Source organism: Citrobacter sp. Ce129, from assembly GCF_030334545.1.
Lineage (GTDB): Bacteria > Pseudomonadota > Gammaproteobacteria > Enterobacterales > Enterobacteriaceae > Citrobacter > Citrobacter europaeus.
Map to the genome: position 1 here is coordinate 115,343 of NZ_JAOWDS010000051.1, position 57,671 is coordinate 173,013.

The window sequence follows — 57,671 nt, forward strand, 5'->3', positions numbered from 1 at the left end:
AGAAACTGTAGTCAGCGAAAACGGGTTGGCAGGCGAAAAATATAAACGCCCGACTGAGCGGGCGTTTGGGGAATCAATGATTCTGTCTGGACTGGTCTTTCTGACCGATACCGGAGAAAATGTTGAACACTTCACCCAGTCCGTAAATCAGACCCAGAATGATGGCCATTACCACAGGTACCATGATTACGGCGAATACCAGACTTTTCAATAACTCTAACATGGTCAACTCCAGATATAGTCCTTAGCTGTATTCTAACCACATAACGCAGAAAAGCACTCCCCTTTTGTGCGGTCGGCTTTGCTCAGGCGCGGTTTTCCGTCACAATACCCTTTTTTGCCAGGAGCTTGTGATGCAGGCCGAAATCCTTCTTACGCTGAAACTTCAGCAAAAACTGTTTGCCGATCCCCGTCGCATTTCTCTGCTTAAGCACATTGCGCTTTCCGGCTCCATCAGTCAGGGCGCGAAGGATGCAGGTATTAGCTACAAGAGCGCCTGGGATGCGATTAATGAAATGAACCAGCTCAGCGAGCAGACGCTGGTTGAGCGCGCCACAGGCGGCAAAGGCGGCGGCGGCGCGGTGTTAACACGCTACGGCCAACGCTTAATCCAGCTGTACGATTTACTGGCGCAAATCCAACAAAAAGCCTTTGATGTTTTGAGCGATGACGATGCGCTGCCGCTCAATAGCCTGCTGGCGGCTATCTCTCGTTTTTCACTGCAAACCAGCGCCCGTAACCAGTGGTTTGGCACAATAACCGCCCGCGACCACGATCAGGTTCAACAGCATGTCGACGTCCTGTTGGCCGATGGCGAAACGCGCCTGAAAGTCGCGATCACTGCGCAAAGCGGCGAGCGTCTGGGTCTTGAGGAAGGCAAAGAAGTGTTGATTCTGCTGAAAGCACCATGGGTAGGAATTACTCAGGACGACGCTATTGCCCAGGCCGCCGATAACCAGTTGCAGGGTACGATCAGCCATATAGAACGCGGAGCGGAACAGTGTGAAGTGCTGATGACGTTACCAGACGGCCAGACGCTGTGCGCCACTGTCCCGGCCCAGGACGCCACAACGCTACAAGAAGGCGCTAACGTCACCGCATGGTTTAATGCTGACCGGGTGATTATCGCCACACTGTGCTGAGTTAATTGACATCAGCCTGAAGAACACGTATCCCTGTTATTAATCGCTGCAAATAATGGGATGCAAAATGTCATCGTTGCAAATTTCGCAAGGCACGTTTCGTCTTAGCGACACAAAAATGCTCCAGATAGATGCGTTGACGTTAAACGCGGGTGATAGCTGGGCGTTTGTTGGTTCTAACGGTAGCGGGAAATCCGCGCTGGCCCGCGCGCTGGCGGGAGAGTTGCCGCTCCTGAAAGGCGAGCGCCACTGTCAGTTCGCGCGTATTACCCGACTCTCTTTTGAGCAACTCCAAAAGCTGGTCAGCGACGAATGGCAGCGAAACAACACCGACCTTCTTAGCCCCGGCGAAGACGACACCGGGCGCACCACCGCTGAAATCATTCAGGATGAGGTCAACGATCCCGCCCGCTGCGCTGCGCTGGCGCAGCAATTTGGTATTTCGGCCCTGCTCAACAGACGTTTCAAATACCTTTCCACCGGTGAAACACGTAAGACCCTGCTCTGCCAGGCGTTAATGTCCTCGCCAGATTTACTGATCCTGGATGAACCCTTTGACGGGCTGGACGTGGCGTCTCGTCGGCAGTTAGCAGAACTGCTCGCTGAACTTCACCAGGCCGGTTTAACGCTGGTGATGGTGCTTAATCGTTTTGATGAAATTCCCGAATTCGTGCAGTTTGCTGGCGTACTTGCCGATTGCACGCTGACGGACACCGGCGCAAAAACCGACCTTCTGCAACAAGCATTAATCGCTCAGCTTGCCCATAGCGAGCGGCTGGAAGGCATTCAGTTACCCGAGCCGGATGAGCCTTCGGTGCGGCGCACATTGTCAGAAAACGAGCCGCGAATTGTGCTTAACGATGGCACCGTCTCGTATAACGATCGCCCTATCCTTCATCATCTGAGCTGGCGGGTAAATCCGCGGGAACACTGGCAAATTGTCGGCCCCAACGGTGCGGGAAAATCAACCTTGCTCAGTTTAATCACCGGCGATCATCCCCAGGGTTACAGCAACGACCTGACCCTGTTTGGCCGCCGTCGGGGCAGCGGTGAAACTATCTGGGATATCAAAAAACACATCGGTTACGTCAGCAGCAGCCTGCATCTGGATTACCGGGTAAGTACGACGGTACGCAACGTTATTCTCTCTGGTTATTTTGATTCAATCGGCATTTATCAGGCCGTCTCCGACAGGCAGCACAAGCTGGTACAGCAGTGGCTGGAAATCCTGGGCATCGATAAGCGTACCGCGGATGCGCCGTTTCATAGTCTTTCCTGGGGACAGCAGCGGCTGGCATTGATTGTTCGCGCATTAGTTAAACACCCTACGTTGTTGATTCTTGATGAGCCTTTGCAAGGCCTGGACCCGCTCAATCGCCAACTGATTCGTCGATTTGTGGATGTACTGATCGGTGAAGGCGAAACCCAGCTGCTGTTTGTCTCCCACCACGCTGAAGACGCCCCAGCCTGCATTACCCATCGACTGGAGTTTGTGCCCGAGGGCGAAATCTACGCCTATCGACAAACCTTTCTGCGTTAATTTTCATACCAGGGCGTTGAACACGCCCTTTTTCTGGCCTTTTTTTCAGACAAACGCTGAGAAAACAATCTAACGTAATGATTTAAAATATAATAACCACTACGTACACCTGAAAATGCCAGTGTGTAAACGATTCCACTAATTTATTCCATGTCACACTTTTCGCATCTTTGTTATGCTATGGTTATTGCATACCATAGGCTTAACGGAGCGAATTATGAGAGTATTGGTTACAGGTGGTAGCGGTTACATTGGAAGCCACACTTGCGTGCAGTTGCTGAAAAACGGTCACGAAGTAGTGATCCTGGATAATCTCTGCAACAGCAAGCGTAGCGTTCTGCCCGTCATCGAGCGTTTAGGCGGCAAGCATCCAACTTTCGTGGAAGGAGATATCCGTAACGAGGCGCTGATAACCGAAATTCTGCACGATCATGCCATTGACACGGTCATCCACTTTGCTGGTTTAAAAGCCGTGGGAGAATCCGTTGCCAAGCCGCTGGAGTATTATGACAACAACGTCAACGGCACTCTGCGTCTGGTGAATGCAATGCGCGCCGCCAACGTGAAAAACTTCATTTTCAGCTCCTCCGCGACCGTCTATGGCGATCAACCGCAAATTCCTTATGTTGAAAGCTTCCCCACCGGCACGCCGCAAAGTCCGTACGGCAAAAGTAAGCTGATGGTGGAACAGATCCTCACCGACCTGCAAAAAGCACAGCCCGACTGGAGCATCGCCTTGCTGCGCTACTTCAACCCGGTTGGCGCTCATCCGTCGGGAGATATGGGGGAAGATCCGCAAGGTATTCCAAACAACCTGATGCCATACATCGCACAGGTTGCCGTAGGTCGCCGCGAATCCCTTGCCATATTTGGCAACGACTACCCCACTGAAGATGGCACCGGCGTTCGCGACTACATTCACGTGATGGATCTCGCCGACGGCCACGTTGCCGCCATGGAAAAGCTGGCTGGCAGACAGGGTGTACATATTTACAACCTTGGGGCAGGCATCGGCAGCAGCGTGCTGGACGTGGTCAACGCCTTCAGCAAAGCCTGCGGTAAACCCATTAATTACCATTTCGCTCCGCGCCGTGATGGCGATCTTCCGGCCTACTGGGCTGATGCCAGCAAAGCCGATCGCGAGCTCAACTGGCGCGTGACCCGCACTCTGGATGAAATGGCACAAGACACCTGGCACTGGCAGTCACGCCACCCACAGGGATATTCGGATTAAGGACCAATCATGACGCAATTCAATCCTGTCGATCATCCACATCGTCGTTTTAACCCGCTCACCGGGCAGTGGATCCTCGTATCACCGCATCGCGCCAAACGCCCCTGGCAAGGGGCGCAGGAAACCCCGTCTAAGCAGGTACTGCCTGCGCATGACCCGGACTGCTTCCTGTGCGCTGGTAATACGCGCGTTACCGGTGACAAAAACCCGGATTACACCGGGACCTATGTCTTTACCAATGACTTTGCGGCGCTGATGTCCGATACCCCGGACGCGCCGGACAGTCACGATCCGTTGATGCGCTGCCAGAGCGCGCGCGGTACCAGCCGCGTGATTTGCTTCTCACCCGATCACAGCAAAACGCTGCCGGAACTCAGCGTCCCTGCGCTGACAGAAATCGTAAAAACGTGGCAGGAGCAGACTGAAGACTTAGGCAAAACCTATCCCTGGGTGCAGGTCTTTGAGAATAAAGGTGCAGCGATGGGGTGCTCGAACCCGCACCCACACGGACAAATTTGGGCCAACAGCTTTTTGCCTAATGAAGCCGAACGTGAAGATCGCCTGCAGAAAGCGTACTTCGCCGAACAAGGCGCGCCGATGCTCGTTGATTACGTCCAGCGTGAACTGGCGGACGGCAGCCGTACGGTCGTAGAAACCGAGCACTGGCTGGCAGTTGTACCTTACTGGGCCGCGTGGCCGTTCGAAACGCTGCTGCTGCCGAAAGCGCACGTGCTGCGTATTACTGATTTGACCGATGAACAGCGTACTGACCTGGCGCTGGCGTTGAAAAAACTGACCAGTCGTTACGACAACCTGTTCCAGTGCTCATTCCCCTATTCTATGGGCTGGCACGGCGCACCGTTTAACGGTGAAGAAAACGAACACTGGCAGTTGCACGCACACTTTTACCCGCCGCTGCTGCGTTCCGCGACCGTGCGTAAATTTATGGTCGGTTATGAAATGCTGGCGGAGACCCAGCGTGACCTGACGGCAGAACAAGCGGCTGAGCGACTGCGTGCAGTCAGCGACATCCATTTTCGCGAATCCGGAGTTTAAATAATGAGTCTGAAAGAAAAAACACAATCTCTGTTTGCAGAAACGTTTGGCTACCCTGCCACCCATATTATTCAGGCGCCGGGTCGCGTAAACCTGATCGGCGAACATACCGATTATAACGACGGCTTCGTTCTGCCCTGCGCCATCGACTATCAGACCGTCATCAGCTGTGCGGTGCGCGACGATCGAAAAGTCCGCGTAGTCGCCGCTGATTACGACAATCAGATTGATGAGTTCTCTCTCGATGCGCCGATTATCGCCCATGACACCCAGCAGTGGTCAAACTACGTGCGTGGCGTGGTGAAACATCTACAAAAGCGCAATAATGCTTTTGGCGGCGCGGATCTGGTGATTAGCGGTAACGTCCCGCAGGGTGCGGGTTTAAGCTCTTCCGCCTCGCTGGAAGTCGCTGTTGGTACGGTATTCCAGCAGCTCTATCATCTGCCGCTCGACGGCGCGCAGATTGCCCTGAATGGTCAGGAAGCTGAAAACCAGTTTGTCGGTTGTAACTGCGGCATTATGGATCAGTTGATCTCTGCGCTTGGCAAGAACGATCATGCGTTGCTGATCGACTGTCGTACGCTGGGCACTAAAGCCGTTTCGATGCCTGAGGGTGTCGCGGTGGTAATCATCAACAGCAACTTTAAACGCACATTGGTCGGCAGCGAATACAACACTCGTCGCGAACAGTGTGAAACCGGCGCGCGTTTCTTCCAGCAACCAGCGCTGCGTGATGTCAGCCTTGAAGCGTTTAACGCCGTCGCCCACGAGCTGGATCCGATTGTCGCCAAACGCGTCCGCCACGTCATCACAGAAAATGCGCGTACCGTTGAAGCCGCGCAGGCACTGGAAAAAGGCGACCTGCTGCGTATGGGCCAACTGATGGCGGAATCTCACGCCTCAATGCGCGATGACTTTGAAATTACCGTGCCGCAAATTGATACTCTGGTAGAGATTGTCAAAGCGACCATCGGCGATAAAGGCGGTGTACGTATGACTGGCGGCGGCTTCGGCGGCTGCATCGTGGCGCTGATCCCGCAAGATTTGGTACCTGCCGTTCAGCAGGCTGTCGCCGAGCAGTACGAAGCAAAAACCGGTATCAAAGAAACATTCTACGTCTGCAAACCTTCTCAAGGAGCCGGACAATGTTAAACGAAATCCCTGTGCAGGCTCCGGACGGTCAGCCGTTTCGCCTGCTCACCCTGCGCAATGACGCAGGGATGGTGGTCACGCTCATGGACTGGGGCGCAACCCTGCTCTCTGCGCGTATTCCGCTTAGCGATGGTAGCGTGCGCGAAGCCATACTCGGGTGCGCCAGCCCGGAACAATACCCGGACCAGGCTGCATTTTTGGGGGCCTCGATTGGTCGCTACGCTAACCGTATCGCCAACAGTCGTTATACCTTTGCTGGCGAAACCGTCGAATTATTACCAAGTCAGGGCGACAACCAGCTACACGGCGGGCCGGATGGTTTCGACAAACGCCGCTGGCAGATAGTCAATCAGAATGACCGTCAGGTGCTGTTCGCCTTAACGTCTGACGATGGCGATCAGGGCTTCCCTGGTAATCTTTGCGCTACCGCGCAGTATCGCCTGACTGAGGATAATCGTATTTCGATAACCTACCGCGCCACGGTCGATAAGCCCTGCCCGGTAAATCTGACAAATCACGTCTACTTTAATCTCGACGGAGATAGAACGGATGTGCGCCAGCATAAGTTGCAAATTCTGGCGGACGAGTACTTACCGGTGGACGAAATGGGCATCCCGCATGATGGACTGAAATCCGTCGCCGGTAGCACTTTCGATTTCCGCACGCCTAAAATCATCAGCAGTGAATTTCTGGCCGATGACGATCAGCGCAAGGTGAAAGGTTACGATCATGCCTTCCTGCTTCAGGCTCAGGGCAATGCACGTACACCGGTCGCTCAGCTATGGTCACAGGATGAAAAACTGCAAATGGTGGTCTACACCTCGGCCCCGGCATTGCAGTTTTACTCCGGCAACTTCCTCGGCGGTACGCCATCTCGTGGGCCAGACGCCTACGAAGACTGGCAAGGTCTGGCGCTGGAAAGTGAGTTTCTGCCTGACAGCCCGAACCATCCAGAGTGGCCACAGCCGGACTGCTTCCTGCGTCCGGGGGACGAGTATGCCAGCGTAACGGAATATCAGTTTATTCCCGTTTGAGCCTTCCCCGTCACAGGCCCGATGACGTAACGTATCGGGCCTGTTGCTTGTTTATCACAACAGACCCGCTCAAACCCCCACCACTCAAAGACAAAATCGCAACCTTGAATTCACAAGAACCTTACACTGTGGCGCTATTTTCGCTATGGTTATGCGTAAGCATTGCCGCTGACGAATTACGGCAATATAATGAGAATTATTATCATTCAATATGATTTATAGGAGTGAGTGTATGGCTGTAACTAAGCTGGTTCTGGTACGTCACGGTGAAAGTCAGTGGAACAACGAGAACCGTTTTACCGGTTGGTATGACGTTGATCTGTCCGAGAAAGGTGTAGGCGAAGCAAAAGCGGCAGGTAAACTGCTGAAAGAGGAAGGCTACAGCTTCGATTTTGCTTATACCTCTGTGCTGAAACGTGCCATCCACACCCTGTGGAACGTACTGGACGAACTGGATCAGGCGTGGCTGCCGGTTGAGAAATCCTGGAAACTGAATGAACGTCATTACGGCGCGCTGCAGGGTCTGAACAAAGCGGAAACCGCAGAAAAATACGGTGATGAGCAGGTTAAGCAATGGCGTCGCGGCTTTGCGGTTACCCCGCCAGAACTGACCAAAGACGACGAGCGTTATCCGGGTCACGATCCGCGTTATGCGAAGCTGACCGACAAAGAGTTACCGGTTACCGAAAGCCTGGCGCTGACCATCGATCGTGTTATCCCTTACTGGAATGAAACCATTCTGCCGCGCATGAAAAGCGGTGAGCGTGTGATTATTGCCGCTCACGGCAACTCTCTGCGTGCGCTGGTGAAATATCTGGATAACATGGGTGAAGATGAGATCCTTGAACTGAACATCCCGACCGGCGTACCGCTGGTGTATGAGTTCGACGAAAACTTCAAGCCGATCAAACACTACTATCTGGGTAACGCTGACGAGATCGCAGCAAAAGCCGCCGCCGTGGCGAACCAGGGTAAAGCGAAGTAACTTCTTCGCAGAATACAAAAAGCGCGGATTATCCGCGCTTTTTTTTGCCTATGAGAGAGGCATTAAAACTTAACCGCGGCGCGCTTTTACCGCATCCGCCAGTTGGCGCAGCACCGCATCGGTGTCTTCCCAGCCAATGCAGGCGTCGGTGATACTCTTACCGTAGGTCAGCGGTTCGCCGCTATCCGGGTTCTGGTTGCCTTCTACCAGATGGCTTTCGATCATCACGCCGATAATCGCTTTTTCGCCACCGGCGACTTGCCCGCAAACATCTTTCGCAACATCCATCTGCTTTTTGAACTGCTTGCTGGAGTTGGCATGGCTAAAGTCGATCATCACTTGCGCTGAGAGTCCTGCCTTGATCAGACCTTCTTTCACCTCGGCAACATGCTGAGCGCTGTAGTTCGGCTCTTTGCCGCCGCGCAGAATGATATGGCAATCGCCATTGCCACTGGTATTCACGATCGCCGAATGACCCCATTTGGTCACCGACAGGAAGCAGTGTGGCGCTCCTGCGGCGTTGATTGCATCAATCGCCACTTTGATGGTGCCATCGGTACCGTTTTTAAAACCAACCGGGCAAGACAGACCAGATGCCAGTTCACGGTGCACCTGAGATTCAGTAGTTCGTGCCCCAATCGCGCCCCAGCTCATCAGGTCGGCGAGGTATTGCGGGGTGATCATATCGAGGAATTCACCCGCAGCCGGCAATCCGCTGTCGTTGATATCCAGCAGCAGTTTACGCGCAATGCGCAGCCCGTCGTTGATCTGGAAGCTGTTGTCCATGTGCGGATCGTTGATAAGCCCTTTCCAGCCAACGGTAGTACGTGGCTTTTCAAAATAGACGCGCATGACAATTTCAAGCTCGCCTTTTAACTCTTCGCGCAGCGCCAGCAGGCGAGCGGCATACTCTTTGGCAGCGGCCGGATCATGAATTGAACACGGTCCAATCACCACAAGCAGGCGATCGTCGCTTCCTTTCAGAATTTTATGAATCGCCTTACGGGCATGAGCCACCGTATTTGCGGCATTTTCAGTAGCGGGGAATTTTTCCAGCAGTGCGACTGGCGGTAATAACTCGTTGATCTCTTTGATGCGTAAATCGTCGTTCTGATAATTCATGATTATTCCAGCGTTGCCATACTTATATAAATGAATGCAATCCCTCCAATCTATATCTTCAGTCATAAAGTGTAAACGGGGTTTTACACTTTGGACGGATTAATCCTGGAATTGGCCAAAAAAACGCAATAAAGTAGCGAAAAACGAGATCCAATCTACAATTTATAACTGTAACAGCTTTAATTTTCATAATTTTCAAGATTCTATGCTGGTTTTAATTTCAACAGCAAAACTATTAACCACATATTGATGATGTATCTGCCACATGCACTGTTGGAAGACGTTATCCGACATATCGACCTTAACAGGAGCATATTATGCATATGACAAAGCTCGCTTCACTCTTTCTTACCGCTACACTCAGCCTCGCCAGCGGCGCGGCGCTGGCTGCGGACACCAACGCTCAGTCCAATAACGGCCAGGCAAATTCCTCGGCTGACGCCGGACAAGTCGCCCCTGACGCCCGCGAAAACGTAGCGCCAAATAATGTCGACAACAGTAACGTGAATTCAGGTGGCACAATGCTTCACCCGGACGGTTCGTCAATGAACCATGAGGGGATGACCAAAGACGAGGTGCACAAAAATACCATGTGTAAAGACGGCCGCTGCCCCGATGTGAATAAGAAGGTTGAGACCGGAAACGGCATCAATAATGATGTTGATACCAAAACTGACGGCACCACCCAGTAACGCTGAAAATAAAGCTAATAACGGGAGAGCAATAGCTCTCCTTTTTAATTTTATCATCCCAAAAACGGTATCATGGCATACAGTAAAGATGAGAATAACAAAGGGATGGCATAATGGCGCACGCACATACTCATACTTCCTCTGAGCAACCGAAGGACAATAATGCCCGCCGACTGATGTTCGCATTTTGCATTACAGCCGGATTTATGTTGGTTGAAGTGGTGGGGGGAATACTCTCCGGCTCGCTGGCCTTGCTGGCCGACGCCGGGCATATGCTCACGGATGCCGCAGCGCTCCTTTTCGCGTTGCTGGCGGTCCAGTTTTCCCGCCGCCCACCCACAATCCGCCACACCTTCGGTTGGCTGAGGCTCACGACGCTGGCTGCATTTGTTAATGCCATCGCATTGGTCGTTATCACCATTTTAATCGTCTGGGAGGCGGTTGAACGCTTCCAGACGCCTCGCCCTGTGGCTGGCGGCATGATGATGGTTATAGCTGTCGCAGGCCTACTGGCCAACGTGCTCGCTTTTTGGGTTTTACATCGCGGCAGTGAAGAGAAAAACCTGAACGTCCGCGCCGCAGCGCTGCATGTGATGGGCGATTTACTCGGTTCTGTTGGGGCAATTATCGCGGCACTGATTATCATCTGGACGGGCTGGACGCCTGCGGATCCGATCCTGTCGATCCTGGTTTCCGTGCTGGTGCTGCGCAGTGCCTGGCGATTATTAAAAGATAGTGTTAATGAATTACTGGAAGGCGCCCCGCTGGCGCTGGATATCGCCGCACTACAGCGCCATCTCAGCCGGGACATCCCTGAAGTGCGCAACGTACACCATGTCCATGTCTGGATGGTGGGTGAAAAACCGGTGATGACGCTGCATGTGCAGGTGATCCCGCCGCACGATCACGATGCGCTGCTGGAGCGTATTCAACATTTCCTTATTCATCACTACCAGATTGAGCATGCGACGATCCAGATGGAGTATCAGCCGTGCAATGGGCCGGACTGCCACCTGTATCAGGGCGTGTCCGGCCATTCACATCACCACCATTAATGGGACAGCGCGTGGGAACCCCGCTCACGCGCGCTATTAATCCACATCCTGCTACCGTTCAGGGCGATAACCGTCAGGATCACATATTCCAGCGACATGGCATATACGCCTTGCAGGGCAAATATCACCACGCTGATGACGTTAATGATCACCCACAGCAGCCAGTTTTCAACGTATTTACGCGTCATCAGGATCATCGCCGCAATCGAAAGCACCATCATGCAGGAGTCCCAGAACGGGAATGCATCGGGTTGCAGTTCAGGCACAACAACCTGCAATCCCAATGCCTGCATGATGTTCACCGCGATACGGGTCAGGAACGCAAAGACCGGATCGATATAGACCGACATCAGGCCAATCACCACCACGCAAGCCACCAGCCAGCCGATCGCTTTTGGTAACGGCAGCCAGCGAATTTTCAGTTCCGCTTCATGCTGGTTGGTTTGCCGGGACCAGGCATACCAGCCGTAGATGTTGGCGGCAAAGAAGAAAACTTGCAGCAACAGGCTGGCATAGAGTTGGATCTGAAAGAAGATAATCGCAAACAACGTGACGTTTATCAGACCAAAGAAGTAATTGCTGATTTTCTCAAGACTTGCGAGGCCAATACACAGCAACCCGGCGATAGTCCCCACGGCTTCGATCCATGACAGATCGTAACCGCCCGCGCCAATCGGAATATGTACCAGAATGTTCTGCGTGCTAAAAAAGTCCATCTTTTCCCCCAGAGCAAAAAAATAAATAATTAAGCTCGAAGTGTAGCCGCAAATTCCAACATACGGTTTAACGGCAACAACGCCCCTTCTCGCAGTGCGGCATCAACATGTATCTCATGAGCCGCACCACCCTCCTCCAGGCCCTCAGCAATCGCCTTGAGGCCGTTCATCGCCATCCACGGACAATGCGCGCAGCTGCGACAAGTTGCCCCCTCACCGGCCGTCGGAGCTTCAAGTAGCTCTTTATCCGGAACGGCTTGCTGCATTTTGTAAAAAATGCCCCGGTCAGTCGCCACAATCAGCTGCTTGTGCGGTAACGATTTTGCTGCATTAATTAGCTGGCTGGTTGAGCCAACCGCATCAGCCATATCTACGATAGACTGAGGAGACTCCGGGTGCACCAGCACAGCGGCATCAGGGTAAAGCCCTTTCATGCGTGTTAAAGCCTGGGTTTTAAACTCATCGTGGACGATACAAGCTCCCTGCCAACAAAGAACGTCTGCACCGGTCTGTTTTTGCACGTAGTTGCCCAGATGCCTGTCCGGGGCCCAGATGATTTTTTGACCTAAACTATCAAGATGCTCAATAAGTTCTACTGCGATACTGGAAGTGACAACCCAGTCCGCACGTGCTTTAACGGCGGCTGAGGTATTAGCGTAAACCACCACGGTACGATCCGGATGCGCGTCGCAAAATGCGCTGAACGCGTCAATCGGACAGCCCAGATCTAATGAACATTCCGCCTGTAAGGTCGGCATCAGGATAGTCTTTTCCGGGCTGAGAATTTTGGCGGTTTCTCCCATAAACCTCACGCCGGCAACCAGCAGCGTAGAGGCAGAATGTTTTGCACCAAACCGCGCCATCTCCAGAGAATCGGAGATACAGCCGCCGGTCTCTTCTGCCAACTGCTGAATTTCAGGATCGGTGTAATAGTGCGCGACCATAACGGCATCACGCTCTTTCAGCAGGCGCTTGATTTTTTCACGATAAAATTGCTTTTCATCCACACTCAGCGGCGCTGGTTTCGGCGGAAACGGATAAATTGCTGCTTCTGGATCAAACATCACGCTCATCTTGCTTTCTCGTTTTACTGGCTTAACGAAATAACCGATTAAAAGCGTGACGCACGCCATATTCGGTTTGATTTGTTTTATATGCTAAACAAGATAGCGGATTGGCGCAGAAAAGTCACAATAATTGCGTGTGATGAGTGCCGGATGGCGACTGGCGTCTTATCCGGCCTACATTTGGCACCCGTAGGCCTGATAAGCGAAGCGCATCAGGCAAGCAGGTTCGAATCTTATAAATCGCAGATAGCAAAAAGGCGCCTTTAGGGCGCCTTTTTACACTGGTGGGGCGTGCAGGATTCGAACCTGCGACCAATTGATTAAAAGTCAACTGCTCTACCAACTGAGCTAACGCCCCCATATGGGGTGTACTACTTCAATTATTCAGGATGGTGGGTCGTGCAGGATTCGAACCTGCGACCAATTGATTAAAAGTCAACTGCTCTACCAACTGAGCTAACGACCCGCTCGGATGCAACCTGAAAAATTTTTACTCGGAACCACCAAAATAGTGGTGGGGCGTGCAGGATGACTCGACTTCGTCTCGCCCTAACGGGCCGTTGCTAAAGCAACGTTATCCTTCACGTTTAACATCTGAGTACGATGTTAAAGTTGGTGGGGCGTGCAGGATTCGAACCTGCGACCAATTGATTAAAAGTCAACTGCTCTACCAACTGAGCTAACGCCCCGAGTGGTGGGTGATGACGGGATCGAACCGCCGACCCCCTCCTTGTAAGGGAGGTGCTCTCCCAGCTGAGCTAATCACCCGATACTACGCTGGATACTGCATTAAGTGGTGGGTCGTGCAGGATTCGAACCTGCGACCAATTGATTAAAAGTCAACTGCTCTACCAACTGAGCTAACGACCCACTTTTTTTCACCGCTTTCGGGCTGTTTGATATCCCTTGGCAACGGCGGCATATATTACTGATTTCAGATTTTAGCGCAACAAAAATTTCGATGTAAATAACTCAACTGCTTAGGAATCACACGACACGACCAGAAATAACACGATTTCTGGTCGCATGGTGGTCATTACATCGCGCCAAGGCGTTTTTGCGCTTGTTTCGCGCCATCAGTGCCAGGATATTTAGTGATAACCTGCTGATAAACCGCTTTAGCTTTTGCTGTGTCACCTTTGTCCTGCATGATAACGCCGACTTTATACATCGCGTCTGCAGCCTTAGGTGATTTTGGGAAGTTTTTAACTACCGAAGCAAAATAGAACGCAGCATCATCCTTTTTACCCTTGTTGTAATTCAACTGACCCAGCCAGTAATTCGCATTTGGCAGGTAAGTAGAGTCTGGGTACTTTTTGATGAAGTTCTGGAATGCTTCAATCGCGTCATCCTGGCGGGATTTATCCTGTACCAGGGCAATTGCTGCATTGTAATCGGTATTCGCATCGCCAGTTTGCACGGGAGCCCCTGACGTTGCCGCAGCTCCCGCATCAGGTGTAGGAGTTACCGCCCCACTCTGATCGCCACTCGTAGACTGTGCCGCAGGCGCACTACCGCTGCCAAGATTATTCATCTGCAGCAATATTTGCTTCTGGCGCTCAACAACCTGATTCAGTTGATACTGATTTTCCTGAATTTGACCACGCAGGGAATCAATATCGGACTGATTATCGGAGAGTTGTTGCTGGAGTTGGGTTAAAAGCTGACTGTGAGCGTTAGAAATACGCTCGAGTTGAGTGACACGGTCTTCGACCGAGCCAGAGCCGACACTACTGATTGGCGCCTGTGCAAAAGCGGCCCAGGGGGCCGCTATGCCAACCAGTAACGACAGACTCAACAGATGATGTCTGAAGTTACTGCTCATGCAATTCTCTTAGTAAACCAGTACGGCGCGACGGTTTTTGGCGTAAGCCGCTTCGTCATGACCCAGTACTGCAGGTTTTTCTTTACCGTAAGAAACGATGGAGATCTGGTCAGCAGAAACGCCTTTACCCTGCAGGTACATCTTAACGGCGTTCGCACGACGCTCACCCAGGGAGATGTTGTACTCAGGCGTACCACGTTCGTCCGCATGACCTTCTACGGTGACTTTGTAAGACGGGTTGCTACGCAGGAAGTTAGCGTGAGCATCCAGCATTGCAGCGAAGTCAGAACGGATATCGTACTTGTCCAGATCGAAGTAAACGATGTTGTTCTGCTGCAGCTGTTGCATCTGAAGACGCGCTTGCTCTTCAGAAGACATGTTGCCGCTGCCGTTTGCATCCATACCAGTGCCGGCACCCAGCATGCCTTCGCTGCCGTCATTGCTGGCGTTCTTGTTAGAAGAACACGCTGCAATAGCCATAACAGGCAGAGCAATCATCAGCCCTTTCAGCACTTTGTTCAGTTGCATTTCAATGATTCCTTTATTAATCAATTATTTATTATCACAGATACGGCGACCAGGCAGGGAATTTAACCTGACCATCAGTTGCCGGAAGACGCGCTTTGAAACGCCCATCTGTAGAAACCAAATTCAGCACGGATCCCATCCCCTGAGAAGAGCTGTAGATTACCATAGTGCCGTTAGGTGCCAGACTTGGCGTTTCATCCAGGAACGTTGACGACAGGACTTGTACGCCACCCGCTACCAGATCTTGTTTGGCAATGTGCTGCTGACCATTGGCAGAGCTTACCATTACCATAAACTTACCGTCGCTGCTCACATCTGCATCCTGGTTTTGCGAACCTTCCCAGGTAATACGCTGCGGAGCACCGCCGTTGACGTTAACTTTATATACCTGCGGACGACCGGCCTGGTCAGAGGTAAAGGCCAGGTTTTGGCTGTCCGGGAACCAGGTAGGTTCCGTGTTGTTACTACGACCATCCGTAACCTGACGGATCTGACCGGAACCAATGTCCATAACATACAGGTTCAGGCTACCGGTTTTAGACAGGGCAAACGCCAGTTTGCTGCCATCCGGAGAAAACGCAGGTGCACCGTTGTGACGTGGGAACGACGCTACCTGACGAACCGCGCCATTAGACAACGTCTGAATAACCAGTGCAGAACGACCGCTTTCGAAAGTGACGTATGCCAGTTTTGAACCGTCCGGAGACCACGCCGGTGACATCAGCGGTTGCGGAGAACGGTGTACCACGAACTGGTTGTAACCATCGTAGTCAGACACACGTAATTCGTACGGGAACTGACCGCCGTTAGTCTGAACAACATAAGCGATACGGGTACGGAATGCACCTTTAATACCGGTCAGTTTTTCAAACACTTCGTCACTGGCAGTATGGCCCGCATAACGCAGCCACTGCTTGTTCACTTTATAAGTATTCTGCGCCAGTACGGTACCCGGCGCGCCACCGGTATCTACCAGTTGATAAGCGACGCTGTAGGAACCATCCGGATTCGGTGTAACCTGACCGACGACCACGGCATCAATACCCAGCGCAGACCATGCGGCAGGTTGAACTTCCTGCGCGGTACCCGGCTGCTGAGGCAGACGAGAGCGGTCTAACGGATTAAATTTACCGCTGTTACGCAGGTCAGCGCCTACGATGCCACCGATATCTTCAGGTGCAGCACCCGGCCCTGCCCACTGGAAGGGGACAACACCAATTGGGCGTGCCGAGTCCACCCCCTGGGTGATCTCGATACGTACTTCTGCGTGCAGCACCGCTGCCCACAGCATCAGAAAACCAAATGCTACTCGTAATGCCTGCTTCATCATATCTCCCTTATCTGGACGGAAAGCCCACGATAATTTAGCAGAATGTTAACAAACTCAAATACACAAAACTACCAGAACTCTGTCTCAACCTTAGACCGTTTCCCCTGAATTCTCAGGGGGTGTTATTACAGTTTAAAGTCCAGTTTGGCATCTTTTACTTTTTCATAAACAGCCTGACTAGGCGGTTTAGGAATTCTGGCTGTTTTCGCAGCCGTCAGCGCAGCCTGGCACAATGCCGGATCTCCGCCCTCTTCGGTCACATCCAGTAACAGACCATCGGGTGCTAACTTGATATGTAATACGCAAGATTTACCTGCATACAAATCGGCACCATACAGACGACTCTGGATCGCATTACGAATTTGAGATGCGTAAGCACTGATATCAGCGCCAGATGCACCGCCATTAGCACCACTTGTACCACTATCTTTCGCCGGTTGACCGCTTCCTTTCGCTCCACCACCCGATTTCGGTGCATTCTTACCGGAGCTTAGGTCACCCAACAAGTCGTCAACGCCAGAGGCTGCTGCGGCTTTTTCGGCCGCAGCCTTTTTCGCAGCAGCCGCTTTATCAGCCGCAGCTTTCTTATCGGCAGCGGCTTTCTCGGCTGCAGCTTTTTTATCTGCAGCTGCTTTTTCAGCCGCGGCTTTCTTATCAGCCGCCGCTTTTTCAGCAGCGGCAGCTTTCGCGGCGGCGGCTTTTTCTGCTTTCTCAGCGGCAGCTTTCTCGGCTGCAGCTTGCTTAGCGGCCTCAGCCTGCGCTTTCTTCGCAGCGTCTGCTGCTGCCTTAGCAGCTTGTGCTTCTGCAGCTTTCTTCGCATCAGCGGCGGCTTTAGCAGCTTCAGCCTCAGCTTTTTTCTGTGCGTCCGCAGCGGCTTTCTTCGCAGCATCTGCCGCTTGTTTCGCCTGAGCATCAGCTTTGGCCTTCGCATCTGCAGCAGCCTTCGCCGCAGCTTCTTCAGCCTGTTTCTGTTGCTCTTGCGCTTTCGCGGCGGCGGCTTCGGCCTGCTTTTGCTGTTCCGCCTGTTCGCGCACTTTTTCCTGCGCGGCTAAACGTTCTTTTTCCAGCTGCTTCAGTCGCTCTTGCTCAGCCGCCTGCTTCTCGCGAAGTTCCTCAGCTTGCTGCTGCGCCTGTTTTTCACGCTGTTCTTCTGCACGTTTCGCACTTGCCTGCTGCTGCTGCTGCCTGTCGTACTGTTGCACAACGGCGCCAGGATCGACCATAACGGCGTCGATGGACGAACCGCCACCGCCGCCAGCTGAAGCATCAATGTGCTCATCGAACGAACTCCAGATCAGTACTGCAAATAAAATGACATGCAGCACCGCTGAAATAATTATCGCCCTTTTGAGCTTGTCGTTTTGTTCGGTTGCCTTTGACACTCTCGGTTCCCAAAAAACTGTTCGCCTGTTACGCGCTATCTTTCAAGCCAGCAAAACGCGGTCATCAGATTGGCTGCGTCATCAAGCCAACCGATTTTACGCCTGCACTGTGTAACAAGTTCAGCGCTTTAATTATTTCATCATAAGGCACGTCTTTCGCACCACCGATTAAAAAGACCGTTTTCGGATTGGTCTGCAGGCGGCTTTTCGCTTCCGCGATAACCTGCTCCGGCGGCAGTTGATCCATCCTGTCTTTCTCAACGACCACGCTGTATTGCCCAATACCGGAAACCTCAATAATGACCGGCGGTTCGTCGTTACTGCTGACGGCTTGCGATTCGGTCGCATCCGGCAGGTCGACTTCCACACTCTGCGTAATGATCGGCGCGGTTGCCATAAAGATCAGCAACAGCACCAGCAGTACGTCGAGCAGCGGTACAATATTGATTTCGGACTTGAGTTCGCGACGACCTCGTCCACGCGTTCTGGCCATGGCTTACCCCTTGTTGCTCTCGCTAACGGTAAACGCCTGGCGGTGCAGAATCGCGGTGAACTCTTCCATAAAGTTGTCGTAATTCAGTTCCAGCTTGTTCACGCGCTGATTCAGTCGGTTGTAAGCCATAACCGCCGGGATTGCCGCAAACAGACCGATAGCCGTGGCGATCAACGCTTCCGCGATACCCGGCGCGACCATTTGCAGCGTGGCCTGTTTTACCGCGCCCAGCGCGATAAATGCGTGCATGATCCCCCAAACGGTACCGAACAGACCGATATACGGGCTGATGGAGCCGACGGTGCCGAGGAATGGAATATGCGTTTCCAGCGTTTCCAGTTCACGGTTCATCGAGATACGCATCGCACGGGATGCCCCTTCAACGACCGCTTCCGGCGCGTGGCTATTCGCCCGATGCAGACGCGCAAACTCTTTGAATCCGCTATAGAAAATTTGCTCTGAGCCCGCCAGATTATCACGACGCCCCTGGCTTTCCTGATACAGACGCGACAATTCAATACCAGACCAGAACTTGTCTTCAAATGCTTCGGCTTCACGTGAAGCAGCATTAAGAATACGGGTCCGCTGGATAATAATGGCCCAGGATGCGATTGAGAAACCAATCAAAATCAACATGATAAGTTTAACCAGAAGGCTTGCCTTCAGGAACAAATCAAGGATATTCATGTCAGTCACTGCTTAAACTCCGCGACAATAGACTTGGGAAGCGCACGAGGCTTCATTTTGAGTGGATCAACGCAAACGATCAGAACTTCGGCTTCATTCAGCACGGTATTCTCTGCGTTGACAATGCGTTGCGTGAAAACCAATGAGGTGCCACGCATTGACGTAATTTCGGTTTGAACTTCGAGCATATCGTCGAGCCGGGCAGGCGCAAAATACTCGAGGGTCATCTTGCGCACCACAAAGGCTACACGTTCGGCCAACAGGACCTGCTGACTGAAGTGATGATGACGCAGCATCTCTGTACGAGCTCTTTCATAAAAAGCGACGTAGCTGGCGTGGTAAACCACCCCACCGGCATCGGTATCTTCATAGTAGACACGAACCGGCCATCGAAACATATACTTATTCATTCCTACTGCCTCTTTGTTGGCTTCGCCCACTCACACCAGTTGCTTACCCTGGTAAGCGCCTGGTGACTCGCGTTCTTGCCGCCGCGATGCATCAAGAATGTCGTTGTATATCGCGCTGTCTTCACTGTACATCCCGGTAATGCAACAAAAGGTTAGTGCTTTCAAACTTCGCTACTATACGCGCGGGAATGGTGCTTTGGAATGGGGGAAAGTAAACGGAGAGTAAAAAATTATGGGCTTATGCAAGCCCATAAATATTTAAGGATGTTTCTTATTCAAAAGAAGAAGAAAAACAGTCCAACAATGAGGACGATATCCGCGATCAGCGGGCAGAAGATACCCTGCCAGTGTACGGCACGAGGACGGAAGCCAACGCCGTGAATAATGCCTGCGCAGACCGCCCACATCAGCAGGAAACCATGCCAGATTTCAAGCTCACTGGTTTTGGCCGCAAAACGTGACGGATCCCAGAATATGCAGCCAGCCAACACGATTGCCAGCACAAAGGAAAGCGCCCGCAGGGGGCGCTTGTCCATCGCGTTGTATACCATCGCGATAATGTTGGTCATCAGCTATCTTCTTGTCCGGCTTTGCCTGATTCAACGTGCTCAAGCGCCAGCGCTGTGATTATCCCAAATGCACAGGCAAGAAGCGTTCCCAAAATCCATGCGAAATACCACATTTTAAGCTCCTTACTTAGTACAGAGAGTGGGTGTTGCTTTCAATATCTTCTTTAGTGATGCGACCGAACATCTTCCAGTAGCACCAGCCGGTGTACAACAGAATGATCGGTACAAACACCGCCGCGACCCAGGTCATCAGGTTCAATGTAAGCTGGCTGGAGGTGGCATCCCACATAGTCAGGCTTGCGTTCATCATGGTGCTGGATGGCATCACAAACGGGAACATTGCGATACCGGCAGTCAGGATGATGCAGGCTAACGTCAGTGAGGAGAAGACGAACGCCCATGCCCCTTTCTCCATACGAGAAGTCAGGATAGTCAACAGCGGCAGAACGACGCCCAGTGCAGGAACCAGCCACAGAATAGGTGCATTGTTAAAGTTCACCATCCATGCGCCAGCCTCGCGAGCCACTTCTTTGGTCAGCGGGTTAGAGGCGGCATGGTGATCCAGTGCGGAGGTCACAACATAACCGTCAATACCGTAAATCACCCATACACCGGCCAGCGCGAAGCAGACCAGAGTCACCAGTGCCGCAACCTGCGAAGTTGCACGTGCACGCAGATGCAGCTCACCTACCGTACGCATCTGCAGATAGGTCGCGCCCTGGGTGATGATCATCCCAACACTCACGACACCCGCCAGCAGACCAAACGGATTCAGCAACTGGAAGAAGTTACCGGTGTAGTACAGACGCATGTAGTCGTCTACGTGGAACGGAACCCCTTGCAGCAGGTTGCCGAATGCCACGCCAATAACCAGCGGTGGAACGAAGCTACCAATGAAGATGCCCCAGTCCCACATGTTGCGCCAGCGCATGTCTTCAATCTTGGAGCGGTAATCAAAACCGACCGGACGGAAGAACAACGACGCCAGTACCAGAATCATCGCCACATAGAAGCCGGAGAACGCAGCGGCATACACCATCGGCCAGGCTGCGAACAGTGCGCCGCCTGCGGTGATGAGCCAAACCTGGTTACCGTCCCAGTGTGGGGCGATGGAGTTAATCATAATTCGACGCTCGGTATCATTACGACCGAGGAAACGGGTGAGCATGCCCACCCCCATGTCGAAGCCATCAGTGACCGCGAAACCAATCAGCAGAATGCCAACCAGCAGCCACCAGATAAAACGCAATACTTCATAATCGATCATTTGACGACTCCTGTCTTAGCGTGCCGGCTGAGAAGTCACAGTGGACTGCTCGTAGTGATAACGACCGGTTTTCAGGCTACTCGGCCCAAGGCGTGCGAACTTGAACATCAGATACAGTTCAGCCACCAGGAACAGGGTATACAGGCCGCAAATCAACAGCATCGAGAAGATGAGGTCGCCAGCGGTCAGCGAAGAGTTCGCTACGGCTGTTGGTAACACTTCACCAATCGCCCACGGTTGACGACCGTACTCTGCGACAAACCAACCGGATTCGATCGCAATCCACGGCAGAGGAATCGCATACAGCGCAGTGCGCAGCAGCCATTTTTTCTCACCGATACGGTTACGAAGTACGGTCCAGAAGGACACAGCGATGATTGCCAGCATCAGAATGCCGCATGCCACCATGATACGGAATGCGAAGTACAGCGGCGCAACGCGAGGAATAGAATCTTTCGTTGCCTGCTGAATTTGCGCTTCGGTCGCGTCGGTGACGTTATCCGTATAGCGTTTCAGCAGCAGACCATAACCCAGGTCTTTCTTCATGCTGTTGAACTGATCGCGAACGGCCTGATCGGTCGTACCAGCACGCAGCTCTTCCAGCAGTTGATACGCTTTCATCCCGTTACGGATGCGCTCTTCGTGCTGCACCATCAGATCTTTCAGACCAATGACCGGTGTATCAACAGAGCGGGTGGCAATGATGCCCAGCGCATAAGGAATTTGAATCGCAAAATGGTTTTCCTGCGCATCCTGGTCCGGAATACCGAACAGCGTAAAGGAAGCCGGTGCAGGCTGAGTTTCCCATTCTGCTTCAATCGCAGCGAGTTTGGTTTTCTGCACGTCGCCCATTTCGTAACCGGATTCATCACCCAGAACGATAACAGACAGAATTGCAGCCATGCCAAAGCTGGCGGCGATGGCAAAAGAACGTTTAGCGAACGCGAAGTCACGACCGCGCAGCATATAGTAGGAGCTGATCCCCAGAACGAACATCGCGCCACAGACATAACCAGATGCCACAGTGTGAACAAATTTCACCTGTGCAACCGGGTTGAGCACCAGTTCAGAGAAGCTCAGCATCTCCATACGCATGGTTTCGAAATTGAAATCCGCGGCGATTGGGTTTTGCATCCAGCCGTTCGCAACCAGAATCCACAGCGCGGACAGGTTAGAACCCAGAGCTACCAGCCAGGTGACGCACATATGCTGGACTTTACCCAAACGGTCCCAGCCGAAGAAGAACAGACCTACAAAGGTGGATTCGAGGAAGAAGGCCATCAAACCTTCGATCGCCAGCGGCGCACCGAAAATATCCCCTACATAGTGGGAGTAGTAGGACCAGTTAGTCCCGAACTGGAACTCCATGGTCAGACCGGTTGCCACACCCAGAGCGAAGTTGATACCAAACAACTTGCCCCAGAACTTGGTCATATCTTTATAAATCTGTTTGCCGGAAAGGACGTAGACCGTTTCCATGATGGCCAGCAAGAACGCCATACCGAGCGTCAGTGGCACAAACAGGAAGTGGTACATCGCGGTCAAGGCAAACTGTAAGCGCGACAGTTCGACTATATCTAACATCATGACTCCTTGCTCATCGCATGAAGACTCCGAGAGTGAACCCCGTTAGAAAGGGTCACACGCATGCCCCAATACAAATTTATCTGCTTCCCCCCGCCGCTGCCCTTTCCTCTCATTTGAAGAAAGGACAATGATGAAAGGTTACAAACATGTTAATAAAACACTCAAATTGATCCCGCAATTATATTACGCCGTAAAATCCTTACAATAAACAGGTTTTTAACGAGGTAAATTTGCATTTTTCGATAGTGATCAATTTATAGCTAATTTACCACCTTCAGACCAATTTGATCTGAAGCAATTTAACCTCTTTTGATGTCGTTTACCAAGTTTTAAACATTGATTTAAATCAATTTTCAAATTTAATGTTAATAGTGTTTAGCAGTAAGATGACTAGTGAACATCATGTTAACAACATGTTTTTCAATGAGTAATTGCCGTTACTACAAATGATAGGTTATTTATTTAAATCTACACGATCTTTTAACTCGCCTGGCTGACAAAATTGTCCGCAGATAAAGAGTCACTATTGCTGGGTAGCTCACAGTTTTTTGTTTAGCAAGTCATGGATTTGTTATTTCATACAAATTGTTCATTTAAATTTTACTTATAATTAACACCAAGATGTAACTATCTCAAATTGAAGCGAAAGCGTCGCTCATTGACAGACGCATTGCGTTTGGCCTTCTCCCGCAGAGCGCAGCCGTTCCGCTTAAATCATCACTTAAAGTTATCATTCACCTCTCTTCTTCTCTTATATGGCAATGTTTAAATATGCCACAAACAATTCATTATCATTTTTATCCTAAATTTAACAAAAAATAATTATGACATATAAGATTAAAAAATAAAAAACCGTTATCCCGTTCACAAGTTATTTAGTAAATGTGATTTTTTAAATTATTAAAAATGGTGCATAAACGAGGCGCGCAACAAAATAAGATTTCGATCACAAACATGGCAAGTTATTTATTACCCAATTTCCTAACAAATTAAAAATCATCGCAAAAACAAATCATAAGACACTGATAGTAAAGTAATTTTATAAAAAAAATAATATAACAATCATTTTGCGCAGGATATTTTGAAAATAGATCAATTGCTTCCTTTTCCGCTTCCACAGAAACTCCAACCCTATTAAGAGGTTGCCACAATCCATGTTCTAAATATTAGAAAACAATTTTCACTTATTGACCATCAGCCCTACAGAGGATTACCCATGAAGAAATCTACACTTGTTATTGGCGTCATCGGTGCTGACTGCCATGCAGTAGGTAATAAAGTTCTGGATCGCGTTTTTACAGCTCATGATTTTCACGTAATCAACCTCGGGGTGATGGTGAGCCAGGATGAATATATTGATGCCGCGATTGAAACAGGCGCCGATGCCATCGTGGTGTCCTCTATCTACGGTCACGGCGACATTGACTGCCTCGGGTTACGTGAGCGCTGCATAGAACGTGGCCTCGGCGACATTCTGCTGTACGTCGGCGGCAACCTGGTCGTCGGTAAACATGACTTCGCTGATGTGGAAGTGAAGTTTAAAGAGATGGGATTTAACCGCGTCTTCGCACCAAGCCATGACCTGGAAGATGTCTGCGCGCTTATCACTAATGATATTCACCAACACAATGGCCTTGAGCAGCGTTGCCTGGAAGAGGCTATCTGATGCAAACAGTTTCTGTCGATATCGGCTCGACATGGACCAAGGCTGCCCTCTTCGCCCATGAAGGCGAAGAATTAACCCTGGTAAACCATGTCCTGACCCCAACCACCACACATCATCTGGCAGACGGTTTTTTTGCCAGCCTGAATCAGGTGCTGAACGTTGCCGATGCTCGCCCGTTACTGAAAAGTGGTGAAGTGCAGTTGAAATACTCTTCTTCGGCCAAAGGTGGACTCGCCGTTGCAGCAATGGGGCTGGTGCCTTCCATTACGCTGGAATCGGCCAAAGTTACCGCCCATTCGGCAGGAGCGAAAATCGCGCAATATTATTCGTACAAGCTCAACCGTCATGACATTCAGGAGCTGGAATCTTCCCCCCCAGACATTCTGCTGTTTACCGGCGGTACAGACGGTGGCGAAGAAAGCTATGGCCTGGCGAATGCGCACGCGCTGGCAGGCTCAAAGCTTGATTGCGCCATTATCTACGCCGGAAACCGGGACATTCAGGACGAAATACAAACGATTCTCGGACATAAGGATCTGACCACGGTAGACAACATTCTGCCAGACCTCGATCACCCGAATCCGTTTGCCGCGCGCCAGGCGATTTGCGATGTGTTCTTGTCACGCATTGTCAAAGGCAAAGGTCTGGACGTCATTGTCGGCGAAACAGGCGAAGAGCCAATGCCGACGCCATGGACGGTATATGAGTTAGTTAAAGCCATTAGCGATTACGACAGCGCATGGAAGGAATTCATGCTGATTGATATGGGCGGAGCCACCACGGATGTCTATTCGGCCAGCGCGAATACCCTCTCCCCCGATACCGTCCTGCATGGTGTTCCTGAACCGTTCGTTAAACGTACCGTTGAAGGCGACCTGGGAATGCGCGTTTCCGCCGTCGTGGTGGGAGAAAGCACGCAGGAAATGGTGAAAGTCATCTTCGCCCAACAACCGCAGCGCGAGGAAGCGTTTTACCGCTACCTGCGTCACCTGGTTGGGCAACCGGATTACCTGCCACTCAGCGAGGAGGAGAAATATTTCGACACCCTGCTGGCAGGTTTGTGCGTGGGCTATGCCGCTGAGCGCCACGCGGGCACTAAAAAGCAGGTTTGCACCTGCGTGGGTAACGTGGATTTACAGATGGGTCGCGATCTCACCACCGTACGCAAAGTCGTCGGTTCAGGGGGATGGCTCTCTCGCGCCAGCCAGTTCGATATCCATAACTGGCTCAAATACCGTGAGCTGGACGACCAGGGCAAAAGAATTCTGTTACCGAATCAGTTTGAGTATTACCGCGATTCAAATGGCCTGCTCCCGCTACTGGCAAACGTCGCCAGGCTGTACCCGCAAGCCGCTGCTCGCACCAGCATTCAGTGTTTAACCCTATAAAACTTAAGGCAGCTACGAATGGAACTTCGAAATAAAAAATTGACCCATGACGAATTCATGACCGAAAGGCATCAGGTGTTGCAAACCTGGGAAACCGGCAAAGACGTTGAGAACTTCGAAGATGGCGTGAAGTACCAGCAATCAATTCCAGATAAAAAGCGCTTTTCCCTTGCCTTGCTGAAGGCCGATCAGGAAGGAAAAACCCTGAGCCAGCCGCGCGCAGGCGTAGCATTAATGGATGAGCATATTGCGCTGCTCAAAACACTGCAGGAAGAGTGCGACCTCCTGCCGAGCACAATCGATGCCTATACCCGTCTGAACCGCTATGAAGAAGCCGCTGTCGGGATCCAGAAATCTATCGAAGCAGGTACTTCCAAACTGAATGGTTTACCGGTCGTCAATCACGGGGTTGCTGCCTGCCGCCGGATGACTGAATCGCTGGAAAAACCGATCCAGGTTCGCCACGGTACGCCGGATGCGCGCCTGCTGGCAGAAATCGCAATGGCCAGTGGCTTTACCAGCTACGAAGGCGGCGGTATCTCCTACAACATCCCTTACGCTAAACGCGTCACCCTGGAAAAATCCATCCGCGACTGGCAGTACTGCGACCGCCTGATGGGCCTGTATGAAGAGAACGGCATTCGCATCAACCGTGAACCGTTTGGCCCGCTGACCGGCACTCTGATCCCGCCGTTTATGTCCCATTCGGTGGCCATTATCGAAGGTCTTCTGGCGCTGGAACAAGGCGTGAAGTCAATTACCGTCGGCTACGGCCAGGTCGGCAGCCTGACGCAGGATATCGCCGCTATTCAGGCGCTGCGCGAACTGTCTCACGAATACTTCCATAACCACGGCTTCGACGATTACGAACTGAGCACCGTTTTCCACCAGTGGATGGGCGGATTCCCGGAAGATGAAGCGAAAGCCTTCTCCGTTATCGCCTGGGGCGCAGCGGTTGCAGGTATGTCGGGCGCTACAAAAGTGATCACCAAAAGCCCGCACGAAGCGTTCGGTATCCCAACGGCAGCAGCTAACGCTCAGGGCCTGAAAGCGTCACGCCAGATGCTCAACATGGTCAGCGACCAGAAATTCCCGCAGTGCGCTGCCGTGGAACAGGAAGTAGATCTGATTAAGAGCGAAGTCCGCGCGGTACTGAAAAAAGTCTTCGAGCTGGGCAATGGCGACATTGCGCGCGGCACGGTGCTGGCCTTTGAAGCTGGCGTGCTGGATGTACCTTTCGCTCCTGCCGCCTGTAACGCCGGTAAGATCCTGCCTGTTCGCGATAACACAGGCGCAATCCGTATTCTTGAAGCCGGTGCCGTTCCGCTGCCGAAAGATATTCTCGCCCTGCACCACGACTATGTCGCAGAGCGCGCACATTTTGAAGGCCGCAAGCCTTCTTTCCAGATGGTCATTGATGACATCAACGCCGTATCCCACAGTAAATTAATAGGAAGACCATAATGAAAATCAAAAAGGCCCTTTTCACCGCTGGCTACTCCTCATTTTATTTTGACGATCAGCAGGCCATCAAAAATGGCGCCGGTCATGACGGGTTTATCTATACCGGCGATCCGGTAACGCCTGGATTTACCTCTGTTCGTCAGGCGGGTGAATGCGTTTCCGTGCAGCTGATTCTGGAAAATGGCGCGGTAGCGGTGGGCGATTGCGCAGCGGTGCAATATTCAGGCGCAGGCGGTCGTGACCCGCTGTTCCTGGCTGAAAACTTTATTCCGTTCCTCAACGATCACATCAAACCGCTGCTGGAAGGCCGTGACGTTGATGCGTTCCTGCCAAACGCCCGTTTCTTTGACCAACTGCGTATTGACGGTCATCTGCTGCATACCGCCGTCCGCTATGGTTTGTCTCAGGCGCTGCTCGACGCTGCGGCGCTGGCTACCGGTCGTCTGAAAACTGAAGTGGTTTGCGATGAATGGCAACTGCCGTGCGTGCCGGAAGCCATTCCATTATTTGGTCAGAGCGGCGACGACCGTTATATCGCCGTTGATAAGATGATCCTTAAAGGTGTGGACGTCCTGCCGCATGCGCTGATCAACAACGTGGAAGAGAAGCTGGGCTTTAAAGGCGAAAAACTGCGTGAGTATGTACGTTGGTTATCCGACCGCATCTTAAGCCTGCGCACCAGCGAACGTTATCACCCGACGCTGCACATTGATGTGTACGGCACGATCGGTCTGATCTTCGATATGGATCCGGTGCGCTGCGCTGAATACATCGCCAGCCTGGAAGTCGAAGCCCAGGGTCTGCCGCTGTATATCGAAGGTCCGGTTGATGCCGGTAACAAGCCGGATCAGATCCGCATGTTGACCGCCATCACCAAAGAGCTGACTCGTCTGGGTTCCGGCGTGAAAATTGTCGCCGACGAATGGTGTAACACCTATCAGGATATCGTGGACTTTACCGATGCGGGCAGCTGCCACATGGTACAGATCAAGACTCCAGATCTTGGCGGCATTCATAACATTGTTGATGCAGTGCTGTACTGCAACAAACACGCCATGGAAGCCTATCAGGGCGGTACCTGTAACGAAACGGAAATCAGTGCCCGCACCTGCGTACACGTGGCACTTGCCGCGCGTCCAATGCGCATGCTGGTTAAACCGGGTATGGGTTTCGATGAAGGTCTCAACATCGTGTTTAACGAGATGAATCGCACCATCGCGTTGTTGCAAACTAAGGATTAAGAGATGGCACGCACATTTAAGATCTTATCGCCTACGGCTATCCTGGGTTATGGCTTCCCGGAAGAAAGTTTTCGTAAAGCCATGGAAGAGTCACCGGATCTTATTGCTGTTGACGCAGGTTCCTCCGATCCAGGCCCCCACTACCTGGGGGCAGGTAAACCCTTTACCGACCGGGCCGGCGTGAAACGCGATCTGCGCTATATGATTGTGGCGGGCGTTAAGAACAACATCCCTGTCGTGATCGGCACCGCCGGTGGTTCTGGCGCAGCTCCGCATCTGGAGTGGTGTCGCCAGATAATCCATGAGATCGCACAGGAAGAAAAACTGACCTTCTCAATGGCGCTGATCCCGTCTGATGTCGACAAAGAAATCGTCCATCAGGCACTGGATAACGGCAAGATTACTGCGCTCGATTTTGTGCCTGAATTAACTCACGAGGCAATTGAAGAGAGCACCTACATTGTCGCGCAGATGGGCGTCGAGCCTTTTCAGCGTGCGCTAGAAGCTGGCGCGCAGGTGGTCCTGGGCGGACGCGCCTACGATCCCGCCTGCTTCGCCGCGCTGCCGATAATGCAGGGCTTTGATGAAGGTCTGGCGCTTCATTGCGGTAAGATCCTTGAGTGTGCTGCCATTGCTGCCACCCCAGGCTCTGGCTCAGATTGTGCGATGGGGATCATTGACGACAACGGCTTTACGCTGAAGGCGTTCAATCCCAAGCGTAAGTTCACAGAAACGTCCGCGGCGGCGCACACGCTGTATGAGAAGTCCGATCCGTACTTCCTGCCAGGACCAGGCGGCGTACTAAACCTGAAAGCGTGCACCTTTACCCAGGTTAACGAGGGTGAGGTGTATGTCAGCGGTTCACGTCATGAAGAAACACCGTATGCATTGAAACTGGAAGGCGCGCGTCAGGTTGGCTTCCGCTGCCTGACCATCGCCGGAACGCGCGACCCGATTATGATTGCCGGGATTGACACCATTCTCGAAGAGGTACAGGCAAGCGTTGCGCGTAACCTCTCACTGAATAACGACAGTATCCGCATGACGTTCCACCTGTATGGTAAGAACGGCGTGATGGGCAACCATGAACCAATGAAAACCGCCGGTCATGAACTGGGGATTTTACTGGATGTCGTTGCGCCGACGCAGGATATCGCCAACAGCGTTTGCTCGCTGGTGCGCTCTACCCTGCTGCATTACGGCTATGAAAATCGTATTGCGACTGCGGGCAACCTCGCCTTCCCGTTCTCGCCATCTGATATTCAAAGTGGACCGGTGTATGAGTTCTCGATCTATCACCTGATTGAAGCGAGCGATGCGCTGCGTTTTGATTTCCACATTGAACAGGTGACGCCAGAAGGAGTTCAGGCATGAAACACTCAATTTGTTCACTGGCGCAGGTTATTCGCTCCAAAAACGCCGGACCGTACGAACTGGTTTTAGATATTTTATTTAAAACCAGGGAAGACTATCAGCGGGTAAAAGCCTGCGAGCAATTAACGCCGCAGCTGATTGCCGGTTTATATAACGTTGAACCAGACTTTATTCATAATATCGTGTGGTTCGATCCGGCGAATGCCGTAAAAATAGTCATGCCGCGCGATATTATTTCCGGCAACGTTGGTGACAATGATGTTTATGGTGCGCAGCAACACGCCCCATTATTAAGTATTGAGTTCGACTTGTAACAAAAAACACAATAACAACCATTGGAGCACAGAATTCAGCGGTATCACAGTGCTTCGAATTATTCATGCGGTTGGTCACAACAGGCGTGCGTCTGAGCTGCTGTCCAGGCTCAGGCGCGCACCACCCTACACAATTCCAATTACCAGCCTTTATCCGATGGAGTACACATGAAGAAAATAAGTTTAACGAAGATGATCATATTAGGCCTGATACTCGGCATGATTGCCGGGGTGGCCATAAATAATATGGCCGCGGCTGAAACAGCAAAATCCTATGCAGCAGATATTTCCATTTTCACCACTATATTTTTACGCATGGTGAAAATGATTATCGCGCCATTGGTTATTTCAACTCTGGTTGTTGGTATTGCCAAAATGGGCGATGCCAAAACGCTGGGACGTATATTTTCGAAAACCTTCTTCCTGTTTATTTGCGCCTCTCTGGTGTCAATTGCACTGGGTCTGGTTATCGTTAATATTTTCCAGCCAGGCGCTGGCATCAACTTTGTTCCGCATGACGTCGGAGCTGTTGCCGCCGTTAAATCAGAGCCGTTTACGCTGAAAGTGTTCATCTCGCACGCAGTGCCGACCAGTATTGTCGACGCAATGGCGCGTAACGAAATTCTGCAGATCGTGGTGTTCTCAATTTTCCTCGGTTGCAGCCTGGCCGCAATTGGTGAAAAAGCCGAACCGATTGTGAAGGTTCTGGATTCACTGGTGCACGTCATGCTGAAACTGACTGGCTACGTCATGCTGTTTGCGCCACTGACCGTTTTTGCCGCTATTTCAGGTCTGATTGCCGAACGTGGTCTGGGCGTGATGGTCAGCGCCGGGATCTTTATGGGTGAGTTCTACCTGACGCTGGGTATGCTGTGGGCGATCCTGATTGGCCTGTCAACTATGATAGTCGGGCCTTGCATCGCACGTTTAACGAAATCAATCCTCGAGCCGGCGCTGCTGGCCTTTACGACCTCCAGTTCTGAAGCCGCCTTCCCGGGCACGCTGGACAAGCTGGAAAAATTCGGTGTTTCTTCAAAAATCGCCAGCTTCGTTCTGCCTATCGGTTACTCCTTTAACCTGGTCGGATCCATGGCGTACTGCTCCTTTGCTACCGTCTTTATTGCCCAGGCGTGCAACATCGAACTGAGCATGGGCGAGCAAATTACCATGCTGTTAATCCTGATGCTGACCTCTAAAGGGATGGCGGGCGTACCGCGTGCATCCATGGTGGTTATCGCCGCAACCCTGAATCAGTTCAATATCCCGGAAGCCGGTCTGATCCTGCTGATGGGCGTCGATCCGTTCCTCGATATGGGTCGTTCCGCCACCAACGTCATGAGTAACGCAATGGGTGCTGCCATCGTGGGCCGTTGGGAAGGTGAACACTTCGGCCAGGGTTGCCGTGGAACAGCGCCAGTGAAGACCCCGGAGCAGGAACGCCCGGTTACCGAAACAGAAGTCGCTTTGTCCTGATACTACGTTAATGCCGGATGGCGCTTGCGCTTATCCGGCCTACATAACGTTTAACTATCCGTAGGCCGGATAAGGCGGTACGCCGCCATCCGGCACCAAGATGAGCACACCAACAGGAAAGCACCATGACTAAAACTCTTCTCGGCGTGAGTATTTTTTCCTTCAGCGTTTTGTTTAGCGCAACGACTCTCGCGCAAACCACGCCGGATTACGCAAAGCTTATCGACCAGGCACATCAAAAATATAAAAGTAACAACGATGGTAAAGTCGCCGACTACATCCCTGCCCTGGCGACCTACAGCCCGAATAATTTTGCCATCACCATTGCCACGGTGGACGGCAAGATCTATCAGGTTGGCGATGTTAACAAACCCTTCCCAATGGAATCCCTGAGTAAAGTCTTCACCATGGCGCTCGCCATGGAACAGCACGGTCCTCAGGTCGTGCTGGATAAACTCGGGGCCAATGCCACCGGCATGCCTTTCAACTCCGGTTTAGCGGTTGAGCTAACCAAAGGCGCGCCAGAGAACCCGCTGGTTAACGCCGGGGCGATGAGCGCCGTAAGCCTGATTGAAGCCAAAGACAAAACCGATCGCTGGAACAAAATCCTCGACAACCTGAACGTCTGGGCCGATGCCAAACTCACGGTTAACGAGCCGGTTTTCCAATCCGAGATGGAAACCAACCAGCACAATCAGGCGCTGGCGAAGCTGATGGAATCCTATAACAGCTTCTATGGCAACACTGACGAAGCCGTCGAAATTTATACCCGCCAGTGCTCGGTAGATATCACCGTTGAGCAACTGGCCAAAATGGGTGCTGTACTGGCGAACAAAGGCAAATCTCCATTCAACGGCAAGCAGTTGTTGAATGAAAAATATGTTCCACAGGTGCTGGCAGAAATGGCGATTGCCGGACTGTACGACGGCAGCGGTAAATGGCTGTACACCGTTGGCATCCCGGCGAAAAGCGGCGTCGGCGGCGGAATGGTGGCCATTGTCCCGGGGGAATATGCGATTGCCGTCTATTCTCCGCCGCTGGATGAAGCCGGTAACAGCGTTCGCGCCCAGAAAACAATCGAATACGTTGCTGAAGCGACGCAGGCCAATGTCTTTTTAGCAAAATAACTTGATGCCGGATGACGCTTCGCTTATCCGGCCTACGAGTAGCGCATTTATTTACGCCGTGATGCGGCAAAAATGAAGAGGTGAGAAGTAAACATGTCTAAACCATTTGTCTGGCAGGAACTCTTTGTTCAGAGTAAAGATAATACAGAATATGAATTACTGAGTAACCAGCACGTAACGGTCTCGGAGTTAGACGGAGAGGAAGTGATTAAGGTTGCGCCAGAAGCGTTAACCTTATTAGCACAGCAGGCGTTTTATGAGGCTTCATTTTTCCTGCGCGCCGGACATTTAAAACAAATTGCCAGCATTCTGCACGACCCTCAGGCCAGCAGTAACGATAAGTACGTCGCATTACAACTGCTCCGCAATGCTGAAGTTTCGGCCAAAGGCGTCCTGCCCAACTGTCAGGATACCGGGACAGCAACCATTGTGGCCTGCAAAGGACAACATGTCTGGACTGGCGGCGATGACGCAGAAGCATTAAGCAAAGGCGTGTACACCACCTTCATCGAAAACAACCTGCGTTATTCGCAAAATGCCCCGCTGGACATGTATACCGAGGTCAATACCCAGACTAACCTGCCGGCACAAATCGACATTAGCGCCACGCCGGGCAACGAATACCGTTTCCTGTTCGTCAACAAAGGCGGTGGCTCTGCCAACAAAGCGGCGCTGTACCAGGAAACAAAATCCATTCTGCAGCCGGAAAAACTCACCGCGTTTCTGATCGAAAAAATGAAATCACTGGGCACAGCCGCCTGCCCGCCGTATCACATCGCTTTCGTCGTTGGCGGCTTGTCCGCCGACCAGGCGCTCAAGGTTGCCAAACTGGCTTCAACCAAATATTACGATAACCTGCCCACCAGCGGCAACGAACTGGGTCAGGCATTCCGCGATACAGCACTGGAAGCCGAGCTGCTCAATGCCAGCCGTGAATTTGGCATCGGCGCGCAGTTTGGCGGCAAATACTTTGCCCACGATATCCGGGTTATTCGCCTGCCACGTCACGGCGGATCCTGCCCTATCGCGATGGCCCTCTCCTGCTCAGCCGACCGCAACATCAAGGCCAAAATTAACAAACACGGAATCTGGCTGGAGAAACTCGAGCATAATCCGGGCAAATTCATTCCTGATTCACAGCGAGTAGAAAACGGTGCCCAGACCGTACAACTGGATCTGAATCGTCCGCTGCGCGAGATCCTGCATGATCTCTCCACCCTGCCAATAGGCACGCGTTTGTCGTTAAGCGGCCCGATTGTTGTCGCTCGCGATATCGCCCACGCTAACATCAAAGCGCGACTGGATAACGGCGAACCGATGCCGGAATACATGAAAAAGCATATCGTTTATTACGCAGGTCCCGCCAAAACCCCGGAAAATCAGGCCTGTGGCTCAATGGGTCCCACCACCGGCGGGCGTATGGATGGGTATGTCGATGCTTTCCAGGCGCAAGGCGGCAGCCTCATTATGCTCACCAAGGGTAACCGCAGCCAGCAGGTCACTGATGCCTGCCACAAACACGGTGGATTTAGCCTCGGCAGCATTGGCGGTGCCGCAGCCCTGCTGGCTCAGCAGTACGTGAAAAGCCTGCAGTGCCTTGAGTATCCAGAGCTGGGAATGGAAGCGGTGTGGATGATGGAAGTTAAAAATATGCCTGCCTTCGTATTGGTGGATGACAAAGGCAATAATTTCTTTAGCCAGTTTGAACAGCAGCATCGCTGCGCAACCTGTCCGGCAGGACATTAAGGAGTCATCATGGAAGCGCGAGCCAATAATGACAGGCACCGCCAGCGTCAGCAGAAACTGAAAGAACAAGTTGATACCCGCGTGGCGGCGGCAACGGAGAAAAAAGGGATCCTGATTGTCTTCACTGGCAACGGTAAAGGCAAATCCACCGCAGCCTTTGGCACAGCAACACGCGCGGTTGGTCACGGAAAAACCGTTGGCATCGCGCAGTTTATTAAGGGCCAGTGGGATAATGGCGAGTACAACACGCTGCAACCTCTCGGCGTCGAATTTCATATTATGGGCACCGGATTTACCTGGGAAACCCAAAATCGGCAAGCGGATATTGAGGCGGCGACGGTAGTCTGGCAGGAAAGTAAGCGCATGCTGGCTGATGCGCAGTACGATCTGGTGGTGCTGGATGAGCTCACCTACATGCTGGCTTACCACTATCTGGATACCCAGGAGGTCATCAGCGCTATCGAAAATCGCCCTGCGGAGCAAAGCGTTATCGTTACCGGGCGCGGATGCCATGCGCTGTTGCTGGAGCTGGCCGATACGGTCAGTGAAATTCGCCCGGTCAAGCACGCGTTTGACAGTGGAATTCAGGCACAGGTTGGGATCGACTGGTAGTTGTTCTTTTGCCGGAGACGATGCTAAGGCATCTTATCCGGCCTACCAATCTTGTAGGCCTGATAAGCCACCATCAGGCAGCCGATACCACGGATTTATTCAACAGCCAGTCGCGGAAGATCTGTAAATGCGCGGACTCCGATTTCTCTTCACGCCACGTCATGATGAAACGGTTCCCGGTGCGCATCGGAACATCGCAAGGAATGACCATATCACCACTATCCAGATCGTGCTGAATGGCAAAACGGGGAAGCAGCGCAACCCCAAGATTAGAACGGACCGCCGCAATCAGCATCGACAACAGATCAAATCTCGGGCCTTTATTGACCAGCGGGCTGCTGACGTCGGACAGCGCAAACCATTCCTGCCAGCCTTTGATTCGTGTGCTCTGGTGCAAGAGCGGGTATTCGTTCAGCAGCTCTTCAACAGCCAGTTTCCGTTCCGGTTCGGCCAGCAGACAGCGGCTGCATACCGGCAGAATTTCCTCTTCAAACAGATACTCAACCCCTGACCACGGCGAGTAGAAGTCTTCGCGCATAATTGCCGCGTCATACTCACGATTGAGAAAATCACCCTTATTCGCCAGCGAATGGATGTTTACGATAATATCTGGATTGAGTTTGTTAAACTCGCGCAGGTTTGGGATCAGCCAGTGCGTACTGAACGTCGGATTCACCGCCAGCTCAATAACCTGTACGGTCGGCTGCCAGGTCATTATTGTGGTCGTATCGCGCTCGAGCTTATTTAACGTTTCCTTAACGATATTTAAATAATGTTTGCCGGCCGCATTTAAAAAAATACGTTTTTTCGCATGATTAAATAGCGCGGTATTAAGAAAATCCTCCAGCGCATTCACCTGGCGGAAAACAGCACTTTGTGTTAAAGCCAACTCTTCGGCTGCCCGGGTATAACTTTCGTGACGCGCAACCACTTCAAAAGTTACCAGCAACTCCGTCTTGGGTATTTTTCCTCTCATAACCTCTTCCATATGCAGCGTACAAAAATAGTTTAATAAATAAAAAATAATTCAAGACACCCAGATAAGCATCGAGAGTTATATTTTATTTTATCCATTGATGTCATTGATCCAATCCATGATTTACTCACACTGATGGCGGATAAATATTAACCAATAATACTCAAGCACAACAATAAACACAATTTAAATAAGGTTAAACCTAAGTAAATAGTGCCAATAAGTTCTTAATAATTTTTCAAGTCATCTTGTTTATTGCAGAAAAAACTTTGCGAGATTAATCAATATTATCCATGCGATAATTCTGGATAATTTCACGTTATAACTTACGGGCAAACGACTGCTTTTAATCATTCCTTGATGTAGTTTCTGCCACTTTTTGATAGACGTGATAAAGGACACACTGTGAAAACTTTCGGAAAGGTCTGGCTCGTTGGAGCAGGTCCCGGTGATATTTCATTACTGACTCTCAAAGCGATGATGTGCATTAAACAGGCTGACGTCATTATTTACGATCGGCTGGTCAATCCTAAAATTTTGGAATGGGCATTACCTGATTGCCTGCTCGTGAATGTCGGCAAAAACCCAGGCTTCCATTGTGTTCCCCAGGATGAAATCAATGCCCTGCTGGTCCAGTATGCCCACACACATCACAACATCGTGCGCCTCAAAGGTGGTGATCCCTATGTTTTTGGCCGTGGGGCTGAAGAGGTAGAGGACCTGGTTGAGACTGGCATCCCTTTCGAAGTCGTACCGGGTATTAGTTCTACTATTGGTGGCCTGACCTATGCCGGGATCCCAGTGACACATCGCGATTTTGCCTCCGGCTTTCACGTGGTAACGGGTCATACACGGGAAGGCAATCAGCAGCAGGACTGGCGTCAACTGGCGAAGCTTAACGGTACGTTGGTCATCGTCATGGGTATCGCCAATCTGGCGTTTATCTGTGAAGAGCTGTTGATGGGTGGGAAATCAGCAGACACGCCCGCCGCGCTAATTATGTCCGCGACCCGAGAAAATCAACGCCGCCTGACCTGTACGCTCGGTTCATTACTGAGTAAAGCTCAGGAAGCGAACATCCTTCCACCGGCGCTGATTGTCATCGGTGATGTAGTGACCCTGAGCGATCGGCTCTCTTTTATACCTGAAGCCATCACACTGCCAGAAAACCTTTACTGCGAAAGTCTGGCGTGACGAAAAGACTGGGGCGACGTTTGATGCGCCGCCCGAAAAACGCGGCAAAAGTAGCTGGTTTGTGCGTATTGCAGTTTCCGCGCAATACTGTCTATAGAATGAACCGGATCGTGTAATAACTCCCCCGCTTTTTGCATTCTTTTCTGACTTACCCAGGTTTTAAAATTAACGCCCTGGCGTTTCTTGAAAAACCGGCTGAAATAGTTTGCGCTTAAGCAAACATGAGCAGCGACGGCCTCCAAAGACAATTCACCATACAGATTTTCATCAATGTAACGCAGCGCCGCCATAAGTTTTTTCTCGTGACGCGAAGGTTCAGTAAAATAATGACGAGCGTAACGGGTTGGCGGAACTGAAATCTCCTCAGTAATCAACTGTTCTTTCTCAAAATTATCAACAATAAAACTTAACAAATTTGCTGCTGCCGCCAGCGCATTATTATCCACTACCGCAGACTGGCCCCACTTAGCTTTAAGCATGGGGTTATCAACCCATGAGAATTTATTATCAATAACGATAGCTTTATATTCCTGGAACTTTACCCGCACCTGCCCGCAGATAATAAAACCGTAAAGATGCCCCTCTCGAATTAAAGGCATCGAGAACAGGCTTAGTCCCGCATGACAGGTGAGTATTCTGGGTTTAAGCTGTTTTAATGCCTCAAAAGCACAATACTTGTCGCATTTTTGGCAACCCGCTCGATAGCGTTCATCCGCACGCATTAATGAGCAAAACGAATTAAAATTATGACACTTAGACACCGCCTTACCATTAATATCAACGACGACCGTAGCTAACCCGGTTGCACGGGAGAAGAGTTCTGCGATAGAGAAAAAACGTTGTAAATAGTCATCCTGGATTTTCAGCGGCACGTTATCCTCCGGCATTAACAATATTTAAGCCGCTAATATGCAAAATTTAGTCTCAAGAAAGAATGATGCTCACCGCAAAAAATAATCTCATTTATGCAGATGATTATGATCAATTGGCAAGAGAATTATGCGACCACGATAATACTCCGTTGCACACCGCTGACTTCACTTTCTCAAAGATTAACGAATCTTCACACTCTCTTGTGAGACTCTTTTCGCAACACTCAACATCTATCTCTATTATTTTCAATAGATTACTCATTTTTACTGTGAATCAATGATGTGCTTATTTGTGATAATCATCATGTGAATGTGAAAGGCCCTCCTGAATAATATGTTCAATTAGCAAACAATCTGAACGGAGTTGATCCATGGCCGTCACCACAGGCGTTATCGCCGATGATTTCACCGGCGCAACGGACATTGCAAGCTTTATGGCGCAGCAGGGGTGGCGCGTTGCGCTATTGCCCGGAATGCCTGATCCCGCTCAATGCTGGAATGAAGAGGTTGACGCTATCGTCATCTCGCTAAAAAGCCGCTCTTTACCCGCAGAACAGGCCGTCGCACAGTCTCTGTCCTGTGCCCGCTGGCTGAAACAAAAGGCAGGCGTCCGCCAGATCTATTTTAAATATTGTTCAACGTTTGACTCCACGCCAACAGGCAACATTGGACCAGTCAGCGATGCGTTGATGAACGACCTGCAGACTCCTGTGATCGTCCACTGCCCCGCCCTGCCGCAAAACGGGCGCACGGTGGTGCACGGCCATCTTTTTGTAAACGGCGTACTGCTTAACGAGTCCGGAATGGAAAAGCATCCGCTCAATCCCATGACCGATGCCAGCCTGCCGCGCCTGCTGAGCGCGCAAACGCCAGGCGCGGTTGGCTGCATCAACCTCAGGACGCTGCATCAAGGTGTGGAAGCGGTCACTAACGCTCTGGCCCAACTTCAGGCTGAAGGTATGCGTCACATTATCGTCGATACGCTGGATGAAGCAGATCTCAACACGCTGGCGCAAGCACTCCATGCCAGTCCTCTGTTAGCCGGGGGCTCCGGGCTTGGCGGCGCGCTGGCCGCCTGCGCCAGAGGTCAGCAACCCCAGCCGTCGGACGCTTTTCCACTGCCTGCCAAAACGGTGGTGTTCTCCGGTAGTTGCTCGGCGATGAGCAATCGTCAGGTTACTCGTTATAAGACCGCGGCAGCATCTCGAGTGCTCGATGTCGCTCGCTGCCTGTCTGGTGCAGAACGCTACACCGATGAACTGTGTGCCTGGACGATGACGCATATCAACGACCCATTCGCGCCGATGATATACGCCACCCAACCGCCAGACGTACTCACACGCATTCAACAGGAGTACGGCGAACAGGCTGCCAGCCAGGCAATCGAACACGCTTTTGCCCGACTGAGCGCCAGGCTACAGGCTGCAGGTGTAAACACCTTTATTGTCGCAGGCGGAGAAACATCCGGCACCGTGGTGGAAGCCTTGCAGGTGAAGCGTCTTTCCGTTGGCAAAGCCATCGCGCCAGGCGTGCCGTGGGTCTTTTCTTCCGGTCTGGCGCTGGCGCTGAAGTCAGGCAACTTTGGTGACGAAGATTTCTTTTTTACTGCCCAGGAGTACGCATTATGAATCCGGTGAGTGAACACCAACTGCGCGAACTACTCGTCCATTATGGCCGTTCCCTGTTTATGCGCGGCTACAGTAGCGGCGGTTCCGGCAATCTCAGCGCCAAACTGCCGGATGGAGGCTATCTGGTGACCCCGACCAACTCCTGTCTGGGCGAGCTTAATCCGGCCACGCTAAGTCGGCTTGATGCCAACGGCGTTCATCTCAGCGGTGACAAACCCTCAAAAGAGGTGCCCATGCATCTGGCGTGGTATCGGCATCGCCCATCCTGCGGCGCGGTCGTGCACCTGCATTCTCCATGGCTGACCGCGCTCTCCTGTCTGCCGTGCACCACGCCGAAAAACTGTCTGCCGCCATTAACGCCGTACTACGTGATGCGCGTCGGGCAGTTGCCGCTGCTGCCTTATTTCAAGCCAGGCCATGAAGGTATTGCCAGCGCGCTGAGTGAAATTGCAGCAGACCATACGGCAGCGCTGCTGGCCAATCACGGGCCGGTAGTAAGCGGTCGCTCGCTGCGTGAGGCAGTGTTTAACGCCGAGGAGCTGGAAGACAGCGCCCGCATCTGGCTGACGTTAAAACCGCTCGGCTATGTTCCGCTCTCAGAAGAGGCGGTGGCCGAACTTGAACATTCCCGACAAGCGTGAGGTGAGATGATGATCCCCGAGCAACGACGTGATTTTATCTACCGCTACGTGCACGAAAAAAATGCCGCCTCATTTAATGAACTGGCAGATTTGATGAGCGTGTCGCATATGACCGTGCGCCGCGACATTCAATTGCTGGAAGAAGAAGGCAAAGTTATCGCCATTAACGGCGGTGTGAAGCTCAACAACCTGTTGAAATCGGAACTGCCATGGCGGGAAAAAGCCGAGTTGAATCATGACGTGAAGCGCAAAATGGGCCAGCTTGCCGCAATGCTCATTGAGCCCGGACAAACGCTGTATCTGGATGCCGGAACGTCGTTGTTTGAAGTGGCGAAAGCGGTCGCCGCCAGCCACTGTTTCAATCTGACGGTAGTCACCAACGATTTTTCCATCAGCCACTATTTGATGGATATGCCGCACATTACGCTCTATCACACCGGCGGTCTGGTGGATCAACGTAACCGCTCATGTCTTGGAAAAAGCGCCGCCAGTTTTCTGCGTACCATTAATATTGACGTGGCGTTTCTGAGCTCCTCGTCATGGGATACCGAACGCGGTATGTCGACACCGAGTGAAGGGAAAGCCTCGGTCAAAGAAGCGGTGCTCACCGTCTCCCGGCGTCGGGTGTTGGTCTGCGACAGCAGTAAGTTTGGCAAATACGGCATGTTTCACATCTGCGGTCTGCAGCAGTTGACCGACATTATTTCTGATAACCGGTTACCGGAAAACGCTCAGCAAACTATTGCCAGTCAGGGCGTTAAGCTGCATCTGGTTGATGGCCGGGAGGGTGCGCGCCATGCTGAAGTTAGCGGCTAATCTAGACTGGTTGTTTACAGATTTACCGATAGCGGCGCGATTTGCGGCGGCGCAGGCGGCCGGTTTTCGCGGCGTAGAAGGGCTGTTTCTCTGGCAGCACCCGCTGGAGCATTTGCGAGCCGCTCAGCGGGAAACATCCCTGCCGGTGGTGCTGATGAACGCCCCGGCTGGCAACTGGGCGCAAGGTGAACGAGGGCTGGCCGCACAGCCCGATCGAGACAAAGAATTTCGCCATAGCCTGAACGTAGCGCGCGATTATGCCACGGCGCTGGGCTGTCGCCGGGTTCACGTTATGGCCGGCTTGCGCTGCGACGACCTGACGCTACACGCCCAGCGCGATCTCCTGACGAACCGGCTGCGCATCGCCTGCGATGTGATGGCAGACGCGGAAATCGATGTACTGATTGAACCATTAAATTCGCAGGATATGCCCGGTTATTTTATTGACAGCTTTCCGCTGGCCGAGTCAATTATTCACGAAGTTGCCAGGAAAAATATCGGCTTACAGTTTGATATTTACCACTGTCAGAAAATTCATGGCAACGTGGCGAAAAATATCGAACGCTATTTTACCCTTATTAAACATTTTCAAATCGCTTCTGTTCCTTATCGTCATGAACCGGGAACCGGGGAATTAAATGAAACATGGTTATTTGATTTTATAAGAAAAATGAATTACCAGGACTGGATTGGCTGTGAATATCAACCGTCAACATCAGGGTCCGACTCATTAAACTGGATGACGCCTTACCTATAATTTTAATATCTCTGTACCGGAGGAAAAAATGTCGGATACTGTTATTATTTCGCTGGCACCTGTTGCCGCGGATTGCCCCAGAGTTATACCCGAAGAACTGGCGCAGGAAATACTCGCCAGCGTAGAACATGGCGCGTCCATCGTGCATTTACACGTTCGCGATAAACAAGGACGCCTGACACCAGATACTACCGACTTTCAGGCAACCATCGACCGCGTCATGCGCCATTCGGACCTGATTATTCAGGCTTCTACCGGCGGCGTCTCTTCAATGTCCATCGCCGAACGCTGCGCGCCACTGGACTGCCCCGGCGTGGAAATGGCTTCGCTGAACGTCGGTTCCGTCAACCTTGGTGATGCGGTGTACTTTAATCCCGCTCCGGATGTGGAATATTGTTCCCGGCAAATAACCGAACGCCATATTATTCCAGAGTTTGAAGTTTTTGAAATCGGCATGATTAATAACATCCTGACGCTTGAAGATAAAATTAAATTTCAAAAACCCATGCTCTTTAATATCGTTCTCGGTCACCGCGGCAGTACGCCTGCTACCGTTGACGCATTAATTGCTCTGCGTAGCATGATCCCACGAGACGCCTTATGGGGAATTACCCATTTTGGCAGAAAGAATTTCGATATTATCGCTGCTGCCGTCGCTATGGGGGCCAGTGAAGTGCGAATCGGCTTTGAAGATAGTTATTATTTAAGCACCGAAGAAAAAGCGCAGCATAATTATCAGCAGGTCGCCAAACTCGCTACGCTCATTCAGAGTATGGATAAAAAAGTCGCAACACCGGAAATTGCGCGGCGCATGTTATCTATTCCTCCCCGGCAGCAATAACAACAGCAAGGACATTTCAACATGACTATGACCACTGTTATTCACAAAACCGGACTCGGCGTCAGCGTTGCGGGCGCGGCGCTGGCGATTATCGGCGCACTCATCCAGTCCGCGGCCCTGTGGCAGCCGGGGCTGGTGATGTTCACCGCCGGATTCGCCGCCGGTGCAGGCTACTGGCCTGGTTTACGCAGCTATCAGTTTACGCTGTGGATCATCGCCGGTTTTGTTGCCGCCATGACCTGGTCTACGGATCTGATCGTCTGGGGCGGTTTCAATATCACCCATAAATGGATCGTGTTCCTCGTGATTCAGGCCACCATGTTCAGCATGGGCACTAAGCTAACGATCCAGGATTTTATTGATGTCGCCAAAATGCCGTGGGCCGTGTTTATCGGTACCTTCTGCCATTTCGTGATCATGCCCCTGCTCGGCCTGACCATCACTCTGGTATTCAATTTTCCGCCTGAAGTCGCGGTAGGCATTTTATTGATTGGCGCTTGCCCCAGCGGTCTCTCGTCGACGGTGATGGTTTACATCGCCAACGCCAACCTCGCGCTGGCGGTGTCAATCGCCGCCGTCTCAACGCTGGCGGCAACGGTGATGACGCCGCTGTGGGTTAATCTGCTGGCGGGTTCGATGATCGATATCCAGCTCACCGCGATGGTGATGGACGTGGTGAAAATCGTATTAATTCCCATCGGCGCGGCAATTCTGCATGACTATCTGAAAACCTATGCAGGCGTACGCGGTCGCCGTGTTGTGCAGGTGCTTGCCGGGATCGGCGCACTTTGGCTGCTGTATATGATTGCCGGCGGCTGGGACGCGCTGTTTGGTCACGCCAGCGCCGAAGCGCAGATGTACGCGGTAGTCCTCAACTTCATGGCAGGCGGTCTCGTCTGGGCATTGTTCTACAACTGGCTGTATGGCCGCGTGGCGGGCGTGAAGAAGGTCATGCCAACCATCTCAATGATGGGGATCATTTTCTTTACCACCACCGCAGCCGCAGCCGGACGCGACAACCTGGTACAGGTCGGCTTCCTGCTCTGCTTCGCCATGTTGATGCACAACCTCGGTGGTTTCCTGATTGGCTATCTGATGAGTCGCTGGATCTTCCGCATGGACGTGCAGTCTGCCCGTACCGTGGCCTTTGAAGTCGGACTGCAAAACGGCGGTATGGCGTCCGGGCTTGCCGCGGCGATGGGCAAACTGGCAACCGTTGGCCTCGCATCAGCGGTGATGACACCGCTGGGCAACGTTAGCGGCTCGCTGCTCGCCAACTACTGGCGCAAAAAAGACGCCAGACAGGCGCAGGCAGCTGCAGCCAAAGATCCCGTTCAACCCGCTTGCGAAAATCTGTCGAAAGGATAATCACGATGAAAACTCTCACTCTGGGACACGCCCTGCGCGCCGTAACCTGTGCGCTAGAGCTTGCCGAAACATGTTACGCAAATCGCCCATTAAGCGTGGCCGTATGCGATACCAATGGAGAACTGCTTAGCTTTGCGCGGATGGATAACGCCAAACTGTTAACCATCGAGTTAGCCCAGCGTAAAGCGCGCACCAGTAGCCGCCTGGGTTGCACAACGCAGGCATTTTTACAGCGTCTGCAGAAAGAGCAACTGGATATTGGCTATTTTGCCGACCCGCGTTTTACAGCGCTGCCGGGCGGGATCCCGATTCTGCACCAGGGGAAATGCCTCGGAGCCGTCGCGGTAGGCGGTTTATCCGCACAGGAAGATCATGATGCGGCGCTGGCCGTCGCGGAAACGTTACTCAAGGAGATTGCCCAATGAAAAAAGTCGCCATGCTGCATACCAGTGCAGCCACGCTTGCGATGATGCAACAACTGATCGCCGACATTATGCCGGACGTGGAAGTTATGCACCTGGTTGAAGAATCCATGATCAAGCAGGTAATGAAGGCCCAGGGCGTGACGCCAGATATTGCCGCTCGTATCGCCGACTATGTGCATATTGCTGAAAAGGCGGACTGCGATATCTTTATTACCGCCTGTTCCTCAATTGGTACTGCGGTGGAACAATGCCAGTTTATGACCCCACTCCAGCTCGCGCGCATTGACTGCGCGATGGTGGAAGAGGCGATTGAAAAAGGCGAGCGGATCGCCGTGCTGGCTACCGTCGCCACCACGCTGAAGCCGACGCTGGATTACGTGCAGCGCAAAGTCCAACAGAGCGGTCAGCAGCGCACTATCACGCCGATATTAATGGAAGACGCCTTCCATGCGCTGTTAGCGGGAGATATGGACACCCATGACCGTATCGTCAGTGAAGGATTACAGAGCGCCTTTAGCCAGGCGGATGTCGTGATGCTGGCGCAGGCCTCGATGGCGCGGGTGTTACAGCAGCTCCCTGCCCCGCCGGTACCGGTAATGACCTCACCGGAAAGCGGCATTCGCTGGCTGAAGGCGCTGGCGGAAAGCTGAGTTACGGGCAAAAAAAAGGCCATCATCAGATGGCCAACCATGTCGAAACGGGACCAGCCCTTGACTATGCAGAGAGTCAGGGCTGTTTTTTTTAGTTCTTACTTAATAACGGTTTTCAGCGCTTCGCCGATATCGGCCAGGCTACGAACAGTTTTCACGCCTGCGGCTTCCAGCGCAGCAAATTTCTCATCCGCCGTACCTTTACCACCTGCGATGATTGCCCCCGCGTGGCCCATACGTTTGCCTTTCGGCGCGGTAACGCCAGCGATGTAGCCCACAACCGGCTTGGTCACGTGATCTTTGATATAAGCCGCCGCTTCTTCTTCCGCGCTGCCGCCGATCTCACCGATCATGACGATCGCTTCAGTCTGCGGATCTTCCTGGAACAGCTTCAGGATGTCGATGAAGTTAGAGCCAGGGATCGGGTCGCCGCCGATGCCCACACAGGTAGACTGGCCGAAACCGTAGTCGGTGGTCTGCTTAACCGCTTCATAGGTCAGCGTACCGGAACGGGAAACGATGCCCACTTTACCCGGCTTATGAATGTGGCCCGGCATGATGCCGATTTTGCATTCGCCCGGGGTGATAACGCCTGGGCAGTTCGGGCCGATCATGCGCACGCCGGCTTCATCGAGCTTCACTTTCACGGTCAGCATATCCAGCGTCGGGATGCCTTCGGTGATGGTGATAATCAACTTAATGCCCGCATCAATCGCTTCCAGAATGGAGTCTTTGCAGAACGGTGCCGGAACGTAGATAACGGTGGCGGTGGCACCGGTCGCTTCTACCGCTTCACGTACGGTGTTAAACACCGGCAGCCCCAGGTGCGTGGTGCCGCCTTTGCCAGGCGTTACACCGCCGACCATTTGTGTACCGTAAGCAATCGCTTGTTCAGAGTGGAATGTCCCCTGGCTACCGGTGAAGCCCTGGCAGATAACCTTGGTATCTTTATTAATTAAAACTGACATTATTTCCCCTCCACTGCGGCAACAACCTGCTGAGCTGCATCCGTCAGACTTTTCGCTGCAATAATATTCAGGCCGCTATCAGCCAGTTTTTTCGCGCCGAGTTCAGCGTTGTTACCTTCCAGACGGACCACGACCGGAACGTTAACGCCCACTTCTGCTACCGCGCCGATGATACCGTCAGCGATCAGGTCGCAACGTACGATACCGCCGAAGATGTTAACCAGTACGGCTTTAACATTGTCGTCAGAGAGAATAATTTTGAACGCTTCGGTTACACGCTCTTTGGTCGCACCGCCGCCCACGTCGAGGAAGTTAGCCGGTTCGCCGCCGTGCAGCTTAACGATGTCCATGGTGCCCATTGCCAGGCCCGCGCCGTTAACCATACAACCGATGTTGCCGTCCAGCGCAACGTAGTTCAGTTCCCACTGTGCAGCCTGCGCTTCACGCGGATCTTCCTGAGACTGGTCGCGCATTTCACGCAGATCAGCCTGGCGGAACAGCGCGTTGCCGTCAGCGCCCAGTTTGCCGTCGAGGCAGATCAGGTCACCCTGTTTGGTCACCACCAGCGGGTTAATTTCGATCAGCGCCAGGTCGCGCTCCAGGAAGATAGTCGCCAGACCCATGAAGATCTTGGTGAACTGCTGAACCTGTTTACCTTCCAGGCCCAGTTTGAACGCCAGCTCACGGCCCTGGTAAGGCATAGGACCTGCCAGCGGATCGAGCGCCACTTTGTGGATCAGGTGCGGGGTTTCTTCCGCCACTTTTTCGATTTCCACGCCGCCTTCGGTGGAGGCCATGAAGACCACGCGACGGGAGCTACGGTCAACAACTGCGCCGAGGTAGAGTTCTTTACCAATGTCGGTCGCGGCTTCAACCAGAATCTGATTTACCGGTTGACCATGGGCGTCTGTCTGGTAAGTAACCAGACGTTTACCCAGCCAGTGCTCAGCAAAAGCGCGAATGTCTTCTTTGCTGTTTACCACCTTCACACCGCCCGCTTTACCACGGCCACCAGCGTGAACCTGACATTTCACTACCCACGGGCCTGCGCCAATTTTTGATGCAGCTTCTTCGGCTTCACGCGGAGTAGTACAGGCATAACCCACCGGTGCCGGTAAGCCATAGCGGGCAAAAAGTTGTTTTGCCTGATATTCATGTAAGTTCATGTGTTCTGTCCATCCTTCAGGTAATCGTTATCTTTTACCCGTAGGCCTGATAAGCGTCCAGACCTACGGGGCAGGTGATACTCTTATTAACTACACGTCCAGCAGCAGACGCGTTGGATCTTCCAGCAACTCTTTAATGGTTACCAGGAAGCCCACTGACTCACGACCATCGATCAGACGGTGGTCATAAGACAGCGCCAGATACATCATCGGCAGGATTTCAACCTTGCCGTCTACGGCCATCGGACGATCTTTGATGGCATGCATACCCAGGATGGCGCTCTGCGGTGGGTTGATGATCGGCGTAGACATCAAGGAACCGAACACGCCACCGTTAGTGATGGTGAAGTTACCGCCCGTCAGATCTTCGACCGTCAGCTTGCCGTCGCGACCTTTAACTGCCAGTTCTTTGATATTTTTCTCGATATCAGCCATACCCAGCAGATCCACATCACGCAGGACCGGCGTGACCAGGCCACGCGGCGTGGAAACCGCCATGCTGACATCAAAGTAGTTGTGGTAAACCACGTCATCGCCGTCGATGGACGCGTTCACTTCCGGATAGCGTTTCAGCGCTTCAACGACCGCTTTCACGTAGAAAGACATAAAGCCCAGACGGATACCGTGGCGTTTTTCGAACGCGTCGCCGTACTGCTTACGCAGATCCATGATTGGCTTCATGTTGACTTCGTTGAACGTGGTCAGCATGGCGGTGGAGTTTTTCGCTTCCAGCAGACGCTCGGCTACGCGTTTGCGCAGACGGGTCATCGGAACACGTTTTTCACCACGAGCGCCCAGCGCAGGCTGTGCGGCTGGTGCTGCTGCCGGTGCTTTTGCTTCTGCTTTCGCAGCCGGAGCTTTGGCCAGATGTTTTTCAACATCTTCACGGGTGATACGACCGCCAACGCCGGTGCCGTTGATAGCGCTGGCTTCGAGGTTATGCTCACCCAGCAGGCGACGGATCGCCGGGCTCAGGGCATCGTTATTCTGCTCAGCAAGAGATGCCTGCTGGCGCTGCGCCGGGGTAGAATCTTTTTCTTCAGACTTGGCACTGGTCTCTTTACCGGTGCTGTTGCCTTCACGCAGGCGACCGAGGATCTGGCGAGAAGTGACGGTCGTCCCTTCATCTTCCAGAACCGCATCAAGAATACCGTCCGCTGATGCCGGTACTTCCAGTACCACTTTGTCAGTTTCGATTTCTACCAGTACTTCATCACGACGTACTGCATCGCCCGGTTTTTTGTGCCAGGTTGCAACCGTTGCATCCGCTACGGATTCAGGCAGGTCGGGAACAAGAATATCTACGCTACTCATTATTTATCCTTTATTTAATCGACGTTCAGCGCGTCATTAACCAGATCTTGCTGCTGCTTCTGGTGAACAGACATATATCCTACTGCCGGAGAGGCAGAGGCCGGGCGACCTGCATAACGCAGAGCTGACCCAAATGGAATTACTTCACGGAAATGATGCTGGCTGCAGTACCATGCGCCCTGGTTGAGCGGCTCTTCCTGGCACCAGACAAAATCATGTACATGAGCAAACGGTTTCAGCGCTTCCTGCACCGCTTTATGCGGGAACGGATAGAGCTGTTCGATGCGCACAATGGCGACATCTTTTTGGTCGTTTTTGCGGCGTTGCTCCAGCAGGTCGTAATAAACCTTACCAGAACACATCACGACACGCTTCACGCCTTTAGGGTCAAGTTCATCGACTTCGCCAATAGCTGGCAGGAAGGCGCCATTTGCCAGTTCGTCCAGCGTAGACACCGCCAGCGGATGACGCAGCAGCGACTTCGGTGACATCACCACCAGCGGACGGCGCATACCGCGCAGCGCCTGACGACGCAGCATGTGGTAAACCTGTGCCGGGGTAGACGGGACGCAAACCTGCATGTTTTGCTCAGCGCAAAGTTGCAGATAACGTTCCAGACGCGCGGAGGAGTGCTCCGGCCCCTGACCTTCATAGCCGTGCGGCAGCAGCATAACCAGACCACACATACGGCCCCATTTCTGCTCGCCGGAAGAGATGAACTGGTCGATAACCACCTGCGCACCGTTGGCGAAGTCGCCGAACTGCGCTTCCCAGATGGTCAGCGTACGCGGTTCTGCGGTGGCATAACCGTACTCGAACGCTAACACGGCTTCTTCAGACAGTACTGAGTCCCATACGCGGAACGTGCCCTGTCCGTTATGCACATGCTGCAGCGGCGTGTAGGTTGAACCGTTCGCCTGGTTGTGAATCACCGCGTGACGGTGGAAGAAGGTTCCGCGACCGGAATCTTCACCCGACAGACGAACCGGAATGCCTTCGTCGACCAGCGTGGCGTAGGCCAGATTCTCTGCGCCGCCCCAGTCGAACAGCTTCTCGCCTGCGGCCATGGCCTGACGGTCGCCGTAAATTTTGGCAACACGCGACTGCATTTCAACCGCTTCAGGCACGGTGCTGATGCGTTTTGCCAGCTCCTGCAGACGCTTCATCTCAACTTTGTTCGGGTAGTTTTCATCCCACTCATGGTTGAGGTACGGCGACCAGGTGAAGGAGTGCATATTCATTGGACGCCACTCTTTCACCACGCATTCACCAGCATCCAGCGCGTCACGATACAGATTGACCATTTCGGTCGCATCTTCCAGTGTGGCGACGTTGTCCGCTTCCAGCTTGTCAGCGTAGATTTTACGCGGGGTCGGATGCTTTTTGATTTTCTGATACATCAGCGGCTGGGTTGCGCTCGGCTCGTCAGCTTCGTTGTGGCCGTGACGGCGGTAGCACACCAGATCGATGAAGACATCGCGTTTAAAGGTATTACGGAAATCCAGCGCCAGACGCGTCACGAAAGCGACCGCTTCCGGGTCATCCGCGTTGACGTGGAAAATAGGCGCCTGAACCATCTTACCGATGTCGGTGCAGTATGGTGTGGAACGCGCATCCAGCGGGTTAGAGGTAGTAAAGCCCACCTGGTTGTTGATGACTATGCGAACGGTACCGCCCACTTCGTAACCACGCGCTTTCGACATGTTCAGGGTTTCCTGAACTACGCCCTGCCCGGTAACTGCCGCGTCACCGTGAATGGTGATTGGCAGGACTTTATTGCTGCTCGGCTCGTCCAGCCTGTCCAGACGTGCGCGTACGGAACCGATAACCACCGGGCTAACGATTTCCAGGTGCGATGGGTTAAACGCCAGCGCCAAATGCACCAGACCGCCTTCGGTTTCGATATCCGATGAGAAGCCCATGTGGTACTTCACGTCGCCAGTGCCGAGGTGTTCTTTATGTTTGCCCGCAAATTCGTCGAACAGTTCCTGCGGGCGTTTGCCCAGTACGTTAACCAGCACGTTCAGGCGACCACGGTGCGCCATGCCCAGCACCACTTCACGGGTACCGCTGTTACCAGCGTGGCGGATCATCTCTTTGAGCATTGGGATTAACGCATCACCGCCTTCCAGCGAGAAGCGTTTTGCGCCCGGGAACTTAGCGCCCAGGTAGCGTTCCAGACCTTCTGCTGCGGTCAGTTCGCTAAGGAAGCGTTTTTTCTCTTCACTACTGAACGCGGCACGGCCAGACTCGATACGCTGCTGAAGCCAGCGTTTTTCTTCGGTGCTGGTGATGTGCATATACTCGGCGCCAATCGGGCCGCAGTAGGTTTGTTTCAGCGCGACAACCAGGTCGCTCAGCTTCATCGTGTCTTTGCCGCCGGCAAAAGAACCTACGTTAAAGCTTTCCTGGAAATCCGCATCGGTAAGATCGTGGAAGGAAGGATCCAGATCGGCCACATTTTCTTGCTGCCACAGTCCCAGCGGATCGAGATTCGCATGCTGATGACCGCGGAAACGATAGGCGTTAATGAGCTGCAGGACTTTAACCTGCTTCACATTGGCATCAGGGTCGGAAATAGAAGAAGAGTAACGTGGGGTAATCAACGCCTGTCGACGGAAATAATCACGTGTTTTTGAGTGGAGTTGATCCGGTTTGACTCCGGTACCAGGTAACTGCTGGAACGTCGAACGCCAGTTAGCATCTACCGAGTCAGGGTCGGTTAAGAAGTCTTCATAGAGCTGTTCTATCCAGCTCTGGTTAGAACCAGAGAGGTAAGAAGAGTCCAACCAGGCTTTCAAAGCGCTGTTCTGCATCGTGATCCCTTAAGCATCTTTTCTGCTTATTTAATACTCTAAATAGATCACGTTTCAGGAAGGCGGCAAGCTTGCGAATCCCCGGGAGCTTACATCCAGTAAGTGACCGGGGTGAGCAAGTGCAGCCAACGCACATGCAACGTGATCTATGACGAGTATTTCGCCGTGGATACTACCACGCACACCGATGTGCGTGCCGGGGTTCACTTGCGAGCTCTTTTTATTTGGCTCGCGAAGGAACCTTTAAAAACTGTCAGAGATAAGAGGCAGTTTTTAGAGGTTTCCTGCACTTATATTGCCTGATGGCGCTTAGCTTATCAGGCCTACGGGATTTCACCTGTAGGCCGGATAAGACGCTACGTCGCCATCCGGCAACCACTACAACAACTTACGCACTACGTTTGAGCAGCATCGACTTAATATGGCCGATGGCGCGCGTCGGGTTCAGCCCTTTCGGACATACGCTGACGCAGTTCATGATGCTATGGCAGCGGAATACGCTGAAAGCGTCACTTAAACCTTCCAGGCGGCTGTCGGTCTCGGTATCGCGGCTATCAATTAAGAAGCGATACGCTGCCAGCAGGCCTGCCGGGCCAATAAACTTGTCCGGGTTCCACCAGAATGATGGGCAGGACGTTGAGCAGCATGCACACAAAATACATTCATACAGCCCATCGAGCTTCTCACGCTGCTCAGGCATTTGTAAATGCTCACGAGCCGGCGGATTTTTCCCATTATTCAACAAGTAAGGCTTAATCTTCTCATACTGTGCGTAGAATTGCCCCATGTCTACCACCAAATCGCGCACAACCGGTAAACCTGGCAGCGGGCGAATGACAATTTTCTTGCCCGGCTGATTCAGCGCAGAAATAGGTGTGATACAGGCCAGTCCATTTTTGCCGTTCATGTTCAGACCGTCGGAGCCACAAACCCCTTCACGGCAGGAGCGACGAAACGACAGCGACGGATCTTTTTCTTTCAACTGCATCAATGCATCCAGCAGCATCATGTCGCGCCCTTCTTCCGCCTCCAGGGTGTAATCCTGCATGTGCGGAGCGTCGTCAACATCCGGGTTATAGCGATAAACTGAAAACTCGAGTTTCATTGTCCTGTCTCCGCATTAATAAGTACGAATCTTCGGCGGGAATGCCGGGCGCAGCTTCGGTTCCATATTGACTTGACGTCGCGTCATGGATTCCGACTCTGGCAGGTACAGGGAATGGCACAGCCAGTTTTCATCATCACGTTCCGGGAAGTCGAAGCGGCTATGCGCGCCACGGCTTTCGGTACGGAAGTTTGCAGATACTGCAGTGGCGTACGCGGTCTCCATCAGGTTATCCAGCTCCAGACACTCAACGCGCTGGGTGTTGAACTCGCTGGAGGTATCGTCCAGGCGGGCATTTTTCAGACGTTCGCGGATCGCTTTCAGCTCTTCCAGACCTTTCGCCATCGCATCGCCTTCGCGGAATACCGAGAAGTTGTGCTGCATACATTCCTGCAGCGCTTTGCGAATTGCCACCGGGTCTTCACCGTTGCGGTTACCGTTCCAGCGATTCAGACGCGCCAGAGAAGCATCGATTTCATCTTCGGTCGCATCCAGCAGGTCACCCTGCTCAGCGATAGATTCCTGCAGATGCAGCCCCACCGCACGACCAAATACCACCAGGTCCAGCAGCGAGTTGCCGCCCAGACGGTTGGCGCCGTGAACCGACACGCACGCGATTTCGCCGACAGCAAACAGCCCCGGGATCACCACATCTTTGCCCTGTTCGTTTACAGTCAGCGCCTGGCCAGTCACTTTGGTCGGAATACCGCCCATCATATAGTGGCAGGTTGGGATAACCGGAATCGGCTCTTTGACCGGGTCAACGTGAGCAAAGGTACGAGACAGTTCGAGAATGCCCGGCAGACGGGATTCCAGCACTTCTTTACCCAGGTGGTCGAGTTTCAATTTGGCATGCGGACCCCACGGGCCGTCGCAGCCGCGACCTTCACGGATTTCGATCATGATGGAACGCGCCACCACGTCACGACCCGCCAGGTCTTTCGCGTTCGGGGCATAACGCTCCATAAAGCGCTCGCCGTGTTTGTTCAGCAGGTAGCCACCTTCACCACGGCAGCCTTCTGTTACCAGAACGCCTGCGCCGGCGATGCCGGTTGGGTGAAACTGCCACATCTCCATATCCTGCACCGGCACGCCAGCGCGGATAGCCATACCCACGCCGTCACCGGTGTTGATGTGGGCATTGGTGGTGGACTGATAAATACGGCCAGCACCGCCGGTCGCCAGCACGGTTGCGCGGGCTTTGAAGTAAACCACTTCACCGGTTTCGATACACAGCGCGGTACAACCGACAACGGCGCCATCGGCGTTTTTCACCAGGTCCAGCGCATACCACTCGGAGAAAATTGTGGTGTGGTTTTTCAGGTTCTGCTGATACAGCGTGTGCAACAGCGCATGACCGGTACGGTCTGCCGCTGCCGCGGTACGTGCCGCCTGCTCGCCGCCGAAGTTCTTCGACTGGCCGCCAAACGGACGTTGATAAATTGTGCCATTGTCGAGGCGAGAGAACGGCAGCCCCATGTGGTCCAGCTCCAGAATCGCTTCCGGACCGGTTTTACACATATATTCAATAGCGTCCTGGTCACCAATGTAGTCCGACCCTTTAACGGTGTCGTACATGTGCCATTCCCAGTTATCTTCATGGGTATTACCGAGCGCAACGGTGATGCCACCTTGTGCGGATACGGTATGGGAACGGGTTGGGAACACTTTGGAGAGCAGCGCACAGGTCTGACCGCTCTGGGAAATTTGCAGCGCCGCGCGCATACCTGCGCCGCCGGCACCAATCACAACAGCATCAAATTCTCTGACTGGCAGTTTCATTACACACCCCACACCACAACAAATCCATAAATGACGTAAACCACCAGCGCAACGACGATAGCCAGTTGCAGAATCAGGCGCACAGCCAGAGGTTTAACGTAGTCGGTCAACACCTGCCACATGCCGATCCAGGCATGAATCAAGATGGAGAAAAGTGCCAGCAGGGTGAAGACTTTGGTGAATGCCGATGAGAAGAAACCGGTCCAGACTTCAAACGTCAGCTCGCCGCTGGTGGCGAAGAAGCCGACCATATAGATGATGTATAACGTCAGAACGATAGCGGTAGCACGGACCAGAATGAAGTCATGTACGCCGTTGCGTCCTAATGCGGAGGCGTTGCTTACCATACGAGGACTCCTGCGAGAAGTGAAAGCACGACAATGATAACGAAACAAATTTTGGCGGAGCGTGTCCCTGCTTCGAGGGTTTCTTCGATATAGCCAAAATCCATCAACAGATGGCGAATGCCCATTACGGCGTGATATGCCAGCGCAATCAGGATCCCCCACAGAATTAACTCCACAAAGAAGTTATTCATAATGGATGACGCGGTGAGGAAACCTTCAGGGGAGGAAAGGCTGGTACCCAATAACCACAACAGAATCCCGACCGCCACGAAGGTGATCACTCCGGATACGCGATGGAGAATGGACGCTATCGCCGTGATTGGGAACCGGATCGTTTGCAGATCCAGATTGACAGGTCTTTGTTTTTTCACATTTCTTATCATGAATAACGCCCACATGCTGTTCTTATTATTCCCTTTGGACTTCGGGTACAGAAGATGAAGACACCTGTAGCCTGAAAGACGACGGGATTTCCTTCCTCCGGTCTGCGTGCGGGTCAGACAGCGTCCTTACTATAACTACGCGTCATATAAAACACTGCTTCCAGATGCTAAAACGACACGATACAACGCTGGTTGGCTCGGGATTGCAGGGTATTCCGGAGACCTGGCGGCAGTATAGGACGTTCACAAAATCATTACAATTAACCTACATATAGTTTGTCGGGTTTTATCCCGAACAGTGACATAGGTCACGATAACAACATTATTTTAATTTTTAATCATCTGATTTGACAATCATTAAACAAAGTTGTTACAAACGACACCAGAAAAAGCATATAATGCGTAAAAGTTATGGGGTCACTCTTTCACCGGAGATTTAGTTATGTAACAGTGTGGAAGTATTGACCAATACCGTCAGGACAGTTATTAGTGATAGACAGGTTTAATAATTCGGATTGCTAAGTTCTTGATTTGCAGTTTATTCGCCATGAAAAGACCGTTTTACCTGCAAGCGCCCATAGCTCTGTACCCAGGTCATCCCCTCTTTCGCAGAGCGGCGAGCCAAATAACAAACTGGTAACGGTTTATTGATGTACGAAGGCAGATTTAAGTTCCGGCAGTCTTAAGCAATAAGGCGCTAAGGAGACCGTAAATGGCTGATACTAAAGCAAAACTCACTCTAAATGGTGACGCTGCTATTGAACTGGATGTGCTGAAAGGTACGCTCGGTCAAGATGTTATTGATATTCGTAGCCTTGGCTCAAAAGGGATGTTTACTTTTGACCCAGGTTTCACCTCTACCGCATCCTGCGAATCCAAAATTACTTTCATTGATGGTGACGAAGGTATTTTGCTGCATCGCGGCTTCCCGATTGATCAGTTGGCGACCGAGTCTAACTATCTGGAAGTGTGTTACATCCTGCTGTACGGTGAAAAACCGACGCAGGAAGAGTACGACGAGTTCAAAACCACAGTCACTCGCCATACCATGATCCACGAGCAGATCACCCGTCTGTTCCACGGTTTCCGCCGCGACTCTCACCCGATGGCCGTTATGTGCGGTGTTACCGGGGCGCTGGCTGCGTTCTACCACGACTCGCTGGATGTGAATAATCCACGTCACCGTGAAATCGCCGCTTTCCGTCTGCTGTCCAAAATGCCAACCATGGCAGCAATGTGTTATAAATATTCCATTGGACAGCCGTTCGTGTACCCGCGTAATGACCTCTCTTACGCCGGTAACTTCCTGAACATGATGTTCTCCACGCCGTGCGAAAAATACGAAGTCAATCCGATTCTGGAACGCGCAATGGACCGTATCTTAATCCTGCACGCTGACCACGAACAGAACGCCTCAACCTCTACCGTACGTACCGCGGGTTCTTCTGGCGCTAACCCGTTTGCCTGCATCGCGGCCGGTATTGCTTCCCTGTGGGGACCGGCACACGGCGGCGCAAACGAAGCTGCGCTGAAAATGCTGGAAGAAATCAGCTCTGTTAAACACATTCCGGAATTTGTTCGCCGCGCGAAAGACAAGAATGATTCCTTCCGCCTGATGGGCTTTGGTCACCGTGTTTACAAAAACTATGACCCACGCGCTACCGTCATGCGTGAAACCTGCCACGAAGTGCTGAAAGAATTGGGCACCAAAGACGATCTGCTGGAAGTGGCGATGGAACTTGAGCACATTGCGCTCAACGACCCGTACTTCATCGAGAAGAAACTCTACCCGAACGTAGACTTCTACTCCGGCATCATCCTGAAAGCGATGGGTATTCCGTCCTCCATGTTCACCGTTATCTTCGCCATGGCGCGTACCGTTGGCTGGATTGCGCACTGGAACGAAATGCACACCGACGGCATGAAAATCGCTCGTCCGCGTCAGCTGTACACCGGCTACGACAAGCGTGATTTTAAGTCTGATATTAAGCGTTAATTGTCTGCCGGACGGCGCCAACGCCTGTCCGGCTTTCAGCTATTAATTCTCCCGGGTCGGATAAGGCAGTAACGCCAGAATCCGACCTGTTTTTTCTTGATCCACATTATTTTATTCTCATCGCGCTTTCTCTATGATTTACTGAGATTTCCGTCATTTCACTCAGGAGCATGGGATGCCTGTTTTGCAGTGGAGCCTGTTGTTTCTGCTATCGCTCCTTCTTTCCCTGCTCTTTCTGTTTATCCATCTTCCAGGACCATTGCTGCTCGGTTCGATGATCGTCGGCATCATCTTCAGTATGCGCGGCATTTCGCTGCACCCTCCCCGCTGCACATTTCTTGGTGCGCA

At 52.3% G+C, this 57,671-nt stretch carries 56 protein-coding genes and 5 tRNA genes (1 of these 61 cut by a window edge); 31 read left to right on the forward strand and 30 right to left on the reverse strand.

What is annotated here, in order from left to right; translation table 11 throughout:
* Nucleotides 1-73: 73 nt before the first annotated feature.
* Entirely contained in the window at nt 74-223 is a 150-nt protein-coding gene (locus tag OGV77_RS02605) for an AcrZ family multidrug efflux pump-associated protein (protein WP_003023026.1), read from the reverse strand.
* A gap of 130 nt (nt 224-353) precedes the next feature.
* On the opposite strand from OGV77_RS02605, the gene modE reads away from it, so the two are divergent.
* From modE to gpmA, 7 genes are all read left to right on the forward strand, one after another.
* On the forward strand, nt 354-1,142 hold the full coding sequence (gene modE / locus OGV77_RS02610; protein ID WP_043015656.1) for a molybdenum-dependent transcriptional regulator: 789 nt from the start codon (nt 354-356) through the stop codon (nt 1,140-1,142).
* 67 nt (nt 1,143-1,209) lie between these two features.
* On the forward strand, nt 1,210-2,682 hold the full coding sequence (gene modF / locus OGV77_RS02615) for a molybdate ABC transporter ATP-binding protein ModF (protein ID WP_087051533.1): 1,473 nt from the start codon (nt 1,210-1,212) through the stop codon (nt 2,680-2,682).
* A 217-nt stretch (nt 2,683-2,899) separates the two neighbouring features.
* Entirely contained in the window at nt 2,900-3,916 is a 1,017-nt protein-coding gene (galE, locus tag OGV77_RS02620) for a UDP-glucose 4-epimerase GalE (RefSeq protein WP_047412537.1), read from the forward strand.
* Nucleotides 3,917-3,925: 9 nt separating this feature from the next.
* Entirely contained in the window at nt 3,926-4,972 is a 1,047-nt protein-coding gene (gene galT / locus OGV77_RS02625) for a galactose-1-phosphate uridylyltransferase (protein WP_047412540.1), read from the forward strand.
* A gap of 3 nt (nt 4,973-4,975) precedes the next feature.
* The gene (gene galK / locus OGV77_RS02630; RefSeq protein WP_286502600.1) at nt 4,976-6,124 is read left to right on the forward strand and encodes a galactokinase; all 1,149 of its coding nucleotides are present in this window, start codon (nt 4,976-4,978) and stop codon (nt 6,122-6,124) included.
* Entirely contained in the window at nt 6,118-7,158 is a 1,041-nt protein-coding gene (gene galM, locus OGV77_RS02635; RefSeq protein ID WP_087051536.1) for a galactose-1-epimerase, read from the forward strand. Before galK ends, galM begins: the two co-directional genes overlap by 7 nt.
* A 232-nt stretch (nt 7,159-7,390) precedes the next feature.
* Entirely contained in the window at nt 7,391-8,143 is a 753-nt protein-coding gene (gene gpmA / locus OGV77_RS02640) for a 2,3-diphosphoglycerate-dependent phosphoglycerate mutase (protein ID WP_003022999.1), read from the forward strand.
* Nucleotides 8,144-8,212: 69 nt separating this feature from the next.
* On the opposite strand, the gene aroG is transcribed toward gpmA, so the two are convergent.
* A complete protein-coding gene (gene aroG, locus OGV77_RS02645) occupies nt 8,213-9,265 on the reverse strand; it encodes a 3-deoxy-7-phosphoheptulonate synthase AroG (protein WP_047412543.1) in 1,053 nt (350 codons plus the stop codon).
* Nucleotides 9,266-9,582: 317 nt separating this feature from the next.
* Here aroG and OGV77_RS02650 point away from each other — a divergent pair, with 317 nt between their 5' ends.
* Nucleotides 9,583-9,957, forward strand: a complete 375-nt coding sequence (locus tag OGV77_RS02650) for a YbgS-like family protein (RefSeq protein WP_043015649.1) — start codon at nt 9,583-9,585, stop codon at nt 9,955-9,957.
* 113 nt (nt 9,958-10,070) lie between these two features.
* Nucleotides 10,071-11,012, forward strand: coding sequence for a CDF family zinc transporter ZitB (zitB, locus tag OGV77_RS02655; protein WP_043015648.1), 942 nt, complete (start codon nt 10,071-10,073; stop codon nt 11,010-11,012).
* Here zitB and pnuC read toward each other — a convergent pair.
* The 18 genes from pnuC to cydA all read right to left on the reverse strand — a co-directional run bounded on the left by pnuC (nt 11,009) and on the right by cydA (nt 22,870).
* Nucleotides 11,009-11,728 carry a nicotinamide riboside transporter PnuC gene (gene pnuC / locus OGV77_RS02660; protein ID WP_087051537.1) on the reverse strand — a complete coding sequence of 240 codons (720 nt, stop codon included), beginning with the start codon at nt 11,726-11,728 and terminating at the stop codon, nt 11,009-11,011. The two genes, zitB and pnuC, sit on opposite strands and share 4 nt — an antisense overlap.
* A gap of 29 nt (nt 11,729-11,757) precedes the next feature.
* Complete coding sequence (gene nadA, locus OGV77_RS02665; protein ID WP_043015647.1) at nt 11,758-12,801, reverse strand: quinolinate synthase NadA; 1,044 nt, start codon at nt 12,799-12,801, stop codon at nt 11,758-11,760.
* Between the two features lie 276 nt (nt 12,802-13,077).
* A tRNA-Lys gene (locus OGV77_RS02670) sits at nt 13,078-13,153 on the reverse strand.
* A gap of 32 nt (nt 13,154-13,185) precedes the next feature.
* Nucleotides 13,186-13,261: transfer RNA gene (locus OGV77_RS02675), tRNA-Lys, on the reverse strand.
* 147 nt (nt 13,262-13,408) lie between these two features.
* Nucleotides 13,409-13,484, reverse strand: a tRNA-Lys gene (locus OGV77_RS02680).
* A 3-nt stretch (nt 13,485-13,487) separates the two neighbouring features.
* Nucleotides 13,488-13,563 (reverse strand) — tRNA-Val (locus OGV77_RS02685).
* A 26-nt stretch (nt 13,564-13,589) separates the two neighbouring features.
* Nucleotides 13,590-13,665, reverse strand: a tRNA-Lys gene (locus OGV77_RS02690).
* A 166-nt stretch (nt 13,666-13,831) separates the two neighbouring features.
* Entirely contained in the window at nt 13,832-14,620 is a 789-nt protein-coding gene (gene cpoB / locus OGV77_RS02695) for a cell division protein CpoB (RefSeq protein WP_043015646.1), read from the reverse strand.
* Between the two features lie 9 nt (nt 14,621-14,629).
* Nucleotides 14,630-15,148 carry a peptidoglycan-associated lipoprotein Pal gene (pal, locus tag OGV77_RS02700; RefSeq protein WP_003022983.1) on the reverse strand — a complete coding sequence of 173 codons (519 nt, stop codon included), beginning with the start codon at nt 15,146-15,148 and terminating at the stop codon, nt 14,630-14,632.
* A gap of 34 nt (nt 15,149-15,182) precedes the next feature.
* On the reverse strand, nt 15,183-16,475 hold the full coding sequence (gene tolB / locus OGV77_RS02705; RefSeq protein WP_003022981.1) for a Tol-Pal system beta propeller repeat protein TolB: 1,293 nt from the start codon (nt 16,473-16,475) through the stop codon (nt 15,183-15,185).
* 128 nt (nt 16,476-16,603) lie between these two features.
* Complete coding sequence (gene tolA / locus OGV77_RS02710) at nt 16,604-17,860, reverse strand: cell envelope integrity protein TolA (RefSeq protein WP_043015645.1); 1,257 nt, start codon at nt 17,858-17,860, stop codon at nt 16,604-16,606.
* 64 nt (nt 17,861-17,924) lie between these two features.
* Nucleotides 17,925-18,353 (reverse strand): colicin uptake protein TolR, encoded by a 429-nt coding sequence (tolR, locus tag OGV77_RS02715; protein WP_003022978.1) that lies wholly within the window; start codon nt 18,351-18,353, stop codon nt 17,925-17,927.
* 3 nt (nt 18,354-18,356) lie between these two features.
* Nucleotides 18,357-19,049, reverse strand: coding sequence for a Tol-Pal system protein TolQ (gene tolQ, locus OGV77_RS02720; protein WP_003022976.1), 693 nt, complete (start codon nt 19,047-19,049; stop codon nt 18,357-18,359).
* A complete protein-coding gene (ybgC, locus tag OGV77_RS02725) occupies nt 19,046-19,450 on the reverse strand; it encodes a tol-pal system-associated acyl-CoA thioesterase (RefSeq protein WP_003831439.1) in 405 nt (134 codons plus the stop codon). Before ybgC ends, tolQ begins: the two co-directional genes overlap by 4 nt.
* Nucleotides 19,451-19,725: 275 nt before the next feature.
* On the reverse strand, nt 19,726-20,019 hold the full coding sequence (gene ybgE / locus OGV77_RS02730) for a cyd operon protein YbgE (protein ID WP_043015644.1): 294 nt from the start codon (nt 20,017-20,019) through the stop codon (nt 19,726-19,728).
* Nucleotides 20,019-20,132: a cytochrome bd-I oxidase subunit CydX gene (gene cydX / locus OGV77_RS02735; protein ID WP_003022970.1), complete on the reverse strand. Its 114-nt coding sequence runs from the start codon at nt 20,130-20,132 to the stop codon at nt 20,019-20,021. The genes ybgE and cydX overlap by 1 nt, the downstream gene beginning before the upstream one ends.
* 14 nt (nt 20,133-20,146) lie before the next feature.
* Nucleotides 20,147-21,286: a cytochrome d ubiquinol oxidase subunit II gene (gene cydB / locus OGV77_RS02740; RefSeq protein ID WP_043015643.1), complete on the reverse strand. Its 1,140-nt coding sequence runs from the start codon at nt 21,284-21,286 to the stop codon at nt 20,147-20,149.
* A gap of 15 nt (nt 21,287-21,301) precedes the next feature.
* Nucleotides 21,302-22,870: a cytochrome ubiquinol oxidase subunit I gene (gene cydA, locus OGV77_RS02745; RefSeq protein ID WP_003022965.1), complete on the reverse strand. Its 1,569-nt coding sequence runs from the start codon at nt 22,868-22,870 to the stop codon at nt 21,302-21,304.
* 1,219 nt (nt 22,871-24,089) lie between these two features.
* On the opposite strand from cydA, the gene glmS reads away from it, so the two are divergent.
* From glmS to cobO, 10 genes are all read left to right on the forward strand, one after another.
* Nucleotides 24,090-24,539: a methylaspartate mutase subunit S gene (gene glmS / locus OGV77_RS02750; protein ID WP_003022963.1), complete on the forward strand. Its 450-nt coding sequence runs from the start codon at nt 24,090-24,092 to the stop codon at nt 24,537-24,539.
* Nucleotides 24,539-25,927 carry a methylaspartate mutase accessory protein GlmL gene (gene glmL, locus OGV77_RS02755; RefSeq protein ID WP_043015642.1) on the forward strand — a complete coding sequence of 463 codons (1,389 nt, stop codon included), beginning with the start codon at nt 24,539-24,541 and terminating at the stop codon, nt 25,925-25,927. Before glmS ends, glmL begins: the two co-directional genes overlap by 1 nt.
* Before the next feature lie 18 nt (nt 25,928-25,945).
* On the forward strand, nt 25,946-27,391 hold the full coding sequence (locus OGV77_RS02760; RefSeq protein ID WP_003022957.1) for a methylaspartate mutase subunit E: 1,446 nt from the start codon (nt 25,946-25,948) through the stop codon (nt 27,389-27,391).
* Entirely contained in the window at nt 27,391-28,632 is a 1,242-nt protein-coding gene (locus OGV77_RS02765) for a methylaspartate ammonia-lyase (RefSeq protein WP_043015641.1), read from the forward strand. The genes OGV77_RS02760 and OGV77_RS02765 overlap by 1 nt, the downstream gene beginning before the upstream one ends.
* A gap of 3 nt (nt 28,633-28,635) precedes the next feature.
* Nucleotides 28,636-30,006 (forward strand): acyclic terpene utilization AtuA family protein, encoded by a 1,371-nt coding sequence (locus OGV77_RS02770; protein ID WP_087051539.1) that lies wholly within the window; start codon nt 28,636-28,638, stop codon nt 30,004-30,006.
* Nucleotides 30,003-30,320 (forward strand): DUF4387 domain-containing protein, encoded by a 318-nt coding sequence (locus tag OGV77_RS02775; protein WP_043015639.1) that lies wholly within the window; start codon nt 30,003-30,005, stop codon nt 30,318-30,320. The genes OGV77_RS02770 and OGV77_RS02775 overlap by 4 nt, the downstream gene beginning before the upstream one ends.
* A gap of 168 nt (nt 30,321-30,488) precedes the next feature.
* Nucleotides 30,489-31,793, forward strand: a complete 1,305-nt coding sequence (locus OGV77_RS02780) for a dicarboxylate/amino acid:cation symporter (RefSeq protein WP_016152302.1) — start codon at nt 30,489-30,491, stop codon at nt 31,791-31,793.
* 125 nt (nt 31,794-31,918) lie between these two features.
* A complete protein-coding gene (gene glsA, locus OGV77_RS02785; RefSeq protein WP_075144968.1) occupies nt 31,919-32,920 on the forward strand; it encodes a glutaminase A in 1,002 nt (333 codons plus the stop codon).
* 93 nt (nt 32,921-33,013) lie between these two features.
* A complete protein-coding gene (locus OGV77_RS02790) occupies nt 33,014-34,666 on the forward strand; it encodes a class I fumarate hydratase (RefSeq protein WP_043015637.1) in 1,653 nt (550 codons plus the stop codon).
* A gap of 9 nt (nt 34,667-34,675) precedes the next feature.
* Complete coding sequence (gene cobO / locus OGV77_RS02795) at nt 34,676-35,278, forward strand: cob(I)yrinic acid a,c-diamide adenosyltransferase (RefSeq protein ID WP_043015636.1); 603 nt, start codon at nt 34,676-34,678, stop codon at nt 35,276-35,278.
* A gap of 73 nt (nt 35,279-35,351) precedes the next feature.
* On the opposite strand, the gene OGV77_RS02800 is transcribed toward cobO, so the two are convergent.
* A complete protein-coding gene (locus tag OGV77_RS02800; protein ID WP_043015635.1) occupies nt 35,352-36,254 on the reverse strand; it encodes a LysR family transcriptional regulator in 903 nt (300 codons plus the stop codon).
* A 405-nt stretch (nt 36,255-36,659) separates the two neighbouring features.
* On the opposite strand from OGV77_RS02800, the gene cobA reads away from it, so the two are divergent.
* Entirely contained in the window at nt 36,660-37,448 is a 789-nt protein-coding gene (gene cobA, locus OGV77_RS02805) for a uroporphyrinogen-III C-methyltransferase (protein ID WP_075144969.1), read from the forward strand.
* Here the strand turns inward: cobA and OGV77_RS02810 are convergent.
* Nucleotides 37,427-38,320 (reverse strand): PocR ligand-binding domain-containing protein, encoded by an 894-nt coding sequence (locus OGV77_RS02810; protein ID WP_087051541.1) that lies wholly within the window; start codon nt 38,318-38,320, stop codon nt 37,427-37,429. The two genes, cobA and OGV77_RS02810, sit on opposite strands and share 22 nt — an antisense overlap.
* 371 nt (nt 38,321-38,691) lie before the next feature.
* Here OGV77_RS02810 and otnK point away from each other — a divergent pair, with 371 nt between their 5' ends.
* From otnK to OGV77_RS02850, 8 genes are read left to right on the forward strand one after another with little or no spacing between them, the layout of a single operon-like run.
* A complete protein-coding gene (gene otnK / locus OGV77_RS02815; RefSeq protein ID WP_043015632.1) occupies nt 38,692-39,948 on the forward strand; it encodes a 3-oxo-tetronate kinase in 1,257 nt (418 codons plus the stop codon).
* Nucleotides 39,945-40,589, forward strand: coding sequence for a 3-oxo-tetronate 4-phosphate decarboxylase (gene otnC, locus OGV77_RS02820; RefSeq protein ID WP_047412567.1), 645 nt, complete (start codon nt 39,945-39,947; stop codon nt 40,587-40,589). Before otnK ends, otnC begins: the two co-directional genes overlap by 4 nt.
* Before the next feature lie 6 nt (nt 40,590-40,595).
* A complete protein-coding gene (locus OGV77_RS02825) occupies nt 40,596-41,405 on the forward strand; it encodes a DeoR/GlpR family DNA-binding transcription regulator (protein WP_170928037.1) in 810 nt (269 codons plus the stop codon).
* Nucleotides 41,386-42,162 carry a hydroxypyruvate isomerase family protein gene (locus OGV77_RS02830; RefSeq protein WP_087051542.1) on the forward strand — a complete coding sequence of 259 codons (777 nt, stop codon included), beginning with the start codon at nt 41,386-41,388 and terminating at the stop codon, nt 42,160-42,162. Before OGV77_RS02825 ends, OGV77_RS02830 begins: the two co-directional genes overlap by 20 nt.
* Nucleotides 42,163-42,190: 28 nt before the next feature.
* Nucleotides 42,191-43,003 carry a beta-keto acid cleavage family enzyme gene (locus tag OGV77_RS02835; protein WP_087051543.1) on the forward strand — a complete coding sequence of 271 codons (813 nt, stop codon included), beginning with the start codon at nt 42,191-42,193 and terminating at the stop codon, nt 43,001-43,003.
* A gap of 21 nt (nt 43,004-43,024) precedes the next feature.
* Nucleotides 43,025-44,371, forward strand: a complete 1,347-nt coding sequence (locus tag OGV77_RS02840; RefSeq protein ID WP_087051545.1) for a bile acid:sodium symporter family protein — start codon at nt 43,025-43,027, stop codon at nt 44,369-44,371.
* Nucleotides 44,372-44,376: 5 nt separating this feature from the next.
* Nucleotides 44,377-44,796, forward strand: a complete 420-nt coding sequence (locus OGV77_RS02845) for a GlcG/HbpS family heme-binding protein (protein WP_087051546.1) — start codon at nt 44,377-44,379, stop codon at nt 44,794-44,796.
* Nucleotides 44,793-45,446 (forward strand): aspartate/glutamate racemase family protein, encoded by a 654-nt coding sequence (locus OGV77_RS02850; RefSeq protein WP_087051547.1) that lies wholly within the window; start codon nt 44,793-44,795, stop codon nt 45,444-45,446. Before OGV77_RS02845 ends, OGV77_RS02850 begins: the two co-directional genes overlap by 4 nt.
* Nucleotides 45,447-45,544: 98 nt before the next feature.
* Here the strand turns inward: OGV77_RS02850 and sucD are convergent, their stop codons facing one another.
* The 8 genes from sucD to sdhC form a co-directional block, all read right to left on the reverse strand.
* Complete coding sequence (sucD, locus tag OGV77_RS02855; protein ID WP_003022929.1) at nt 45,545-46,414, reverse strand: succinate--CoA ligase subunit alpha; 870 nt, start codon at nt 46,412-46,414, stop codon at nt 45,545-45,547.
* A complete protein-coding gene (sucC, locus tag OGV77_RS02860) occupies nt 46,414-47,580 on the reverse strand; it encodes an ADP-forming succinate--CoA ligase subunit beta (protein ID WP_003022927.1) in 1,167 nt (388 codons plus the stop codon). Before sucC ends, sucD begins: the two co-directional genes overlap by 1 nt.
* A gap of 90 nt (nt 47,581-47,670) precedes the next feature.
* Nucleotides 47,671-48,894 carry a 2-oxoglutarate dehydrogenase complex dihydrolipoyllysine-residue succinyltransferase gene (gene odhB, locus OGV77_RS02865; RefSeq protein ID WP_043015624.1) on the reverse strand — a complete coding sequence of 408 codons (1,224 nt, stop codon included), beginning with the start codon at nt 48,892-48,894 and terminating at the stop codon, nt 47,671-47,673.
* 14 nt (nt 48,895-48,908) lie between these two features.
* Nucleotides 48,909-51,710, reverse strand: a complete 2,802-nt coding sequence (gene sucA, locus OGV77_RS02870) for a 2-oxoglutarate dehydrogenase E1 component (protein ID WP_043015623.1) — start codon at nt 51,708-51,710, stop codon at nt 48,909-48,911.
* 388 nt (nt 51,711-52,098) lie between these two features.
* Nucleotides 52,099-52,815 (reverse strand): succinate dehydrogenase iron-sulfur subunit SdhB, encoded by a 717-nt coding sequence (gene sdhB, locus OGV77_RS02875; RefSeq protein ID WP_032948848.1) that lies wholly within the window; start codon nt 52,813-52,815, stop codon nt 52,099-52,101.
* Nucleotides 52,816-52,830: 15 nt separating this feature from the next.
* Nucleotides 52,831-54,597, reverse strand: coding sequence for a succinate dehydrogenase flavoprotein subunit (gene sdhA / locus OGV77_RS02880; RefSeq protein WP_087051548.1), 1,767 nt, complete (start codon nt 54,595-54,597; stop codon nt 52,831-52,833).
* Entirely contained in the window at nt 54,597-54,944 is a 348-nt protein-coding gene (sdhD, locus tag OGV77_RS02885; RefSeq protein ID WP_005122550.1) for a succinate dehydrogenase membrane anchor subunit, read from the reverse strand. Before sdhD ends, sdhA begins: the two co-directional genes overlap by 1 nt.
* Nucleotides 54,938-55,342, reverse strand: coding sequence for a succinate dehydrogenase cytochrome b556 subunit (gene sdhC / locus OGV77_RS02890; RefSeq protein ID WP_003831406.1), 405 nt, complete (start codon nt 55,340-55,342; stop codon nt 54,938-54,940). The genes sdhD and sdhC overlap by 7 nt, the downstream gene beginning before the upstream one ends.
* A 437-nt stretch (nt 55,343-55,779) precedes the next feature.
* On the opposite strand from sdhC, the gene OGV77_RS24825 reads away from it, so the two are divergent.
* The 3 genes from OGV77_RS24825 to OGV77_RS02900 all read left to right on the forward strand — a co-directional run.
* Nucleotides 55,780-55,833, forward strand: coding sequence for a hypothetical protein (locus tag OGV77_RS24825; protein ID WP_418135082.1), 54 nt, complete (start codon nt 55,780-55,782; stop codon nt 55,831-55,833).
* A 206-nt stretch (nt 55,834-56,039) separates the two neighbouring features.
* Nucleotides 56,040-57,323, forward strand: a complete 1,284-nt coding sequence (locus tag OGV77_RS02895) for a citrate synthase (protein ID WP_043015622.1) — start codon at nt 56,040-56,042, stop codon at nt 57,321-57,323.
* Nucleotides 57,324-57,498: 175 nt separating this feature from the next.
* On the forward strand, nt 57,499-57,671 hold the 5' end (the start) of the coding sequence (locus OGV77_RS02900) for an AbrB family transcriptional regulator (RefSeq protein ID WP_043015621.1). It continues 877 nt past the right edge of the window; only the first 173 of its 1,050 coding nucleotides appear in the window; its start codon is at nt 57,499-57,501; its stop codon lies off the right edge, out of view.

Coding starts and splice junctions, on each gene's coding strand:
- OGV77_RS02650 (WP_043015649.1), top strand. CDS start 9,583: ATGCATATGACAAAGCTCGCTTCACTCTTTCTTACCGCTACACTCAGC.
- galK (WP_286502600.1), top strand. CDS start 4,976: ATGAGTCTGAAAGAAAAAACACAATCTCTGTTTGCAGAAACGTTTGGC.
- OGV77_RS02850 (WP_087051547.1), top strand. CDS start 44,793: ATGAAAAAAGTCGCCATGCTGCATACCAGTGCAGCCACGCTTGCGATG.
- ybgC (WP_003831439.1), bottom strand. CDS start 19,450: ATGAATAAGTATATGTTTCGATGGCCGGTTCGTGTCTACTATGAAGAT.
- sdhB (WP_032948848.1), bottom strand. CDS start 52,815: ATGAAACTCGAGTTTTCAGTTTATCGCTATAACCCGGATGTTGACGAC.
- OGV77_RS02605 (WP_003023026.1), bottom strand. CDS start 223: ATGTTAGAGTTATTGAAAAGTCTGGTATTCGCCGTAATCATGGTACCT.
- tolB (WP_003022981.1), bottom strand. CDS start 16,475: ATGAAGCAGGCATTACGAGTAGCATTTGGTTTTCTGATGCTGTGGGCA.
- otnK (WP_043015632.1), top strand. CDS start 38,692: ATGGCCGTCACCACAGGCGTTATCGCCGATGATTTCACCGGCGCAACG.
- OGV77_RS02760 (WP_003022957.1), top strand. CDS start 25,946: ATGGAACTTCGAAATAAAAAATTGACCCATGACGAATTCATGACCGAA.
- OGV77_RS02765 (WP_043015641.1), top strand. CDS start 27,391: ATGAAAATCAAAAAGGCCCTTTTCACCGCTGGCTACTCCTCATTTTAT.
- sucA (WP_043015623.1), bottom strand. CDS start 51,710: ATGCAGAACAGCGCTTTGAAAGCCTGGTTGGACTCTTCTTACCTCTCT.
- OGV77_RS02790 (WP_043015637.1), top strand. CDS start 33,014: ATGTCTAAACCATTTGTCTGGCAGGAACTCTTTGTTCAGAGTAAAGAT.
- OGV77_RS02770 (WP_087051539.1), top strand. CDS start 28,636: ATGGCACGCACATTTAAGATCTTATCGCCTACGGCTATCCTGGGTTAT.
- glsA (WP_075144968.1), top strand. CDS start 31,919: ATGACTAAAACTCTTCTCGGCGTGAGTATTTTTTCCTTCAGCGTTTTG.
- glmS (WP_003022963.1), top strand. CDS start 24,090: ATGAAGAAATCTACACTTGTTATTGGCGTCATCGGTGCTGACTGCCAT.
- OGV77_RS02800 (WP_043015635.1), bottom strand. CDS start 36,254: ATGAGAGGAAAAATACCCAAGACGGAGTTGCTGGTAACTTTTGAAGTG.
- OGV77_RS02830 (WP_087051542.1), top strand. CDS start 41,386: ATGCTGAAGTTAGCGGCTAATCTAGACTGGTTGTTTACAGATTTACCG.
- OGV77_RS02840 (WP_087051545.1), top strand. CDS start 43,025: ATGACTATGACCACTGTTATTCACAAAACCGGACTCGGCGTCAGCGTT.
- sucC (WP_003022927.1), bottom strand. CDS start 47,580: ATGAACTTACATGAATATCAGGCAAAACAACTTTTTGCCCGCTATGGC.
- tolR (WP_003022978.1), bottom strand. CDS start 18,353: ATGGCCAGAACGCGTGGACGAGGTCGTCGCGAACTCAAGTCCGAAATC.
- sdhC (WP_003831406.1), bottom strand. CDS start 55,342: ATGTGGGCGTTATTCATGATAAGAAATGTGAAAAAACAAAGACCTGTC.
- nadA (WP_043015647.1), bottom strand. CDS start 12,801: ATGAGCGTGATGTTTGATCCAGAAGCAGCAATTTATCCGTTTCCGCCG.
- OGV77_RS02780 (WP_016152302.1), top strand. CDS start 30,489: ATGAAGAAAATAAGTTTAACGAAGATGATCATATTAGGCCTGATACTC.
- modE (WP_043015656.1), top strand. CDS start 354: ATGCAGGCCGAAATCCTTCTTACGCTGAAACTTCAGCAAAAACTGTTT.
- galM (WP_087051536.1), top strand. CDS start 6,118: ATGTTAAACGAAATCCCTGTGCAGGCTCCGGACGGTCAGCCGTTTCGC.
- OGV77_RS02825 (WP_170928037.1), top strand. CDS start 40,596: ATGATGATCCCCGAGCAACGACGTGATTTTATCTACCGCTACGTGCAC.
- pal (WP_003022983.1), bottom strand. CDS start 15,148: ATGCAACTGAACAAAGTGCTGAAAGGGCTGATGATTGCTCTGCCTGTT.
- modF (WP_087051533.1), top strand. CDS start 1,210: ATGTCATCGTTGCAAATTTCGCAAGGCACGTTTCGTCTTAGCGACACA.
- aroG (WP_047412543.1), bottom strand. CDS start 9,265: ATGAATTATCAGAACGACGATTTACGCATCAAAGAGATCAACGAGTTA.
- OGV77_RS02895 (WP_043015622.1), top strand. CDS start 56,040: ATGGCTGATACTAAAGCAAAACTCACTCTAAATGGTGACGCTGCTATT.
- odhB (WP_043015624.1), bottom strand. CDS start 48,894: ATGAGTAGCGTAGATATTCTTGTTCCCGACCTGCCTGAATCCGTAGCG.
- ybgE (WP_043015644.1), bottom strand. CDS start 20,019: ATGACCAACATTATCGCGATGGTATACAACGCGATGGACAAGCGCCCC.
- glmL (WP_043015642.1), top strand. CDS start 24,539: ATGCAAACAGTTTCTGTCGATATCGGCTCGACATGGACCAAGGCTGCC.
- cydA (WP_003022965.1), bottom strand. CDS start 22,870: ATGTTAGATATAGTCGAACTGTCGCGCTTACAGTTTGCCTTGACCGCG.
- pnuC (WP_087051537.1), bottom strand. CDS start 11,728: ATGGACTTTTTTAGCACGCAGAACATTCTGGTACATATTCCGATTGGC.
- cpoB (WP_043015646.1), bottom strand. CDS start 14,620: ATGAGCAGTAACTTCAGACATCATCTGTTGAGTCTGTCGTTACTGGTT.
- galT (WP_047412540.1), top strand. CDS start 3,926: ATGACGCAATTCAATCCTGTCGATCATCCACATCGTCGTTTTAACCCG.
- cobO (WP_043015636.1), top strand. CDS start 34,676: ATGGAAGCGCGAGCCAATAATGACAGGCACCGCCAGCGTCAGCAGAAA.
- otnC (WP_047412567.1), top strand. CDS start 39,945: ATGAATCCGGTGAGTGAACACCAACTGCGCGAACTACTCGTCCATTAT.
- cydX (WP_003022970.1), bottom strand. CDS start 20,132: ATGTGGTATTTCGCATGGATTTTGGGAACGCTTCTTGCCTGTGCATTT.
- sdhD (WP_005122550.1), bottom strand. CDS start 54,944: ATGGTAAGCAACGCCTCCGCATTAGGACGCAACGGCGTACATGACTTC.
- zitB (WP_043015648.1), top strand. CDS start 10,071: ATGGCGCACGCACATACTCATACTTCCTCTGAGCAACCGAAGGACAAT.
- cydB (WP_043015643.1), bottom strand. CDS start 21,286: ATGATCGATTATGAAGTATTGCGTTTTATCTGGTGGCTGCTGGTTGGC.
- OGV77_RS02835 (WP_087051543.1), top strand. CDS start 42,191: ATGTCGGATACTGTTATTATTTCGCTGGCACCTGTTGCCGCGGATTGC.
- sucD (WP_003022929.1), bottom strand. CDS start 46,414: ATGTCAGTTTTAATTAATAAAGATACCAAGGTTATCTGCCAGGGCTTC.
- gpmA (WP_003022999.1), top strand. CDS start 7,391: ATGGCTGTAACTAAGCTGGTTCTGGTACGTCACGGTGAAAGTCAGTGG.
- OGV77_RS02775 (WP_043015639.1), top strand. CDS start 30,003: ATGAAACACTCAATTTGTTCACTGGCGCAGGTTATTCGCTCCAAAAAC.
- galE (WP_047412537.1), top strand. CDS start 2,900: ATGAGAGTATTGGTTACAGGTGGTAGCGGTTACATTGGAAGCCACACT.
- sdhA (WP_087051548.1), bottom strand. CDS start 54,597: ATGAAACTGCCAGTCAGAGAATTTGATGCTGTTGTGATTGGTGCCGGC.
- OGV77_RS02845 (WP_087051546.1), top strand. CDS start 44,377: ATGAAAACTCTCACTCTGGGACACGCCCTGCGCGCCGTAACCTGTGCG.